General features: G+C 44.8%; 54 protein-coding genes, 2 tRNA genes and 1 pseudogene (1 of these 57 running past the window's edge). 28 read left to right on the top strand and 29 right to left on the bottom strand.

What is annotated here, in order from left to right:
* Positions 1-467: 467 nt before the first annotated feature.
* Positions 468-683: a hypothetical protein gene (locus R7Z77_RS01305; protein ID WP_033905175.1), complete on the bottom strand. Its 216-nt coding sequence runs from the start codon at positions 681-683 to the stop codon at positions 468-470.
* Positions 684-855: 172 nt separating this feature from the next.
* Between R7Z77_RS01305 and R7Z77_RS01310 the strand changes: the two are divergent.
* Positions 856-1,137 (top strand): annotated as a pseudogene (locus R7Z77_RS01310) (helix-turn-helix domain-containing protein); the annotation flags it as partial.
* Positions 1,138-1,188: 51 nt separating this feature from the next.
* Positions 1,189-2,001 carry a tyrosine-type recombinase/integrase gene (locus tag R7Z77_RS01315; RefSeq protein WP_033905174.1) on the top strand — a complete coding sequence of 271 codons (813 nt, stop codon included), beginning with the start codon at positions 1,189-1,191 and terminating at the stop codon, positions 1,999-2,001.
* A gap of 185 nt (positions 2,002-2,186) precedes the next feature.
* On the opposite strand, the gene R7Z77_RS01320 is transcribed toward R7Z77_RS01315, so the two are convergent.
* From R7Z77_RS01320 to hppD, 8 genes are all read right to left on the bottom strand, one after another.
* Positions 2,187-2,263: transfer RNA gene (locus R7Z77_RS01320), tRNA-Val, on the bottom strand.
* Positions 2,264-2,295: 32 nt separating this feature from the next.
* A tRNA-Val gene (locus R7Z77_RS01325) sits at positions 2,296-2,372 on the bottom strand.
* A 179-nt stretch (positions 2,373-2,551) separates the two neighbouring features.
* Positions 2,552-2,854, bottom strand: coding sequence for a hypothetical protein (locus R7Z77_RS01330; RefSeq protein ID WP_318136589.1), 303 nt, complete (start codon positions 2,852-2,854; stop codon positions 2,552-2,554).
* Positions 2,855-2,960: 106 nt separating this feature from the next.
* A complete protein-coding gene (locus tag R7Z77_RS01335; RefSeq protein ID WP_047100684.1) occupies positions 2,961-3,620 on the bottom strand; it encodes a DUF2726 domain-containing protein in 660 nt (219 codons plus the stop codon).
* Between the two features lie 195 nt (positions 3,621-3,815).
* Positions 3,816-4,484 carry a maleylacetoacetate isomerase gene (gene maiA / locus R7Z77_RS01340; protein WP_213967400.1) on the bottom strand — a complete coding sequence of 223 codons (669 nt, stop codon included), beginning with the start codon at positions 4,482-4,484 and terminating at the stop codon, positions 3,816-3,818.
* 21 nt (positions 4,485-4,505) lie between these two features.
* Entirely contained in the window at positions 4,506-5,543 is a 1,038-nt protein-coding gene (locus R7Z77_RS01345) for a fumarylacetoacetate hydrolase family protein (RefSeq protein ID WP_213896017.1), read from the bottom strand.
* A gap of 9 nt (positions 5,544-5,552) precedes the next feature.
* Positions 5,553-6,683 (bottom strand): homogentisate 1,2-dioxygenase, encoded by a 1,131-nt coding sequence (locus tag R7Z77_RS01350; RefSeq protein WP_042521907.1) that lies wholly within the window; start codon positions 6,681-6,683, stop codon positions 5,553-5,555.
* A complete protein-coding gene (gene hppD / locus R7Z77_RS01355; protein ID WP_005377835.1) occupies positions 6,676-7,749 on the bottom strand; it encodes a 4-hydroxyphenylpyruvate dioxygenase in 1,074 nt (357 codons plus the stop codon). Before hppD ends, R7Z77_RS01350 begins: the two co-directional genes overlap by 8 nt.
* 538 nt (positions 7,750-8,287) lie before the next feature.
* On the opposite strand from hppD, the gene R7Z77_RS01360 reads away from it, so the two are divergent.
* The 7 genes from R7Z77_RS01360 (at position 8,288) to R7Z77_RS01390 (ending at position 17,068) form a co-directional block, all read left to right on the top strand.
* Positions 8,288-9,394: a M20/M25/M40 family metallo-hydrolase gene (locus R7Z77_RS01360; protein ID WP_213896019.1), complete on the top strand. Its 1,107-nt coding sequence runs from the start codon at positions 8,288-8,290 to the stop codon at positions 9,392-9,394.
* Between the two features lie 264 nt (positions 9,395-9,658).
* Positions 9,659-11,269 (top strand): peptide ABC transporter substrate-binding protein, encoded by a 1,611-nt coding sequence (locus R7Z77_RS01365; protein WP_064353858.1) that lies wholly within the window; start codon positions 9,659-9,661, stop codon positions 11,267-11,269.
* 144 nt (positions 11,270-11,413) lie between these two features.
* Entirely contained in the window at positions 11,414-12,334 is a 921-nt protein-coding gene (gene oppB, locus R7Z77_RS01370; protein WP_005377838.1) for an oligopeptide ABC transporter permease OppB, read from the top strand.
* A gap of 9 nt (positions 12,335-12,343) precedes the next feature.
* On the top strand, positions 12,344-13,276 hold the full coding sequence (locus tag R7Z77_RS01375; protein WP_005377839.1) for an ABC transporter permease subunit: 933 nt from the start codon (positions 12,344-12,346) through the stop codon (positions 13,274-13,276).
* A gap of 10 nt (positions 13,277-13,286) precedes the next feature.
* The gene (locus tag R7Z77_RS01380) at positions 13,287-14,270 is read left to right on the top strand and encodes an ABC transporter ATP-binding protein (protein WP_017820901.1); all 984 of its coding nucleotides are present in this window, start codon (positions 13,287-13,289) and stop codon (positions 14,268-14,270) included.
* Between the two features lie 9 nt (positions 14,271-14,279).
* Positions 14,280-15,272, top strand: coding sequence for an ABC transporter ATP-binding protein (locus tag R7Z77_RS01385; RefSeq protein WP_017633963.1), 993 nt, complete (start codon positions 14,280-14,282; stop codon positions 15,270-15,272).
* On the top strand, positions 15,272-17,068 hold the full coding sequence (locus tag R7Z77_RS01390) for an aminopeptidase P family protein (protein ID WP_318136582.1): 1,797 nt from the start codon (positions 15,272-15,274) through the stop codon (positions 17,066-17,068). The genes R7Z77_RS01385 and R7Z77_RS01390 overlap by 1 nt, the downstream gene beginning before the upstream one ends.
* A gap of 160 nt (positions 17,069-17,228) precedes the next feature.
* On the opposite strand, the gene R7Z77_RS01395 is transcribed toward R7Z77_RS01390, so the two are convergent.
* The gene (locus tag R7Z77_RS01395) at positions 17,229-19,673 is read right to left on the bottom strand and encodes a collagenase (RefSeq protein ID WP_017820899.1); all 2,445 of its coding nucleotides are present in this window, start codon (positions 19,671-19,673) and stop codon (positions 17,229-17,231) included.
* Between the two features lie 302 nt (positions 19,674-19,975).
* Here R7Z77_RS01395 and R7Z77_RS01400 point away from each other — a divergent pair, with 302 nt between their 5' ends.
* Positions 19,976-20,410: a hypothetical protein gene (locus tag R7Z77_RS01400; protein ID WP_318136583.1), complete on the top strand. Its 435-nt coding sequence runs from the start codon at positions 19,976-19,978 to the stop codon at positions 20,408-20,410.
* Positions 20,411-20,530: 120 nt separating this feature from the next.
* Here R7Z77_RS01400 and R7Z77_RS01405 read toward each other — a convergent pair whose 3' ends face one another.
* The 7 genes from R7Z77_RS01405 to R7Z77_RS01435 form a co-directional block, all read right to left on the bottom strand.
* Complete coding sequence (locus tag R7Z77_RS01405; protein WP_064353854.1) at positions 20,531-21,379, bottom strand: ABC transporter permease; 849 nt, start codon at positions 21,377-21,379, stop codon at positions 20,531-20,533.
* A gap of 2 nt (positions 21,380-21,381) precedes the next feature.
* Positions 21,382-22,662, bottom strand: coding sequence for an ABC transporter permease (locus tag R7Z77_RS01410; protein WP_064353853.1), 1,281 nt, complete (start codon positions 22,660-22,662; stop codon positions 21,382-21,384).
* Positions 22,659-23,780, bottom strand: coding sequence for an ABC transporter ATP-binding protein (locus R7Z77_RS01415; protein WP_048626301.1), 1,122 nt, complete (start codon positions 23,778-23,780; stop codon positions 22,659-22,661). The genes R7Z77_RS01410 and R7Z77_RS01415 overlap by 4 nt, the downstream gene beginning before the upstream one ends.
* A gap of 73 nt (positions 23,781-23,853) precedes the next feature.
* Complete coding sequence (locus tag R7Z77_RS01420) at positions 23,854-24,768, bottom strand: dihydrodipicolinate synthase family protein (protein WP_005377851.1); 915 nt, start codon at positions 24,766-24,768, stop codon at positions 23,854-23,856.
* Positions 24,769-24,824: 56 nt separating this feature from the next.
* On the bottom strand, positions 24,825-25,799 hold the full coding sequence (locus R7Z77_RS01425) for an ornithine cyclodeaminase family protein (protein WP_005389759.1): 975 nt from the start codon (positions 25,797-25,799) through the stop codon (positions 24,825-24,827).
* An 87-nt stretch (positions 25,800-25,886) separates the two neighbouring features.
* Entirely contained in the window at positions 25,887-26,960 is a 1,074-nt protein-coding gene (locus R7Z77_RS01430; protein WP_017633955.1) for a polyamine ABC transporter substrate-binding protein, read from the bottom strand.
* A gap of 124 nt (positions 26,961-27,084) precedes the next feature.
* Entirely contained in the window at positions 27,085-28,341 is a 1,257-nt protein-coding gene (locus R7Z77_RS01435) for an NAD(P)/FAD-dependent oxidoreductase (RefSeq protein ID WP_213913847.1), read from the bottom strand.
* Between the two features lie 109 nt (positions 28,342-28,450).
* Here R7Z77_RS01435 and R7Z77_RS01440 point away from each other — a divergent pair, with 109 nt between their 5' ends.
* From R7Z77_RS01440 to R7Z77_RS01465, 6 genes are all read left to right on the top strand, one after another.
* A complete protein-coding gene (locus R7Z77_RS01440) occupies positions 28,451-29,452 on the top strand; it encodes a 4-hydroxyproline epimerase (RefSeq protein WP_047008677.1) in 1,002 nt (333 codons plus the stop codon).
* 21 nt (positions 29,453-29,473) lie between these two features.
* The gene (locus R7Z77_RS01445; RefSeq protein WP_213967398.1) at positions 29,474-31,006 is read left to right on the top strand and encodes an aldehyde dehydrogenase (NADP(+)); all 1,533 of its coding nucleotides are present in this window, start codon (positions 29,474-29,476) and stop codon (positions 31,004-31,006) included.
* A 152-nt stretch (positions 31,007-31,158) separates the two neighbouring features.
* Positions 31,159-31,833: a GntR family transcriptional regulator gene (locus R7Z77_RS01450; protein WP_005377862.1), complete on the top strand. Its 675-nt coding sequence runs from the start codon at positions 31,159-31,161 to the stop codon at positions 31,831-31,833.
* A 30-nt stretch (positions 31,834-31,863) separates the two neighbouring features.
* The gene (locus R7Z77_RS01455) at positions 31,864-32,628 is read left to right on the top strand and encodes a hypothetical protein (RefSeq protein ID WP_064353850.1); all 765 of its coding nucleotides are present in this window, start codon (positions 31,864-31,866) and stop codon (positions 32,626-32,628) included.
* Positions 32,629-32,992: 364 nt separating this feature from the next.
* Positions 32,993-34,588, top strand: coding sequence for a S41 family peptidase (locus tag R7Z77_RS01460; protein WP_054574071.1), 1,596 nt, complete (start codon positions 32,993-32,995; stop codon positions 34,586-34,588).
* A gap of 70 nt (positions 34,589-34,658) precedes the next feature.
* Positions 34,659-34,979: a hypothetical protein gene (locus R7Z77_RS01465; protein WP_053350410.1), complete on the top strand. Its 321-nt coding sequence runs from the start codon at positions 34,659-34,661 to the stop codon at positions 34,977-34,979.
* Positions 34,980-35,051: 72 nt separating this feature from the next.
* Here the strand turns inward: R7Z77_RS01465 and rlmF are convergent, their stop codons facing one another.
* On the bottom strand, positions 35,052-36,179 hold the full coding sequence (gene rlmF / locus R7Z77_RS01470) for a 23S rRNA (adenine(1618)-N(6))-methyltransferase RlmF (protein ID WP_053350411.1): 1,128 nt from the start codon (positions 36,177-36,179) through the stop codon (positions 35,052-35,054).
* On the bottom strand, positions 36,166-36,681 hold the full coding sequence (locus tag R7Z77_RS01475) for a M48 family metallopeptidase (RefSeq protein ID WP_053350412.1): 516 nt from the start codon (positions 36,679-36,681) through the stop codon (positions 36,166-36,168). Before R7Z77_RS01475 ends, rlmF begins: the two co-directional genes overlap by 14 nt.
* A gap of 138 nt (positions 36,682-36,819) precedes the next feature.
* Here R7Z77_RS01475 and R7Z77_RS01480 point away from each other — a divergent pair, with 138 nt between their 5' ends.
* Positions 36,820-37,050 (top strand): glutaredoxin family protein, encoded by a 231-nt coding sequence (locus R7Z77_RS01480; protein ID WP_005377871.1) that lies wholly within the window; start codon positions 36,820-36,822, stop codon positions 37,048-37,050.
* 27 nt (positions 37,051-37,077) lie between these two features.
* On the opposite strand, the gene R7Z77_RS01485 is transcribed toward R7Z77_RS01480, so the two are convergent.
* Positions 37,078-37,947 (bottom strand): LysR family transcriptional regulator, encoded by an 870-nt coding sequence (locus R7Z77_RS01485; protein ID WP_005389786.1) that lies wholly within the window; start codon positions 37,945-37,947, stop codon positions 37,078-37,080.
* 106 nt (positions 37,948-38,053) lie between these two features.
* Here R7Z77_RS01485 and R7Z77_RS01490 point away from each other — a divergent pair, with 106 nt between their 5' ends.
* The 3 genes from R7Z77_RS01490 (at position 38,054) to R7Z77_RS01500 (ending at position 40,624) form a co-directional block, all read left to right on the top strand.
* Positions 38,054-39,277, top strand: coding sequence for an MFS transporter (locus tag R7Z77_RS01490; protein WP_053350414.1), 1,224 nt, complete (start codon positions 38,054-38,056; stop codon positions 39,275-39,277).
* Positions 39,278-39,366: 89 nt separating this feature from the next.
* Positions 39,367-39,939, top strand: a complete 573-nt coding sequence (locus R7Z77_RS01495) for a DUF1415 domain-containing protein (protein ID WP_213967397.1) — start codon at positions 39,367-39,369, stop codon at positions 39,937-39,939.
* 109 nt (positions 39,940-40,048) lie between these two features.
* Positions 40,049-40,624 (top strand): nucleoside triphosphate pyrophosphohydrolase family protein, encoded by a 576-nt coding sequence (locus R7Z77_RS01500; protein WP_005377875.1) that lies wholly within the window; start codon positions 40,049-40,051, stop codon positions 40,622-40,624.
* Positions 40,625-40,693: 69 nt separating this feature from the next.
* On the opposite strand, the gene btuD is transcribed toward R7Z77_RS01500, so the two are convergent.
* The 8 genes from btuD to cobT all read right to left on the bottom strand — a co-directional run bounded on the left by btuD (position 40,694) and on the right by cobT (position 48,759).
* Complete coding sequence (gene btuD, locus R7Z77_RS01505; protein ID WP_080996857.1) at positions 40,694-41,461, bottom strand: vitamin B12 ABC transporter ATP-binding protein BtuD; 768 nt, start codon at positions 41,459-41,461, stop codon at positions 40,694-40,696.
* Positions 41,448-42,443 (bottom strand): vitamin B12 ABC transporter permease BtuC, encoded by a 996-nt coding sequence (gene btuC / locus R7Z77_RS01510; protein WP_053306934.1) that lies wholly within the window; start codon positions 42,441-42,443, stop codon positions 41,448-41,450. The genes btuD and btuC overlap by 14 nt, the downstream gene beginning before the upstream one ends.
* An 82-nt stretch (positions 42,444-42,525) precedes the next feature.
* A complete protein-coding gene (locus R7Z77_RS01515) occupies positions 42,526-43,554 on the bottom strand; it encodes a succinylglutamate desuccinylase (protein ID WP_017820882.1) in 1,029 nt (342 codons plus the stop codon).
* Between the two features lie 274 nt (positions 43,555-43,828).
* A complete protein-coding gene (locus tag R7Z77_RS01520) occupies positions 43,829-45,625 on the bottom strand; it encodes a M3 family oligoendopeptidase (RefSeq protein WP_053350417.1) in 1,797 nt (598 codons plus the stop codon).
* Positions 45,626-45,753: 128 nt separating this feature from the next.
* Positions 45,754-46,368, bottom strand: coding sequence for an alpha-ribazole phosphatase family protein (gene cobC, locus R7Z77_RS01525; RefSeq protein WP_169628429.1), 615 nt, complete (start codon positions 46,366-46,368; stop codon positions 45,754-45,756).
* A gap of 11 nt (positions 46,369-46,379) precedes the next feature.
* Positions 46,380-46,913 carry a bifunctional adenosylcobinamide kinase/adenosylcobinamide-phosphate guanylyltransferase gene (cobU, locus tag R7Z77_RS01530; protein WP_170897133.1) on the bottom strand — a complete coding sequence of 178 codons (534 nt, stop codon included), beginning with the start codon at positions 46,911-46,913 and terminating at the stop codon, positions 46,380-46,382.
* A complete protein-coding gene (locus R7Z77_RS01535; protein WP_054574173.1) occupies positions 46,910-47,686 on the bottom strand; it encodes an adenosylcobinamide-GDP ribazoletransferase in 777 nt (258 codons plus the stop codon). The genes cobU and R7Z77_RS01535 overlap by 4 nt, the downstream gene beginning before the upstream one ends.
* Before the next feature lie 29 nt (positions 47,687-47,715).
* The gene (cobT, locus tag R7Z77_RS01540) at positions 47,716-48,759 is read right to left on the bottom strand and encodes a nicotinate-nucleotide--dimethylbenzimidazole phosphoribosyltransferase (protein WP_085569560.1); all 1,044 of its coding nucleotides are present in this window, start codon (positions 48,757-48,759) and stop codon (positions 47,716-47,718) included.
* Between the two features lie 249 nt (positions 48,760-49,008).
* Between cobT and R7Z77_RS01545 the strand changes: the two genes are divergently transcribed.
* The 7 genes from R7Z77_RS01545 (at position 49,009) to purT (ending at position 56,597) form a co-directional block, all read left to right on the top strand.
* Positions 49,009-49,698, top strand: coding sequence for an NAD(P)H-binding protein (locus R7Z77_RS01545; RefSeq protein WP_053350419.1), 690 nt, complete (start codon positions 49,009-49,011; stop codon positions 49,696-49,698).
* Positions 49,699-49,898: 200 nt separating this feature from the next.
* A complete protein-coding gene (locus R7Z77_RS01550; protein WP_005377885.1) occupies positions 49,899-51,272 on the top strand; it encodes an L-cystine transporter in 1,374 nt (457 codons plus the stop codon).
* 157 nt (positions 51,273-51,429) lie between these two features.
* Positions 51,430-52,851 (top strand): exodeoxyribonuclease I, encoded by a 1,422-nt coding sequence (gene sbcB / locus R7Z77_RS01555; RefSeq protein ID WP_053306939.1) that lies wholly within the window; start codon positions 51,430-51,432, stop codon positions 52,849-52,851.
* Positions 52,852-52,906: 55 nt separating this feature from the next.
* Positions 52,907-53,281, top strand: coding sequence for a CidA/LrgA family protein (locus tag R7Z77_RS01560; RefSeq protein WP_005377887.1), 375 nt, complete (start codon positions 52,907-52,909; stop codon positions 53,279-53,281).
* Between the two features lies 1 nt (position 53,282).
* Positions 53,283-53,960: an LrgB family protein gene (locus R7Z77_RS01565; RefSeq protein WP_053306940.1), complete on the top strand. Its 678-nt coding sequence runs from the start codon at positions 53,283-53,285 to the stop codon at positions 53,958-53,960.
* Between the two features lie 430 nt (positions 53,961-54,390).
* Positions 54,391-55,278, top strand: a complete 888-nt coding sequence (gene cdd, locus R7Z77_RS01570) for a cytidine deaminase (protein WP_005377892.1) — start codon at positions 54,391-54,393, stop codon at positions 55,276-55,278.
* Between the two features lie 143 nt (positions 55,279-55,421).
* Positions 55,422-56,597 carry a formate-dependent phosphoribosylglycinamide formyltransferase gene (gene purT / locus R7Z77_RS01575; protein ID WP_017633939.1) on the top strand — a complete coding sequence of 392 codons (1,176 nt, stop codon included), beginning with the start codon at positions 55,422-55,424 and terminating at the stop codon, positions 56,595-56,597.
* 72 nt (positions 56,598-56,669) lie between these two features.
* Here purT and R7Z77_RS01580 read toward each other — a convergent pair whose 3' ends face one another.
* Positions 56,670-57,320, bottom strand: a complete 651-nt coding sequence (locus tag R7Z77_RS01580; RefSeq protein ID WP_021707633.1) for a thiopurine S-methyltransferase — start codon at positions 57,318-57,320, stop codon at positions 56,670-56,672.
* Positions 57,321-57,635: 315 nt separating this feature from the next.
* Here R7Z77_RS01580 and R7Z77_RS01585 point away from each other — a divergent pair, with 315 nt between their 5' ends.
* Positions 57,636-57,671 carry the 5' portion of a phosphoribosylglycinamide formyltransferase gene (locus R7Z77_RS01585; protein WP_025766820.1) on the top strand. It continues 744 nt past the right edge of the window, so 36 of the gene's 780 nt are visible here — the first part of the coding sequence; its start codon is at positions 57,636-57,638; its stop codon lies beyond the right edge, outside the window.

The raw sequence follows: 57,671 nt of genomic DNA on the forward strand, positions 1-57,671 counted from the left end.
AATTCAATGCTAAGAGATGGTGTTATGTGGGATACAGATAGCCTCAAAAATTAACTATTGACGCCATAGTCTCTTGTTAGCGCGCTATTAAGTTAAACAAGAAATTCTTTGGGGTCCGTTGACTTCCAGTCCTTTTTTCCTCATTACTGTAATAACTATATTCACGTTGATGCTCATCACCATCAACGTGAATCTTATTAACAGCGCAAGGCATATTTATATGCGAAACCGTACACCTAATATTAAAAGTATCATTGTAACTCAACTTCTTAAGCACCTCTACATGTAATACTGTTAACCTGTTAAATATAGAGTTAAGCTCAGTAATAATTATCAATAGATTATTACGTATGCCATTCATTCTATCTTTAACAAAGTGCTTAGATGACTTAAATGACATTTATGGCAACGTAAAATCTTATTCACTGAACGTTCGAGAGCAGCTATTTGAGATCGTGAAATCATGTTTACCCCTCCATAAAGCTACGATAAAGCTCTTCAAGCTTCGAGTTCAATTCAGAGTCACTTTTCGCAGAAATTGAGCCAATTAACTCTGATTCACTTATATTTCCTAGTCTCACATCAAAGCTTTTATTATCAAAACTATCAACGAAAATACACATTTCACTCCCCTCATAAAAGAATGAAGCAGAGTTATCATTAACAGACATATCAAATTTCATCTTTTCCTCTTAATAATGTTTATAAATATCATGTCGACTTAGTGCGTTGCGAATCACTCTGAAGTAACTTGTTATACCGCTTGGATTCAAGTACGAAGTGCGACACCCCTGAAATTTAAAACTGTGAGATGTGCTATTCATAAGTTTTACTCCCGCCAAGAAGTGAAAAACCATGAATTACACACACCGCACTGAGAATGAAAGGTATATGATGTCCGCACTTAGAAAGCAAGGCATTAGTGTCGTCAACATCGCTAAAGAGCTAGGGCGTCACAAGAGCACTATCTACCGAGACTTTAAACGTAACTCTCGATATAATGCCTATCGCCCCAACCCTTCCTATCAGCCAGCTAGAGCGCAACAAAGAGCTAGAAACAGGTTAAGCCGATCACGGCGTAACAAGCGGTATACCAAGCACGATTTCAAAATTATTGACGCACTTATAATGCTCGACTTAATGAGTTTGTAGGAGACAAGCTTTCCAAGTCAATTAACTTAGGAAACCATGAACGACTTTCTAAATACATATTATGGCGATAAATCCAAAGAGGTTTATAACAAGAAACTTTCTCGATTAAAGAAGAGCTTTAGCTATCTAGCAGATGAATCCGCAATTAGTGAAAACTTTATGTTTAACAAAAAACCAAAATGGCTAAATGTTTCTGATAATAAGAAAGAACGCTTGGGTTTAGATATAGAAGCATTCAAAGCAATTGAAAAAGAGGCCCCTCTATTTTTAAAAGTAGCGATGGGGTTATCGATTCAATCGACTCACGCAGTAGCTGAACTACATAGAATAAAATACCGTATACCAAAACCGGATACATGTGGAATTGTCTGGTTTGATACTCCAAAACCAGAGAACGGAGAAATTGTATTTGGTACCTTGTACATACATCGAGCAAAGGTTAAGAATGCTAAAACGTCTTATGTTGCTATTCCGGTGACAAGCGCTATCAAAGAAGTTGTAGAGCTATCTAAAACAGATAAGCTACATTGCCCTTACGTAGTGCATCGTAGACCTGCAAGAAACAATAATATCGCTAAGCAGTGTGACCACCGTTACCAAGTGACCAGTCGCATGATCAGCGAAACATTTTCCAAAGTACGCGACGAACTCGGTTTGTACTCTAACGTAGAAAAAGCTAAGCGCCCTACTTTCCATGAAATCCGAAGGCTATCGGCAAAACTCATCGATGAAATGGGTGTAAACCCTCGCCAACGCATGGCACATGCCAGTGATAGAACCACTCAGATTTACACTGATAGTCACGACGTAGAATGGCATGAAGTACCAGCCATAAGCGTCGCAATATAGCCCATTTCAAGCGCTGTACAAACTACTGTTTTTTACCACCTTTTTACCACCCCCTCGAACTTTACTCAGTACTAACGCAGAGTAATAACAAGGGGATAAAAAGGAAAAAAGAAGGAATTCCACTTGAATATCAATAAGTTATAGACACAAAAAAGCCCACCAAAAGGTGGGCTTTTTCTAAAATTTGGTGGGTCCGGGCGAACTCGAATCGCCGACCCCTACCATGTCAAGGTAGTACTCTAACCAACTGAGCTACGGACCCAAATTTTGTGTTCCTAACCATTCAATTCAGAATGGTGCGTCCGAGTGGACTCGAACCACCGACCCCCGCCATGTCAAGGCGATACTCTAACCAGCTGAGCTACGGACGCATTTCTCTGGAACGACGAGGATATTAGCTATAAGCGAACGACGGTGCAAGCACAAATTTGCCAACTTTGAACCGTTTGGCGAAAATGTAAACTCAACACGCGTTTTCAGATGATTTTATCGACAAGAACTGGGCCTGTAGGGTTTAAAAGTGTGATCTATATAACTTTTATTATCTCACTTAATTGTCGTAAGGCACTTCACTGAGCATCCAAATCTGTAAGGTTTGCGATACCTTAGGGCAAGTACCAAACAAAATCTGATATTTAGGTTTAAATGGTTCGCCGATATAGGTTGTACGGATCAACTCTCCTGTTTTAACATCCACTTGAGTGCTCACCCTGCCTTTGAAGTTTTGAAATATGACAAACTGCTCACTGTGGTAAACCATTTGCTCTCGGTAAAACAAGAAATGATCTTGGGGTGTCTCTGTCAATTCACACTCTAGTGGTTTCAAATTAGGTATCGCATATGGCTGCCCTATTCTGCACTCTTTTTCAAAGTATAGGTCTTGCCTTGAGGACAGATACAAAAAAGGCTTTGATCATCTCTAATCAAAGCCCCTTATTTCTGCAGGTTAATTGCCGTGTTTAGTCGTCCGCCTCAAACACAACGTTATAATTTTCGGTGTATGTACAATTCGGCTGACGGCTACAAGTAAAGAAACGTCTCCCTTTGAACTCACCTTGGCTTGCGGTTTTAATGATCATCGGACTGCCGCATTTTTTGCAAAAGCGCACTTCTTTATCAGGCTCAATCAAATCAATGTGTGCCGCAAGCAAACGACGTAATCGCCCAACTTGATAACTGTGCTTTACCGAGGCGCCAATTAAAGGCAGGTTGGCCGTCTTACAAACATGAATCAATAACTTTTGTCTTTCTATCTTACCCTTGTTTAGCTCCTGCCCATTATCCAATTCAACGATAACGCGCGGCTCTAGTGTCCTTGGGTCACAAATAACGTAATCAAAATAGCTTCGAGATATACGATTGTTCGCGACAAAAAACTGCTTCTTATTTTTGATTTCTTTTGGCGTAACCAAACTGGACATGTTTACTTTCGCGAATACTACGGCATGCTCCCCGACCGCAGCTCTTAACGCATTATAGAACGCACCCTCTTGACCTCTGAGCAGAGGGCCTTTCGAGCGATAAGGATAATCACGCGTGTCATCGTGCTTAATCACGTACTTTTGAATAACAAAGAAGAATAAAACCAGAAGAACAACAATGATAAAAATGTTGGTCATAAATAAAGTGCATCCAAAACAACTCGTTGCTCAAAGCGTAAATGGAAATGTTATGCAGAGCAACAAAACCTCGCAATTTTGAGGCGCCACGACGATAGCGAGAAACAGAAAATTTTGCTCACCAATAAAAACAAGCCAATCACACACTTGGATTGGCTCGTTTAAATTTTGTTAATACATTATGTATGCTAAGAATCAACTATTAGCGTCTGGCTGATTCTCTGGCATCGCATCAATAAAAGCGGGCAGTTGATTGCATGACTGCACAACAGCGTTAATGGTTGGATAAAGAGAGGTATCTACACCAAAGCGTTGTGCGTTATAAAATTGTGGTACCAGACAAATATCGACAATAGATGGCGAGCTTGTCAGGCTAAACTTGCAATCACCATTTAGTTTACGATGCTTCTGAAGTTTCTCTTCTAATTCTGTAAAACCTTTGTGGATCCAGTGATGAATCCAAGCGACTTTGCGCTCTGGCTCGCAAGCTAACTCCCCCTCTAAATACTGTAGAACTCTTAAGTTATTCAGGGGATGAATCTCCATTGCAATATCCTGAGCCAAAGCTAGCGCTTGGTATCGAAGCGGCGTTTGCTCGGGGATCACAGTGACATCCGGGTAGTGTTCTTCTAAGTATTGAATGATCGCCAGTGACTGGGTTAACTGAACCTCCCCATCCACCAGCAAAGGAACCAGTTCAGAAGCGTTTAACTCATGGTACTCGTTACTGTGTTGTTCGCCACCATTGCGCACCAAGTGTACCGATTTTGAATCATACAATAGCTCTTTAAGATTCAAACAAATACGCACACGATACGCCGCTGAAGACCGCCAATATCCGTACAAAACCATGCTATCGCTCATATCGTCTCCCAACTGGCGCTCTTAATGCTTGAGATATTGGCTAACTTGTTGGTCAATCGAGCCAAAGATGTTGTTGCCATCCGCATCAAACATTTCCAGTTTGATTGAGTCGCCAAACGACATGAAGTTAGTAGACGGCTTACCATCACGAATGGTTTCAATCATGCGAACTTCCGCGATACATGAATAACCAACACCACCCTCCTCAATCGAAGTGCCATGTTCGGTGCCTTGCTTATTAGATACCGTGCCAGAGCCTATAATTGCCCCAGCAGATAGCGGGCGCGTTTTAGTCGCATGAACAATTAAGTCTGCAAAATCAAACGTCATATCGATACCCGCATTTGGGCGACCAAACGGCTTGTGGTTGTAGGTCGAGACCAGTGGTAAATGCACTTTGTTTTCGTACCACGCATCGCCTAGTTCGTCAGGTGTTACTGCCACAGGAGAAAACGCAGAAGAAGGTTTAGATTGGAAAAAACCAAACCCTTTAGCTAACTCTGCAGGAATTAGGCCACGCAGCGACACATCATTCACTAGCATGATCAAACGAATCGACTCCTGAGCCTCTGCAACACTTGCGCCCATTGGTACGTCACCAGTTACCACAGCAACTTCACCTTCGAAATCAATACCCCATTCATCACTGGCAAACTCGATATTGTCACAAGGTCCAATAAAGGCATCAGAGCCTCCTTGGTACATCAACGGGTCCGTCCAAAAACTCTCTGGCATTTCAGCGCCGCGAGCTTTTCGAACCAACTCAACGTGGTTTACGTAAGCACTGCCATCAGCCCACTGATAAGCGCGAGGAAGCGGCGACTCACAGTAGTGCGCTTCAAACTCTTCATACCCTGCAATCGTGCCATTGTTCAGTGCAACGTATAGCTCTTCCAGTTGTGGTGCTAGCGTATCCCAGTTATCAAGTGCCACCTGCATCGTCGGTGCTAAGTTCATGGGGTGGAAAATTTCTGTCGCTGGTACGCAGCGCGTTAAGTCTTTGCTCACGACCATCAACAAACCGTCACGAGTGCCATTTTTCTTGGTTGCTAATTTCATCCTTGCCTCTTACTTCTCTTGCCAGCTATAGACGTATTCTTTGTTTTCTACTTTTTCCAGCTCATCCGAAAACTGAAGTGCGTGACGCGTATCAATCATGACCGCGACTTCGTCGGCAAAAGTCTTCTTATGCTCTCGCCCTGCCTTGAAAGCTTTCGGGTGAGGGCCATGTGTAAAACCTGCTGGATGGAATGTCACCATACCCGCTTCAATGTTGTCACGACTAAAGAAGTCACCTGCATGGTAGAACAAGACTTCGTCATAATCGTCATTGTTGTGGTAGAACGGTACTTTGAGCGCTCCAGGATCACTTTCAATTGGACGAGGAACGAAGGTGCACACCACAAATCCTGCTCCTACAAATGTAGTATGTGCAGAAGGCGGTAAATGGTAACGATGTGACATAAGTGGACGAATATCACGCCAGTTCACTTTTACTACCGCCAAATCACCATGCCACCCAATCGCATCCAGCGGGTTGAATGGGTAAGTGATAACACTGACTTTATCGTGGCGTTTCACCTGAACCTGTGTTTGATTCTCAGAATATTGAGCACGGAACTGATCGTTGATCGACGGCGTTTCTAAAACCGCCGGATCAAACACCGCGTGGTTTCCAACCATGCCTTTTTCGGGCAATGTATAAGCCGCATCGGTGTTTTCAATCATCAGAATGAACATCGGCTCGCTTGGTTCTAAACGCCAGCTCGTTGAGCGCGGGATCATGACATAATCCCCTTCGCTCACTTTCAAATGACCATAATCACAGTAGAGATCTGCCGTACCTTGGTGGATGAATAGCAGTTCGTCGCCATCTGCATTTCTCACCAAGAAGTCCATTTTTTCATCCATACGCCAAACACGAACTTTACAATTCGCGTTGTGTAATAGATGCGGGACTGCCCAAGGGGTAATATGGCTGGCTTTTTCGACTAGATTAAAATCAAACGCTCGTGGACGTAGCTCGCCCTCCCACTCAGACCACCCCGTTGGGGCATGTTGATGATGAAAATGTGTTGCGGGGCCGAAGAAGCCACTTCGACCTGCCTCACGTTCATAAATTGCCTCTTCCGGGAAGTCAGCATGTGCTTGTTTAGAGCACACTCCCTCCCGATGAGGGAATGTGATCCATTTATGCATCGCTCAATACTCCTCGGCGAATTTGGTCTTCTTCTATCGATTCAAACAACGCTTTGAAGTTACCCTCGCCAAAGCCTTCATTGCCTTTACGTTGGATGATTTCGAAGAACACAGGGCCGATAACGGTTTGAGTAAAGATTTGTAGCAAGATGCCATCTTTCGTTGGCGCACCATCAATAAGAATCTGCAAATCACGAAGCTTGCTTACATCTTCGCCGTGGCCTTCAACACGCTGATCGACTTTCTCGTAATAAGTATCTGGCGTTGGCATAAAGTCCATGCCTCGCTCACGCAAGGTTTTGACCGTTTCGTAGATGTCGTCAGTGGTCAATGCGATGTGTTGAATACCTTCGCCATTGTATTCACGGATAAACTCTTCAATCTGTGATTTATCATCTGACGACTCATTGATAGGAATTCGGATTTTGCCGCAAGGTGCGGTCATCGCACGGCTGACAAGACCAGTCAGCTTACCTTCGATATCGAAATAACGAATTTCGCGGAAGTTACCAATGCGCTCATAGAAACCTGACCAGACATCCATGTTGCCTTGCTTAACGTTGTGCGTTAAGTGGTCGATTTCGTAAAGACCAACATTCGCTTTTGATAAACGCTCATCAGCATCATCATAAAAACGAAAATCGACATCATAAATGCTCTGCTTTCCATAACGATCGACAAAATAAAGCAAGCTTTCACCGATGCCATAAATAGCAGGAATGCTAAGCTCCATCGGCCCAATTTCCGTTTTATATTCTTTACCGCCATTCTCTAACGCATGCGCCAGAGCAACGGTGGCGTCTTTCACACGAAATGCCATGCCACAAACCGACGGACCGTGAACTTTGGCGAATCCCTCAGCTTGGCTATGCGGCTGCGCATTCACAATAAAGCTAATGTCACCTTGTCGATATAACCACGCTTCTTTTGAGCGATGCTTTGCAATTTCCGCAAAACCTAACGATATAAACAGATCTTTAAGCTGTTGAATGCCTTTGTTGTCAGCAGCGGTATATTCAACAAACTCAAATCCGTCTGTTCCTAGTGGGTTATATGCATCAACCATGACTTTCTCCTTGTCTCAGTAGCTTTTGTTTGGACTTATTTTTCTAACTTGGCGCAGGTCTTGAGAAATTGGAATACGTGGGGAGAAATCTTTATCTTGGCGATTTTTACGCATAATTGTAAAATATATGTTACACACAGGAGGCGCGTCGAACCCACTTTCGTAAACATCAAACAAACTGCTTATTTTCAATATATTAGATTGATATTTTCGGCTTTACGCCAACACACAAAATGTAAACAAGTTGTTACCTTGGCATTTTATCTTGGCAACGTAGCTCAAAAAGTAAAAGGGGATGGAAAGTCTATTGCACCCTATCTCTATCCGATTTATTCATTTGATCCTGCAAAACATCAAAAGTAATGTTTCGTGACGCTTCATACAGTTCGAAAGACTCATCGGTCAGAATCGTGTCATGGATACCCCTTTATTGATTCACCTCAGTTTTATTCAAAAGTAACTGTGCCATAAGTGGTGCTCTGTTCCCTATCGAGCCGAGCCACAAGGCTTCACGCTCGATCAGAAAAAGAGACATCTAATGACACACATTAATCAAGAACGCCTAGTTAAACACTTTTGCCAACTAGTACGTATCGACAGCGAATCAAAAAACGAAAAACAAATTGCAGAAACACTGGCAGAACAGCTAGGCGAGCTAGGCTTTACCGTACGCAAACTTCCAGTACCTGAGCACATTTCTAACGGTTTTAACGTGTACGCCCGTTTAGACGGCAAAAAAGACGGCTCTATTCTAATGAGCTGTCATATGGATACGGTCACTCCAGGTATTGGCATTGAGCCACTCATCGAAGACGGCGTTATCCGTTCAAAAGGCAATACGATTCTTGGTGGCGATGATAAATCTGGTATTGCTGCCATCATGGAAGCCGTTCGTTGTATTCAAGCGGAAAACCGTGAGCACAAAACGTTAGAACTTGCTTTCACCGTGTATGAAGAAGGCGGTTTATTCGGTTCACAATACTTCGATATGTCACACGTCACTTCAACGGAAGCAATCGTGTTAGACACAGGTGGCCCTATTGGCACCATTGTGACCGCAGCCCCAGGCCAGCAAAAGATCATGGCAAAAATCAAAGGCCGACCAGCACACGCAGGGCTTGCGCCAGAAGAAGGCATCAGTGCAATCATGGTGGCGGCAGATGCCATCAACCAAATGAAGCTGCTTCGCATCGACGAAGAAACGACAGCCAACATCGGTATGGTTAACGGCGGTCAGGCCACAAACATTGTTATGCCTGAATTAAAAATCGTGGCAGAAGCACGCTCCCTGAATGGCGATAAACTAGATGCTCAGGTCAATCATATGATCTCAACATTAGAGTCTGTCTGTGAAAAGCACGGTGCAGAAGTCGAAACTGAATCTAGCCGAGCCTACGACGCTTTTGTTATTGAAGAAAACCACCCACACGTAAACGCTATAAAAGCAGCGTTTTCAGAGTTGGGAATTGACGCCTTCACAAAAGGCACTGGCGGCGGTAGCGATGCCAACAACTTTAACAAGAAAGGTCTCACAACGGTCAACCTTTCAACTGGCATGGCAAAAGTACACACGACAGAAGAGTTTATCGCGGTAAGTGATATGGTCAAAATCACTGAGTTCGTGAAACATTTCCTAGTCAGTTAACGTCGTGCTTTTTGAAGAGCAGACTGACTATCTTCCCCTTCTAGCCTGTGCTTGAAGGGGATTTTAATTTGTATCGAAGCAAAATTACTTCCCGTCATGCCAACTTGATATCAGATCTTCAAAGAAATTCCCCTAGCTCACTTTTTGAGACCAGACAGCTCAACACCTGACACCCTGTTACAGTAATGTTAAAACTCGATTGTGTAGACAATTTATACAATATACATTTTTGGCATCTTTCAGGATGAAAAGAGTGAGACAAGGATGAAATTACCTAAGTTGCTTTTATTAGCGTCGATGATGAGTCCAATACTGGCAACATCAAGCTATGCCGCGCCGTATCCCTCAGGTGTGACCCTCGATGAGACACAAGAAATTACGCTAAACAATGGGGCTGAAGTTACTTCTATTGACCCAGCCAAGCAAGCCGCAGAGCCCGCTTTTAATCTCGGTCGAGACCTGTTTGAAGGTCTGGTCATTCAAGATAAGCAAGGTAAAACCATTCCTGGTGTTGCTGAGTCTTGGTCAGTCAATGACAACAATACGGTTTATACCTTCCACTTACGTGATGCAAAATGGTCAAATGGCGAAACGGTCACTGCACAAGATTTTGTCTACAGCTGGCAACGCTTACTGAATCCAAACACTGCTTCACCGTACGCTTGGTTTGCGGCCATTCCAAATATCGAAAACTCGCAAGCGATTATGAAGGGCGAAGCCGAGCCTGAGTCTTTGGGCGTGAAGGCGCTGGATGAAAAAACGTTCCAGGTAACACTCGAAGAGCCTATTCCCTTCTTTACGAAACTATTAAGTCATCCCGTACTTGCACCCGTTCACAAAGCGACCGTCGAAAAACATGGCAACCGTTGGACCCAGCCTGAGCATATCGTTACAAATGGTGCGTTTACTGTCTCTGAATGGAAAGTTAACGAAAAACTGGTGATGGTTAAAAATCCACATTATTGGGACGCAAGCAATGTAGTGCTGGAAAAAGTCACCTGGCTACCAATTGGTGATGCAAACGTAGTGCTAAACCGCTACCTAGCTGGTGAGATAGACCAAGCGGTTTCCATTCCTGCCGCTCAGAAGAAAAAGTTAATTCAACAACGCCTACAAGAAGTGGCAAGCACCAGTGCGTCTCTTGGCTCCACATTCTATTACCTCAACACTCAACAAGGGCCAACAAAAGACGTGCGGGTTCGTAAAGCCCTCTCATATGCCATTGACCGTCAACTGTTAACAAGTGCTATTTTGAGAAACGGTGGGGTTCCAATGTATACCCTTGTGCCACCTCAAACAGATGGTTTTAAATCTCACACTCCTGAGTTCGCAACTTGGAACCGCCATAAACGTATCGAAAAAGCGCAGCAATTACTGTCAGAAGCTGGATACGATAAAAGCAATCCGCTTAAGTTAACGTTTACCGTACCAACTTTCTCGATGGACGTAAAAATGGCAACCACCATGGCAGGCATGTGGAAAAGCCGATTGGGTGCGCAAGTCACGATAAAACAGCTAGAACCGAAAGTGTTCTACGCACTTAAAGAGCCGACCGACATTACTCGCGGCGGCTGGACGGCTGACTACAATGAAGCCTCTACATGGTTGGATATCTTCGTTTCTAGTGGCGAGTACAACGATTCTCGTTATAACAACCCGCAATACGACGAGTTAATGGCTCGCTCAAAGACCATGAGCAACCCATCAGAACTGTATCTACAAGCAGAAAGCATGCTGATTGAAGACATGGCCATTATTCCTATTTATCGTCCGGGTAACGATCAATACCTCATCAAGCCTTACGTGGGCGGCTACGAACTGACAAACCCTGAGTCGTCGTACTACCGCAAGAATGTCTATGTAAAAGCCCACTAAAAGCATGTTTTCGGTCTGAGTCGGCAAGTTCAATGTTTACTTGCCGTTCCTCATATCTCTCGGTGGAGAAGGCAACCTGAGCTCAGACCATTTTTTATTCATAACCGTTCGAAGTGATTTCGGATGACCAAAGGATGATGGATCATGATTTGGTACATTGTTAAGCGATTAGCTATCGCTATCCCCACGCTTCTATTCATCGCACTCGTATCATTTTGGCTGATGCACATTGCACCAGGGGGGCCATTTGATATGGAACGGCCTATGCCAGAAGTGGTACGTGCGAATATCGAAGCAAAATTCCATTTGGACCAGCCCTTCCTTACTCAGTTTTGGATTTACATTGGTAATTTCATACAAGGAGATCTCGGTCCGAGCTTCGTTTATCAAGACTTCAGTGTTACACAGCTCGTCGCACAATCATGGCCAGTTTCAGCAGTATTAGGCGTACTCTCCTTTTGTATTTCCGTTCCACTTGGCATGTTGCTTGGCACCATTGCGGCATTGAACCGAAATAGCCGCCTAGATTACGGCCTGATGACACTTTCGATGACTGGAGTTGTGGTTCCGGCTTTCGTGCTTGCTCCGGTTTTAGTCATGATTTTCGCTATTCAGCTTGGCTGGTTCCCTGCTGGTGGTTGGGAAGGAGGAAAGCTGGCTTTTCTTGTTCTTCCCGTGCTCAGCTTAGCGATTGGCTCCATTGCGAGTATTGCACGCGTCATGCGTGGCGCAATGATTGAAACGCTCAACCAACCATACATTCGAACGGCAAAAGCCAAAGGTTTGTCCACAACCTACATTTTATTCCATCACGCTTTGCGACCATCCCTGATTCCCGTCGTTGCGATGCTCGGCCCTGCGTTTGTGTCTGTTGTGACAGGCTCGGTGATTATCGACATTTTCTTTGGTACAGGTGGCATGGGACAACACTTTGTGTCTGGGGCTCTCAACCGCGACTACGGCCTAGTAATGGGCATTACTCTGATTGTCGCTTCACTCACTATCTTCTTTAACCTTGTGGTCGACTTGCTATATACGATTATCGACCCTCGTATACGCGTTTAGGAGTCCGGTATGTTAACGATCAAAAAACTGGATACACAAGCTCTTCAAGATCAAGTCGTCGACAATATTGAAGCCGTCGAAGGTCGCAGTCTTTGGCAGGATGCATGGACTCGATTTCGTAAAAACAGAGCCGCGATGACATCAGTGTATGTTTTGGCTTTCATTACCTTATGCATCACTTTCGGCCCCTCTCTTGCCGCTTTTGGCCATGATGAAATTGACTGGGAAGTGCTCATCGATCCATACGAGCTAGGGAAACCTTCACTGAGCAGTGGCCATTACTTTGGTACCGATGATCTCGGGCAAGATGTCTTCGCTCGCACGATGCAAGGTGGCAGGCTCTCTATTTTGGTAGGTTTTGTTGGCGCCTTAGTCGCCGTTGTTATTGGTACGATTTGGGGAAGTATTTCCGGCTATCTTGGCGGCGTTGTCGATAGCGTAATGATGCGCATTATTGAGGTGCTCGATTCGGTGCCATTTATGTTTATGGTTATCCTGTTTGTTACCCTTTTTGGCAACAACATCTACCTGATTTTTATCGTGATCGGAATGGTATCTTGGCTGGGCATTGCCCGTGTTGTACGTGGTGTCACCTTCGGTCTAAAAAAGCGAGAGTTCATCGAAGCCGCACACTCTATTGGGGTTTCTAAATTGACAATTGTCCGACGCCATGTTCTGCCTAATGTGCTTGGGATCGTGATGGTTTATTCCTCCTTAATGGTACCAGGATTCATTATGTTCGAATCGTTTTTGAGCTTCTTAGGGCTTGGTGTTCAACCACCAGACACGAGCTGGGGAATCCTAATTTCCGAAGGCGCAAAAACGATTGACGTTGCATTGTGGATGCTGCTTTTTCCCTCTCTGTTTTTAGTTGCCACCCTCTTTTGTTTTAACTTCATCGGCGATGGCTTGCGTGATGCTCTTGACCCGAAAGACCGATAAGGACAAACCCATGCTATCTATTGAAAACATGAACGTGCGCTTCGATACGCCAGATGGGCAAGTGCAAGCGGTCAGTAATCTCTCCTACTCGATTAAAGCGGGCGAAACTCTTGGGATTGTTGGGGAATCAGGTTCGGGAAAAAGCCAGTCTGTTTTCGCATTAATGGGGTTAACCGCGGATAACGGCGCCGTGTCTGGAAGCGCAATGTTCCACGGTGATGATTTACTCGCGATGTCTAAAAAGCAGCTCAACCGCATCCGTGCAGAGAAAATCGGAATGATCTTTCAAGATCCGATGACGTCACTCAACCCATTTATGAAAATTGGCAAACAGCTTTGTGAAGTTCTCATGATTCATAAAGGAATGACCCGAAAACAAGCAAAAATTGAATCGATTCACATGTTGGATGCGGTGCGTATTCCCTCTCCCGAAACTAGGATGAATCAATACCCTCACGAATTATCTGGCGGAATGCGTCAGCGAATCATGATAGCGATGGCCTTGTTGTGTAAGCCCGAGTTGTTAATTGCAGACGAACCAACCACCGCGTTAGATGTAACTGTTCAAGCTCAAATTTTGACGCTATTACGAGACTTACAACAAGAGTTCAATACGGCTATTTTACTGATCACTCACGATATGGGCGTCGTCGCCGAGATGTGTGATCGCGTATTGGTCATGTATGGTGGTCAAAAAATGGAGCAATCAGATACCGAGACATTGTTCGCTCAACCTGCGCACCCCTACACTCAAGGCCTGCTAAAGGCGATTCCTTCCATCACTGAAGATATGCCGCGTTTACCAACCATCCCAGGTAACCCACCAAGTGCGTTGATTAACCATCAAGGGTGTCCGTTTAAAGAGCGGTGCGAGCATCGAGAGACGCGTTGCCAATACGAAACCCCACGGTTTTCTCCATTAAACACGAGCCAGTCCATTGCCTGTCACGTTAAAGCACCCAGTGTTATCACTCCCATTCAAATAAAAGCTTAAGGAGGCGTTATGAATAAAAAAGAAGTCCTCATGTCTGCTCGTGATTTAAACGTCCACTTTCCTGTTTCACGTCATCTTATTCCAAGTCGACGTAAAATCGTGAAAGCGGTCAATGGTATCGACTTAGATGTTTACCGAGGTGAGACACTTGGCATTGTGGGGGAATCAGGCTGCGGAAAATCAACACTTGCTCGCGCCTTACTTCGCTTAATTGAACCTACACATGGCGAGTTGACTTGGAAAGGTCAAGACATGCTCGGGTTTAGTAAAAAAGAGCTTTCCTCTCGACGCAGAGAATTTCAGATGGTGTTTCAAGACCCATCCGCTTGTTTGAATCCGAGGTTAACCATCTCAGAATGCATCGCCGAACCACTGCTCACCCACGAGCCAAAGCTTAAACGGGCAGAGGTAGAAAAGCGTGTCATCGCTATGATGGATAAAGTGGGTCTCTTGGCGAGCCAGCGAAACCGCTATCCACATGAATTTTCCGGAGGTCAATGCCAGCGTGTGGGCATTGCCAGAGCATTAATTCTCAATCCAGATTTGGTCGTGTGTGATGAACCCGTTAGTGCACTAGATGTCTCCATACAAGCTCAGGTCATCAATCTTCTAGATGATCTTAAACAAGAAATGGGGTTAACACTGGTGATGATTGCGCATGACTTAAGCGTGGTGCGCCATATCAGCGACCGCGTTATGGTGATGTATCTTGGTAAACCTATGGAAGTAGGACGTTACGATCAAGTATTTGATGATGCTCAACACCCCTACACCAAAGCACTGTTATCTGCTGTCCCGATAGCTAATCCGCAATTAGCACGTGACCGTGAAATACAACTATTGCCCGGCGATCTTCCTTCTCCACTTAACCCACCGAGCGGTTGCGTTTTTCGTACTCGATGCCCAGAAGCAACAGAAGTATGCGGGCAACAGAACCCAATAAAAACAGGCTCGGAGCAGCATCATATCTATTGCTCAAATATGACTTTAGGAACCATTTAATGAACAATACTAACTCAGTAAACCAACGCCTTACGTTATTGCGTGAGGCAATGTCCTTTCACAACGTGTCTGCATATATCGTGACCAACAATGACCCACATAACAGTGAATACTCAGCGGATCATTGGTTAGCGCGAAGCTGGATTTCAGGTTTTACCGGCTCAGCAGGCGATGTCGTCATTACCCAACAAGGTGGTGGCCTGTGGACTGATGGTCGTTACTATATTCAAGCTGAAGAACAGTTACACGGCACAGGACTTGAACTGTTTAAAGCCAAACAACCAGAAACGCCGACAGTTGCCAAATGGCTGGCTACCACGCTACCAGAAAACAGTATTATCGCGGTTGACGGGCGCGCCATCAGTTACGCTTTTTATCAAGGCCTCAAACAAACCTTTGAAGCGAAAAACATTAAGATCATTCTCGACCTGGATTTACTCACACCGATTTGGCTTGAAAGACCACCTCGCCCAAGTGCACCCGTATTCGAGCACCCCACCGCTTTTGCTGGCGTTGACACTGAAAATAAGTTAGCGAGAATCCGTTCTTGGTTAACCGAGAACCAAGTAGATAGCTTATTAGTGTCAACGCTAGATGATGTCATGTGGACAATGAATATTCGAGGTGGTGATACGAATTACTGCCCAGTTTCTGAAGCCTATCTAGTCGTAGAGCAATCACTTGCGACACTGTTTATTGATAAAGCCAAACTGCCTCAAGACGTTGAAAGAGCGCTGACCAATCAGAGTGTACACATTCGCCATTACAACTACGTAAGTCAGTATTTGAATCAGCAATGTGAGGGATTATCGCTCGCTTTTAACCCGACCCACACAGACAGCTTATTGGTGAGTTCGATTGAAGGGAATGTGAATCTAAAGCCAATGGCTTGCCCTGTAACGGCAATGAAGGCCATAAAAAATGCGACCGAGCTAACTAGCCTAGAACAGGCATTAACAGATGATGGTGTGGCAATCGTAAGGTTTATGAACTGGCTCGAAGAGCAAGTTCCAAGCGGACTCGTTACAGAATTGTCTGCTGAGGCACAACTGAATCACTATCGCCGTCAAACCCGACATTATGTGAGTGACAGTTTCCGCACTATCGCAGGCTTCGCAGCTCACGGGGCAAAAATGCATTATGCCGCCGATGAAGAAAGCAATGCGGCAGTCAATGAAAGCAACTTCTTTCTCGTCGATTCTGGTGGCCAATACCTTGGCGGGACAACAGACATCACCCGTACTTTCCACTTCGGGTCACCGACCATTAAGCAGCGCAAAGATTATACCTTGGTGCTCAAAGCGGTCATCCGACTGACTCAGACTCGATTCATGAAAGGCTCTACGGGTGCCAATCTTGATATCATGGCGAGTGGCGTCTTATGGCAACATGGTATTGATTACAAGTGCGGCACTGGACACGGCGTGGGCATTTGCTTGAATGTTCACGAAGGCCCACAAAATTTCTCGCAAAGCCACCACGAGGTTGAACTAAAACCGGGTATGGTCATTACTAATGAGCCAGGCGTTTATCGCGAAGGTGAGTACGGGGTAAGAATAGAGAACATTCTTAAAGTTGTAGAAGTAGAACAAAATGAGTTCGGCACGTTTTACGGTTTTGAGACCATCACTCTTGCTCCAATTGCGACCAACGCCCTTGATTTATCAATGCTAGATCAAGCAGAGCTAGACTGGCTCAATCATTACCATTCACGAGTCTATCAAGCACTTAGCCCTTTTCTTGATACGCAAGATAAAAACTGGCTTCAACGCACAACCCAACTTATTGAGAAATAGGATATCAGCAAGCTTTATAACGTTTTCATTTTCATCTCAAACTCCTTGTTTGCCAGCCTTCGGGCTGGTTTTTTTATAGAGATAACGGCGTGAAAAACAAAAACGCCCCGCAATGTTAGCGAGGCGATCAATTAAATTAAAATGATGCAGTTAAAATGCCCTACTGACGACACTTCTGAGCATCAAAATCAACGACGATGGCGGCATTCTCAAAGTCACCAGAGACTTTAACGTAGCCCCAGTAGTTACTCTGATTTGACAACGTAATACACTCTCCATTACCAATATTATCTGACCACCCGTGAAGATTAGCACCATCCGGCCAACCAGAGTTACTGTATTCAAGCTTTAGGTTGCCCATACCGTTCCCCGTCGTTATCGCCAGATTTGAGCTCTCATTCACCGCTGGCACGCTCAGCCAAATGGTTTGTTGATTTGCCAAGCAAACAGGCTCTCCTGCTGTTAGGCGCCCACCGCTTACTTTACTTTGCACCGCGCAGTCTTGTGGCAATGTGTCATTACCGCCCAACGTTGAGATAACAACACTATGAGTGGCGGTTGCCGTCAAGCCTTCACTGTCTGTCACACTTAGACTGACCGAATACTCCCCTTCACTCCCATATTGGTGCGTCGGCTTGGTTTGTGTACTTGTCGAGCCATCACCGAAGTCCCATAAGACGCTGACGATCTTCCCGTTTGGGTCTGTACTGTTTTCACTGCTAAATGTAATGCTTTCACCGACTTTCCCCTTGTTGTTTGCGGTTATGACTGCATTAGGTGCACCATTTGAGACAAGGGCTTGCTGCCACTGCTCAAACTCACTTTGATATAAATTCGCCCATTGGGTGATCGTTGCTTTGTAATTGCTCCAATTCCCTTGGCGTGTTTCCACCAGCATTTGGTTTACGTCATCTTTATGATTTTCAAACATAAAACGTACAGCTAAGTACCCCCAACGATAAATTCGATCGACATCAAACCCATCATAAGTAGTCTCGAAAATCTCACTTAAGGTATATGTCGAGCCGTCTAAAATCGTCTCAAGTGCTGCTTGGTTGTCATTTTCTTGAGCGACATACTCTGCAATGCCTTCACTCCACCACACTATTTTTTCAGTTGGATGACTAAACCCTCCATAGAGATCAAATCGACCATCTAAGTAATGCACGTATTCGTGCTCTAAGTTCCAGACAAAGTGATCCGCGTTCGCATAAGAGGCTTCATAAGCAATAAAGTTGGGAATATTCCCCGGCTGGGAAGGATCGCCTTCCAAGTACATACCGCCATTGTCAGTACTAATATCGAAAATTGGCCCTGCGTACTTACCATAATCGGTGCTTGAATCGAAGATATTGACTTGGAGCTGAGTATTGTGGTCATCTTTTACTGGCTGTTCACCAGTTTCTAATGACTGATGAAAGTAACCCTCTTCGTAACCCATTTTAGAACATGCGGCCGCGTGTTGCTCTTGCGTCATATTCTGGGACAATATTCGAATTGTTGGACTACAAGTATAAGTTTGCGATAGCACTAAGCCTTTTAGCTCAGTTTCGAAATTACAAATTCCGAACTCACTACAATCTGCGTAATATGAGGCAGTGTCCGCCGCCGCAAGCCAAACCGCGTCACCCCGACCATACATTTCATACTGTTCAAAGATTCGACTCAGCTGACTCTTCACAACAGAACTCGCGTTACCCGTATACTTGGTCAAACGCCCGAGCTCTCGCCCCGCATTCGCGGCCATGAACTCATCTTCAGCACCGATTGATGATGCCCTCAGAGCAAAATCGCCTAAAGCTTTGGCAAGGTCCGTTTGGTTGCCAATTATTTGCACAAATTGCTCGTTCCACTGCCCACCAAACAAAATAGTGAAAACACCGTTAACTGCATTGCGCATATACCAGTGCTGGGCGTATTGATCATTCCAACGTGTAAGCCACTGGGTCACTTGCGGTAAGTACGCGTGCTGCAAGCCCGCACTATCCATAGTGATGATGACTTCACTAAGCACTTTGCCGTGACGGTCGCTGTTCTCATAGAAGTTTGCGTTATTAACAAACGCATCCACGGATTCTTTCACCGCTGGGGTAACCCATTCAATAAATGAGATGTTGTCATTGTAAAACTCGGCGTAATAACCCGCGCGCAAGTATAAGAAAAACGTTTCGAGTTCATCGCTCCCGCCACCTGTATACCCCTTCGCCAATGTCGTAGTGCGCTTCGCAATGTTGTACATATGATCGGAGCTAAATACCGACTCCTGAATCCGACTTTCAGCAGAGAATAACTGGTTCACGCACGTCGCGCCCTGACTTAAAATTTCGCTGATCAATTGGTTACTGCTTTCGGTAACCAATGCTTCCAAATCACAAGCAGTGCTCGACTCATCAAGGCTTTCAAGTGACTGTACTCGAGTTGCCTTGGAGGGCTGAATAGGGAGAGTTGCGGTTGGTTGGTATTCAACTCGATTGGATTCAACACCGTGTGTATGAGCCGAATGTGCATGTTGCTCTGTAACTTGAGAAACTGGCTCGCTTAACGCAAATACGCCAGTGCTGGTTAATGTTGTCGCAATCGCGACACTCAAAGTCTTCAGTTCCATCTAATTTCTTCTATATTGAGTTTTCCTTAAATGCATTACGTCTTTTGCATCGCCACTGCCCTTATTACTGCAAGAGCATCTCCATATAATCTACTCGCAAGACAAGATGAAACATTTTGTTAACAACTGAACGTGACGGTGTCAGTTTTTGGTACTCGAGTTGCCGTTGCACGAGCTTGCCAGAAATCGATTTGCTTTAGTAATATTGATCAACTAGTTGTTTATCTTTCCATTCAAATATCTTTTATTGCTCCTCACAAAAGCGATAAAATGGTTTCTTTTCTTTTTGCTAAACAACTCCTATGACCGACGCTGATATTGAGCTACAACATCTTTGGTTAGAAGTCCAAGCCGAACGCTGGCAAAACCTGCCACGCTTTTTATTCAGTTACTACTGCTACAAGCACAACCTTGTCAGTAAAACCAACAAAGTTTGTTGGGAGACGGCACGTGCAAGACTGCCCGCTTCAACATCAATAAAAGAGCGAAAAAAGGCGGTGGTTGAACCGTTAGTCCCTGAGGAAGCCGTGGTTGGGTTATTGAAAGCCATCAGCAAAGATGGGGAAATGACATTTGAAGTGATGGGAACCACACTTGATACGTTTTTGCATTATGTTGTGATTAGCAAGGAAGAAAAAGCGCGACTTAAATCAAACATGCCAGCTAGTTGGTATCAGCAATCAAACAAGTCGCCTTTGGCACGTTTCGAGCAAGCTGGCATTAAGCTACCAGAGTGATATGTCAGTCATCGCTGAAGATACACAAAAAAGACAAGCGCCTACAATGAGGCGCATTTGGTCAAAAATTGAGGTGCCCCTAAACAAAAGTGCAAAGTGACCAACAAAGAAAAAGTTTGGTTACTCTTGAATGCCTCGAATGCGTACATTACGTCTACGCAAAACTTCTAATGTCACGAGCAAACACACCGACATAAAAATCAACAACGTAGCGACCGCCAATATGGTCGGACTAATTTGCTCTCGAATTCCTGACCACATCTGCCTCGGAACGGTTTTTTGTTCTGCCCCAGTCAGGAATAACGCCACCACAACCTCGTCGAACGAGGTGCCAAAAGCAAACAAGCCGCCAGATATCATCCCCGGACGAATCAGTGGAAAGGTAATGTGTCTGAAAGTATAAACAGGGTTTGCGCCTAAGCTAGCCGCCGCTTTTACCAAGCTATGGTCAAAGCCGCTTAACGTCGCAGTAACGGTAATGACGACAAAAGGCGTACCTAACGCAGCGTGTGCCAAAATGATGCCTAAATAAGTTTGTGATAAGCCAAAGCGTGTGTAGAAAAAGTACATCGCAGCAGCAGAGATAATGACTGGTACGATCATGGGTGAGATCAACAGCGCCATAATCGTATTGCGAAAAGGCAAGTTACTACTTGCTAAACCCAACGCCGCCAGAGTTCCTAGCCCTGTTGCAACGAGTGTCGCCATAAAAGCAATAAACGTGCTGTTTTTCAGCGCCAACAGCCACTGATCACTAGTAAACATTTCTTGATACCAGCGAGTAGAATACGCTGCCGAGTCAAGGTTTAAAATCCCCTCGGTAAAAGTAAAGTAAGGCGTTGCATTAAACGATAACGGGATGATGGTCAGAATTGGAGCGATTAAAAAGAACAGCACCACCCCACAAAAAGCTAAGTAACCTGCGTAAGCAACTCGCTCTACTTTTGATGCATAGTTTGGTAATGCCATGGTTATCCCCCTACCTTAAGGTTGTTAATGCCAACCACACGGTTGAACATATAAAACAGAACCAGTACAACGAACAAAAGCAGTCCACCCAATGCGCCAGCCATCCCCCAGTTCAGTGATGTCTGCATATGATAGGCAATCATATTGGAGATCATCTGTCCGCTTCTTCCACCAACCAAAGCGGGCGTAATGTAGAAGCCAATAGAAAGAATGAAAGTAAGCAAGGCCCCCGCACCTATACCCGGTAACGTAAGCGGCATATAAACTTTGATGAACGCAATGAAAGGCGTCGCGCCTAGAGAACGAGCGGCTCGGAAATAAGTTGGGCTAATTCCTTTCATTACGCTATACAGAGGCAGGATCATAAAAGGCAACAGAATGTGCACCATAGACACCACCGTTCCGAAGGTATTGTGAATCATCTGAATTCGCTCAGAAGTAAAACCCGACCAAATAAGGAGATCATTAATGACCCCTTGGTTTTGCAGCAGAACAATCCAAGACGTGGTTCTGACTAACAATGATGTCCAAAATGGCAGCAGCACAATAATTAAAAGTAAGTTCGCGCGCTTATCAGGTAAATTGGCAAGCAGGTAAGCAACGGGGTACGCCATCACCAAACAAGTTAAGGTGATTGAAATAGACATCCAAAAAGTTTTAAAGAAAAGGTCGACGTATATTTGGCGTTTTTCTGGTTGGGGCTCAATGTCTCCAAACTCATTCACTTGCAAGTCTAGCGCTGCAAGATAATGACTGAATGTTAATGCGCCACTAAGATTCTTAAACGCCGCCCAATATTTAGGATTAGCCCAACGCTTATCCAGCTTAGCCAACTGTGTCACCGAGATCGGCAGCGACGTCAACCGAGACAACTTTCTGCCGGTTTTCATGAGTAAACTGCGCATACCAGACTCTTCAATATTCATCCGGTTGGCTATTTTCGGTAGCTCTTTGCTTTGATAAAGCGCAAGTACCTCAACAGAGAATGCCTCAATGACTTCTTGATGAGGCTGACCTTGATAATCCCAACTTTCTAAAGCTTGAATAGTTTGTGGGAGTGACTGGGATATTTCTCGGTTATCCACGCTTCGAAAAAGCATGTCGAGGATAGGAAAAGCAAACGTAAGCAGAATAAAACACACCAATGGCGTTGTGAGCATAATGGAGCGAAGCTTTTTTCGGCGCTCTGCCTTTTGCAGCTGCGCTTTCAGATTGGTTTCTTGCTCATGAACTTGGCGTTCGATTTCCAATACAGAATCTAATGCGGTTAGCTCTCGACTCATGCTGCTACCTCGCTACTTTGAGTTTGTGTCCCATCAAGAGCATGGCAATCGTCACTTTGCCAACCAATACGACAAATTGAGCCAGGCGTTAACTGCAAGTGTTTACGATTATCGTTAGGTACTTTAACGATGAAGTGACCAACGCTCTCTACTTCGACGACCAGACGATAATGATCACCGTGATAAATCAATTCTCGTAGGACGCCCGAGACTTGGTTCTCACAAGACGCTTTCTCTGGTTGAATAACAATCTTTTCTGGTCGAATGGAAAGTGTTGTTCTCTGCCCTTGCTCAGAGACTCTGACAGGTTTCGCAGTAAATAACTCTTTCCCAACGAGCACTTGGCAATACTTTCCGTTCCACTCTTTGACTAAACCTGAGAGTTGGTTGTTTTCTCCGATAAACTGCGCAACAAACGTATTACTCGGAGATTCATAAAGCTCGGTTGGTGTCGCGAGTTGTTGCACTTCGCCGTGATTAAAAACCGCAATACGGTCGGACATAGTGAGAGCTTCGTCTTGATCGTGCGTCACATACAAAATGGTAATGCCAAGCTTTTCATGCAAATGTTTAATTTCCATCTGCATTTGCTCACGCAGCTGCTTATCTAACGCGCCTAGTGGTTCATCCATCAACACGAGTTTAGGCTCAAACACTAATGCTCGCGCTAACGCAACACGCTGTTGTTGACCACCTGATAACTGCTTCGGGTATCGAGTCGCAACATGCTCAAGCTCGACCATTTCTAATACACTCTGAACTTTGCTTTGAATCGTGTCACTGTCGAGTTTTCGCACCTTTAAAGGAAACGCAAGATTCTCAGCAATGGTCATATGTGGAAACAACGCATAGTTTTGAAACACCATACCAATATCACGCTTGTGCGGCGCGAGATGATTGACAGGAACGCCATCAATATAAATGTCTCCACCGGTCGCAGTTTCAAAGCCTGCTAGCATCATCAAGCAAGTGGTCTTGCCCGATCCTGACGGCCCCAACATAGTAACGAACTCTCCAGGAGCAATATCTAAGTTGAAGTCTTTCACCACCAAATTCGTGCCATCGTAGGTTTTCTTAACGTGTTGAAAGCTGACATAGTCCTTGTTTTCCGTGCTCATGACTTCCCTCTTCTCATTTTTTGAATATTACGAATGAGTAGAGCGTCAGTTAACGCTCTACTAAACAGCACAATTACAGATTGTATTTGGATAGGTCTAAGCGGGTTTCTAACGCATGTTCAACCATTTGAATGACTTGTTGACGCTCTTCACCTTGTAAGAGTTGGCGTGGCGCACGAACTTGTTCAGAACCACGTCCGCAGACTTGCTCGGCCAATTTTATGCACTGAACCAGCGTAGGAATGGTGTCTAAACGCAGTAGGGGTAAGAACCAACGGTAGATCTCTAACGCTTCAGCATAACGACCTTGGCTTGCCAGTTTATAAATCGCAACGGACTCTTCTGGGAATGCGTTGGTTAAACCAGAAATCCAGCCGGTCGCACCTAGCATCAATGATTCAAGAGCGATGTCATCAACACCACTGAACACGGTAAAGCGGTCATCAAATTTATTGTAAAGCTCGGTGATACGACGAGTATCAGTGGTCGACTCTTTGATAGCTACAATACTTTCAAACTCAGCCAGTTTCGCCATGATGTCGAGGTTTACATCGACACCATAAGCAACCGGGTTGTTGTAAATCATGATTGGCATTTCTGGCGTTGCTTCTGCTAGCGTGCGGTAATATTCGAACGTTTCGCTCTCAGACGTGCGGTAAACCATGGCAGGCATCACCATACAACCATCGATACCAATTTTGTACGCATCCTGCATGTAATCAACAGCTGCTGTGGTAATAGACTCTGCTGTACCAGCAATCAAAGGCACACGGCCATTTACGACTTCTTTTGCCGCTTGCAAGACCTGGCGTTTCTCCTCCGGGTACAACGCACAGTTCTCACCGACAGTACCCAAGCAGATAATGCCATTCACACCATCTTTAATTTGGTTATCTATAACAGTTTGCGTTGCGTCTAAGTCGATTGACTGATCTTGACGAAATTGCGTACTGACCGCCGGATAAACACCTTTCCAATCAATTTTCATGAACTACTTTCCTTATATGTATATTGTATGCAATTTAAATGAACGAGCAAAAATGCTCAGGCATGGCTATCTATGCCATTTTCTAACAACACCGCCTTTACAGCGGCCAAATCAGCCAAAGCACTGCCAACTGATTTGTATAAAGTAATGACCTCATCGTTTTGACGTCCTGAGATTTGTTGGGCGCAAAGCTGCGGTAATTCCCCTTTAATATCGTCTGACGTGAACACGCCCTCTTGAATTGGAATGAGAAGATCGCCCGCTTCGGCTAATACATTAATACGGCTATCAACATACACCTGTGCTCGTTGCACTGCTTCGGAGTCGCATTCACGCTTATCCAAGTCATGATTACCGACCAAATCAATATGGGTGCCCGGCTGCACGTCTGCGCCATTAAACAAAGGCTCTGCTGATGCGGTAATACAGCTGATGATGTCAACGTGTTTGATAACGTGGTCCACATTTTCTACGACTGAAACACGGAACCGACGCTCATCAGGAAGCGACTGATACTCTGAAGATGACACAATGGCATCTACCGTCGCCTCGGCTTTGTCTGAGTTACGCCCCCAAATATAAACCTGCTTAAGTGGGCGAACCGCAGCGTATGCCCACGCAAAATAAGGCGCAAGATTGCCCGTTCCGAAGATCAACAGACGATCAGCATCCGGACGCGCTAAATAGTCCGCTGCCAACGCAGAAGCTGCGGCGGTGCGCCAAAACGTTAAAACTTTACCGTCCACGAGTGCGAGCGGCTCACCATCGTTTCGTCTGAAAACAAGCAGCTTAGATGCAAGCGTATCTTTGCCTTGCTCAGGGTTATGCGGGAAATACGTAAAGGCTTTCACCGCAATCAACTCCTGGTTCCAAGCTGGAAGTAGCGCAAACGCCTCGTATTCTCCCTCTTCTAAGGGCATAACTCGGCGTTGAGGTATTGTTGCTGGCCGCGAGTACATTTCACGCATCGTTTCAATAAGAGACTCCATTGTTAAACATTGCGCGACTTGCTGTGCTTCGATGACTTTCATTATTTCTCCGAAAACATAAATACAGTTGAGGAAAAGTACGGAACCTCGCTTATGGATGAAAACTCGGTCCCATACAAAAATTAACGCCTAGTTAAGCAGCCAGGTGTTGAACTCTTCATTGAGTTCATCCGCGTAGTCTGACCACCATTCATCGTTAATCAGGAAGGCAGTTTGGAAGTTTTGAGGTGCGGTAGGAAGGTTCGCTAAAATGTCTGGGTTCACCTCCGCCGAAGACGACTTACGCGTAGGCCCATAGGCAACGTACTTAGCTTGATCAGCTAATGGTTTTGTTCCTGAAGAAAAAGCAATAAAGTCCAATGCAAGCTTTGTGTTCTCACTCCCTTTAGGTATCGCCCATCCATTCATGTAACCCATTTGACGGTCCCATATAATCCGAAATGGTTGACCTTCGTCTTTACGGGCATTGTGGATTCGGCCGTTAAACGCCGAGGCGATCACCACTTCTTTGTCTGCAAGCATTTGAGGTGGCTGGGCACCTGTTGTCCACCACAGTACTTCTGATTTGATCGTATCCAACTTAGCAAAAGCACGCTCACGCCCCGCTTCGGTTTCGAGCAGGCTGTAGACCTCTTCTGGCTTTACACCATCAGCCAATAGTGCCCACTCAAGATTGCCCTGAGGTTGTTTTTGCAATGCACGTCGACCTGGAAAAGTTTTTAGGTCAAAAAGATCGGTCAACTTGCTTGGCAAAGCCTTACCTTTAAACGCGTCTTCGTTCACCGCTAATACAGTGGACACAACGATGGTATTGATTGCGCATTCGTGAATCGCACCATCAATAAAATCCTCTTGTGCTGGTGTTCCATCAGCTCCCGGAGGCAAAATACTTGGGCTCACTGGTTCTAATAGCCCTTCTGCACAACCACGAACAATGTCCGGCTTGTCGAGAGAAACCAAATCCCAGCGCACATTGTTCGCTTCCACCTGTGCTTTAATTTCGGCTAATCCGCCGCTGAAATCCTCGGATACGATCTCAACACCTGTTTTTTTAATGAAAGGCTTATGATATGCCTCCACTTGGCTCTTGGTGAATGCACCACCCCAAGATACGACCGTCAATTTGTCTTCAGCATAAGCAGAGGTCCCCAACAGCATTCCTGAAATCAACAGCGCCAATGGTGCTTTGGTCATTCGTGACATGTTTTACTCCTTTTGGTTGTTTTTCTGGAGGCATCCGAGTACGGCTGTTGGATACCAGTTTTTGTTAAAATTAAGTTAACATTAGCATCTAATATATTTTATACAATATTTAATATTAAATTTTTCAGGCAAATCGTTGTAATGAAAAAGGTGAAAGATCAATCGATGTCGGCTTTCCTTCGATAAGCTCTAAAAGGAGATCTGCCGTAATCGCCGCTTGAGTTAATCCAAGGTGTTGGTGGCCAAATGCCAGTAATACATTTCCATCCCAAATGCTATCAATAACCGGTAACGAGTCGACTGTTGAAGGCCGATTACCCATCCACTTTTCTCCTTGCTTGAGTGGATGTAACCCCGATTCAAACATCTCATCACCTAACTTAAAAAGCATTTCTGAACGTTTCATATTGGGTGGTGACTCTACATCGGCATACTCAACAGTGCCTGCCAAGCGTAGCCCACCAGACATCGGAGTCATGATGAATTTTCTATCGGCAGAGCTAATAGGAAATGGCAGTACATCATGCTTGTCGTCCACCATTAGGTGATAACCTCGCTCGGCTTGAATAGGCACTTTGACTCCGGTTAGCTGCCGTATCAAAGGCTTAGAATGTACACCAGCAGCAACAATGATTCGGTCAAATGAATACGTTTGAGACTCAACCAGCACCTCGCCATTTTTCGCCAACGCAGATACACCGTTTTGTAAAACCTTACCGCCAAGAACTTCAAAAGCTTCACTTAGCTCAACACAGAGCTGATAAGGGTCTAGCGTATGACCTGTATCGGGAAAAAAGACGCCGACACGAACCTTATGGCTGAGATCAGGTATCCGCTCTCGAATCGCCTCTTGTGTCCAAACTTGATACGCCACACCGTTTTTAGCCAGTGAGTTAAGCGTGCTTTGATAATTCTGAAACAGTTTCTCGTTTTCAAAAGTGAGCAATGAACCATTCATTTTTATTAGATGCGCTTTTCCGATTGAATCAAGCACGCCACGCCAACTTGCCACTGACCGCTCGTTAAGACTCTTAATCGCGTTTTTTGCCCGCTCCGCGGCTGATGGCTTGGTTTGTAATAGAAAACGAATCATCCACCCGATTGTGTTTGGAATATCTTGCCAACGGATCGAAACCGGACTTTTGGGATCTAGCAGCATTTTAGGTAATTGTGGAAGCAGCGCTGGCGTTGCAAGAGGGAAGATTTGCTCAGTCGCGATATGGCCTGCATTTCCCTTAGAGCATCCATTCCCCACGCCATTGGGATCAAAAATCGTGACTTGATAACCTTGCTGCTGCAATTTCAAGCCAATTGATAAACCAATAATCCCCGCACCTATCACAGCGATCCTTTCCTTTTTAGTTTCATCCTTGACCAACATAAATATGCTCCGAGTCACACTTGAAAACGTAGATTGTATACAATATATTTTACATTACGTTAACATCACTATTGTTTAATTCAACCATTTTTTCAGCAAGGAGCGAAAAATGAGACAAGGAACTTTTTTCTGTATTGATGCCCACACCTGCGGCAACCCAGTTAGGCTGGTAGCAGGCGGTGTGCCTCCACTCGAAGGCAATACCATGAGCGAAAAGCGCCAATACTTTCTTGAGCATTATGATTGGATTCGTCAGGCACTCATGTTTGAGCCTCGCGGACACTCGATGATGTCGGGGTCCGTTGTCTTGCCTCCTTGCAGCGATAACGCAGACGCTTCAATTCTGTTTATTGAAACCAGTGGCTGCTTACCAATGTGTGGCCACGGCACCATTGGAACCGTCACCACCGCTATCGAAAATCGCCTTATCACTCCCCAAAAAGAAGGTCGTTTGATACTTGATGTCCCAGCAGGACAAATCGAAGTGCACTACCAAACAAAAGGTGACAAGGTCACGTCGGTAAAGATATTTAACGTACCGGCTTACCTTGCCCACCAAGACGTAACCGTGGACATAGAGGGCTTAGGTGAGCTCACTGTCGATGTTGCTTATGGCGGAAACTATTACGTAATCGTCGACCCTCAAGAAAACTACGCCGGACTTGAACACTACTCTCCAGATGAAATTTTGATGCTTTCTCCAAAAGTTCGCGAAGCGGTATCTCGAGCGGTTGAGTGCGTACATCCAGAAGATCCGACAGTGTGCGGTGTTTCTCACGTGCTATGGACCGGAGAGCCCACTCAAGAAAACGCCACCGCTCGAAATGCTGTGTTTTACGGCGACAAAGCGTTGGATCGCTCGCCATGTGGTACGGGTACTAGTGCACGCATGGCGCAATGGCATGCAAGAGGCAAACTCAATCAAGGAGAAGACTTTGTTCACGAAAGTATCATCGGCAGCCTATTTCAAGGACGTATAGAAGGCATTACCGAAGTGAATGGCAAAGCCGCTATTTTGCCAAGTATTGAAGGATGGGCACAAGTATACGGTCACAACACAATATGGGTAGACGATGAAGATCCATATGCGTACGGATTTGAAGTGAAGTAATAAGGATAGTAAGGAAGAATGATGAACCCACAAGAACCAACCACTTTTTACGCAGTCAACGCCTTTACTGGTGAGCCTCTACCTATTGCGTTTCCGGTACATGGAGAGCAAGAAGTTAATCAAGCCGCCTCAGCCGCCCAAAACGTTGCGCGTGAGTTTCGCCAACTAAGTAATGCAAAGCGATCGAGCTTACTTTGCTCTATCGCCTCTGAATTGGAAGTGAAGAGTGAAGAAATCGTTGCTCGTGCTCATTTAGAAACTGCCCTTCCCGAAGCACGTTTAAGCGGCGAAATAGGACGTACCGCGAACCAATTAAGACTATTTGCCGAGGTTGTGAGATCGGGTAATCACCATCAAGCAATTTTCGATACGCCAAACCCAAACCGTCAACCACTGCCAAAACCAGATATTCGCCGTCAACAAATCGCAATTGGCCCTGTCGCCGTGTTTGGTGCGTCTAATTTTCCGCTCGCATTTTCTACGGCAGGTGGTGATACGGCTTCGGCACTGGCAGCTGGCTGTCCTGTGATTGTAAAAGGCCATACCGCCCACCCTGGCACCAGTCAACTTGTTGCAGAGTGTATTGAGGCTGCACTGGAGAAAGAGTGCTTACCGCAAGCCATCTTCACGCTATTGCAAGGCAACAAACGCGCACTTGGCCAAGCACTCGTTACCCATCCAAAAATTAAAGGGGTTGGGTTTACAGGCTCCGTCGGTGGTGGCCGTGCGCTGTTCAATCTAGCTCAGCAAAGACCAGAGCCAATCCCCTTCTATGGTGAACTAGGGGCGATTAACCCAACATTTATTCTCCCTTCAGCCATACGAGCAAACGCCTCATTGGCTGAAGAGTTTGTGGCTTCTATGACTTTGGGCTGTGGACAATTTTGTACAAAACCAGGCGTTGTATTTGTCTTGAATAGCCCAGAAACGCAAGCCTTTATCGAAACCGCTCAAGGGTTAATTCGACAACAATCAACGGCCACTTTGCTAACGCAAGGAATCCGAGAAACATATGAATCCGAAGTGGATAAGCGAACTTCCGAAACAGGCATTAACGTCACTCGTTCTGAACAAGCAGAAGCGACCAATGTCTCACCAGCACTGTTCGTGACGGACAGTAAAAACTGGCGTAAAAACCCACAATGGGAGGAAGAAATATTTGGTCCTCAATCGTTAATCGTAATCTGTGAAGATTTCGATGACATGTTGAAACTGAGTGATTCACTGACTGGATCGCTCACCGCAACCCTTCACGCTACCGCTGAAGACGAAGAACAAGCCAAGCAACTGCTTCCAAGTTTGGAAGAAATCGCCGGACGCCTTGTATTCAACGGTTGGCCAACTGGCGTCGAGGTTGGTTACGCTATGGTTCATGGTGGACCATATCCGGCTTCAACCAATTCTGCCTCAACATCTGTCGGTGCGGAGGCTATTCATCGTTGGTTGCGTCCGGTCGCTTATCAAGCTTTGCCAGAATCTTTATTGCCGGATTCATTAAAAGCGTCGAACCCACTGGGTATCCAACGCGCCATAGATGGCAGTGTGTCCCAATAAGATCAACAAATGGCTCAAAAAGGCATCAACTGATGCCTTTTATTTCACTCTACTTCTCAAAACCTTCTTTCCTAGTTGGTTTGTGCCAGAAAAACAATAAACTACTAAAGTAAAATGGATTGGATACAATATTAATTTCACGGGAGACTTCAATGTCACAGAAACCTGTTTTTAAAACGCGCACTCAGCTCGTTGAGGAAGCAATTCGAACTCAGATCTTGAAGGGCGAGTTAAAAACTGGTCAACCTTTACGTCAAGATGCGTTAGCAAAAGAGTTTAATGTTAGCCGAATTCCTGTGCGTGAAGCGTTAGTTCAATTGGAAGCACAAGGACTCGTTAGCTTTGAACCTCACAAAGGTGCGACGGTCACTGAGCTATCTCCAGAGAAAATCAATGAGCTATTTGAACTGCGCGCTGTCGTGGAATGCCACATTTTAGAGCGCGCGATTCAAAATATGACAGACGCTGACCTTGAACGCGCGCGCGAAGTTCGCGAACGTTTCGAGTCAGTAGTGAACAGTGGCGACGAAGTAGAAGAATGGAGCAACTACAACTACGAGTTCCACAAAGCCCTATATGCGCCAGCCAACATGCCTGAAACTATGGACGTCATTTACAACCTGAACACAAAGTGTGACCGATACATACGCATGCAGCTATTGTTTACTACAGGCATTAAAAAGGCAGAAGAAGAGCACTTAAGCTTGTTTGAAATGTGCCAAAATCGCGATATCGAAGGCGCCAAGTACCTACTGAAAAAGCATATTCTAGAAGCAGGCACAGCGATTCGAAACCTGCTGCTTGAAAGGCAAAATATCAGCCAGTAAATGGAATAACGAATAAGGTGATATTCAAGGATGAATGTTGGACCAAAGTTTTTACTTGCAGCGCTACGACAAAAGATTAAAGAAGAAGGGCTTTGCTACAATTCCTTGTCAGAGAAAAGTGGCATCCCTTTATCTAGTATTAAACGCCACCTACATAATCCAGCTTTAGGTTTGGATAAAGTACTTATTTATCTGAACTACCTGAATACCGATCTCATCGAACTCGCAACCTTAGCCAACGAGCTTCAGCACCAAAACGAGCAAATGCTAACAGATGAAGAGAGCGCCCTTTTCGTTGAGCATCCTTATTTACTTGATTTTATTTATATGCTGACTTCTCGTGATATTAAACCGCAAGAGATAGCCCAAACTTACGGACTTTCTGATACAAGCTTACGATTCTATTTGCGTATCGCGGAAATTCTAGGATATGTCGAAAACTTCGGAGACGGCTTGTTTTACCGTTCTGGTCGTCGATTTATTATGGAAGAAGGTACGGCATTAGACACCTTATTCAAAGAGCGATTTCAACAAGATTCGCTTTCTCATGATATCAACCCAGGCGTATGTATAGGTCGCATTAGGCTCACCGAAGAGCAGAAAGTGCAAATAGAGGACGAGCTTTGTAATAAATTAGCGAAACTTAACGCAGTTAACACTTCCAACAATGAAGGTGAACTAACAAATATATTAATGCGCTGCACTCCCGGTGCTCAGATATTTTTCGCTGATGATATACCTAACATTGACGGAAGCCTATTAAAGCACGTCGCTCAACTCACTAAATTAAGTTAAAGCATCAGACAAATAAATCAAACAAATCCCAGATAACATCATATACCCCTACCAAATTATTGATTCAAAGCGTTTCCTGAATCTAATTCTGATTTTTATTTAGCAAGCATCGCTTAGTCAACTAAGAACTTGTCTTAATTTCACACTTATTAATTGTCTTGTTAGATCTTTTGAAATAGACAGAAAACTTAAGTAATGACTAATTTAGCTTAAGGATAAAAGACAACTTTTTTACGTTATTTACCTCACACTATTTAACTATAAATTTGCAGACGAAAAAATTAAATTAATACATTCACCTAGCTAATAAAAACAAAAGCAAAACACATAATTATAATTCTATTATTTATAAGGACATAGAAAAGTGAAATTTAAGTATTCTTTAGCAACGGCAGTCACTCTCGCATTATTACAAGGCTGTGGCGGTGGCGGCGGTGATAGCTCATCACCTACTCCGTCCACTAGCAGTGCAAACGGTCCAACATGGAAAGTTCATGATTTTAGCCAATCGTCGAAAACGTTTATCAACCAATGTGAAACGCCCCGCGTCGGACTGGACCCATATGACAACTATGCCGCCTATCCAGATAAATTGGGCTCTGCATTACACGAAAAACTCTTTTTAAGAGCTTTTACTAACGAAACGTATCTATGGTACGACGAGGTTCCTGATAATAATCCAGCAAACTACAAAACTGTTACTGATTACTTCAATACGCTGGTCACCTCTGCTACTACCGCGACGGGTAAACCAAAAGATCGCTTCCATTTTACCGTCCCTTATGAGGATGATATGAAATCATCGCAATCCGGTTTAGTTGCTGGATTTGGTTTTAACTGGGCATTCCTACGTGGCGTACAACCTCGAGACGTTCGTATTTCCTACACTGAAGAAGCCTCGCCAGCTGATAGAAGCGGCATTGCTCGTGGTGATAAGCTTCTGAAAATCAATAATATTGATGTGGTTAACACCGGTAGTCAGTCCGACATTGATTTTATTAATAAAACGCTCTTTAACCCTGACATCAATCAAGATTACACCTTCACATTTGAGAGTGTTGGCGGTCTAGAGAAAACCGTGACGCTTACCGCCTCTGATGTCATGACCTCTCCAGTTAAAAATGCCAAAGTGATTACACAAAATGGTATGCGGATCGGCTATCTGCAATACAACTCCTTTGAACCAAGCGCTCAAGCCCCGCTTATTGAGGCGTTCAGTACGCTCTCAGCAGAAAATGTTGACGAGATCGTCGTTGATTTACGTTACAACGGCGGTGGCTTAGTCCTTCAGTCCTCGCAAGTAGGCTACATGCTAAGCGGTGCTGGTCAGAACCGAGTCTTCAGTGAGTTGATTCATAATGACAAAGTGATGCGTACCATTAAAGATGGGGATAACATCTATCGCTTTACGAATCTAGCAATAGACTGGGCAGCACAGAAATATTCGGATCAAGTGCTTCCGACACTGAACAAAAAGCGCGTATATGTGCTGACTTCAGGAGGCACGGCTTCCTCAAGTGAACTGCTAATCAACGCTTTGCGCGGCATTGATGTGGAGGTTATCCAAATAGGTTCAACAACCACAGGTAAACCGTATGGGTTCTCACCAGAACAAAACTGCGGCACTATGTACTACACTATTCAGTTCAAGTCGGCGAACGAGAAAAAATTTGGCGACTTCGCTGATGGTTTTATTCCTACTCCAAAGAGCCAAATCAATACCGAGCTAGGCTTAAACAATAGAGTGGAAGGTTGCTGGGTCAATGATGACCTAACAAAACCATTAGGCGATCCGTCTGAAGGTATGCTTTCTGCGGCGCTAAACTACATGGAAACAGGAACCTGTCCGCCAGTATCCCCTTCAAGTTTCAACGCCATGCCGCGTAACATTTCATCTCCGGAGTTAAGCGATCTTCGCTCTCCGCTACGAACAGAGGCAATTCATGTTGAGATCAACTAACTTTTTACGAATGCTGATTCGGGTTGCGCTTTTCCTAGGCACTTCAATTTCTTTGATAGGATGTCAAGCTATGTCACAAGAACCCGTTGAAGCATTGAGTAAAAAGAACTCTCCGGAAACAGTCATAGAAATTCAAAACGCGATCGCAGAAATCCAAGGGACACCAGCACCTAGAATCGCAAATAACGTATTTGAATCCTCACCGCATTTGTTGATTGAAAAAGGACGAGTAAAAGGTAACAACAATCAACTGCTGGATGGCAGCTATACGGATCTTCCAGACCAATATACGTTGCAGATAAGAGGTGAAACCTGTGGCTTGTACTACGCCAAAACAGATACCTTTGTCACTCTCAGTTCACTAGATTGTGAGCCCATCATTAAGTTTTAGATCTCCCAAAAAGAGAAGCCCGCTGATATCAGCGGGCTTCCTACTTTATTGTTCAGTGTGAAACGGTCAACGTTACTTTAGTTCAATCCATGCTTTGCGCTGTTGCTTATCCATGTATGACCAAGCTACAAAGCGGCTCACTTTCTGTCCTTGGCTCATTTCAACCACACGAATGGCTTTCACACCCAATTTTTCAAGCTGCTTGCGCATCGGGCGAACGTTGTCTTTTTTGGATATGAGTGTTGTAAACCACAAAACCTGCGCGGCAAAAGCTTGGCTTTCATTCGCCATTTTTCGGATAAACGCCGCTTCTCCGCCTTCACACCACAATTCAGCGTTTTGACCGCCAAAATTCAACGCAGGCTTACTTGTCTTTACTGGTGCGGTTTGAGGTTTTAGCCCTTTCTTGCGCTGGTTTGCTTTTAGATTATCGATTTTACGCTGGCTGCCCATAGCGGCATCTTCCGCCGAACGGTGGAATGGCGGATTACATGTCGTCACATCATAACGATCATTCGGTTGAATGATACCTCGATAAATATTGGCATCATTGTATTGCTGTACCAGTGCAATTTTTCCCTTCAAAACACGATTGTGCTCTACGATCGTTTGAGCCGATTGGATGGATTTTGGATCGACATCGCTGCCCGTATAGTGCCAACCGTATTTTGTTACACCAACAATCGGATAAATACAGTTTGCTCCCACGCCAATGTCCAACGCTTTCACTTTTTGGTGCGCGTACTGACCTTTTACTTCACTATCAAGTAGTTCTGCCACTCGGTGAATGTAATCAGCGCGGCCCGGAATCGGTGGGCAAAGGTAGGTGTCGGGAATGTCCCAGAACTCGACACCATAATACGCAGCAAGCAATGCTTTATTGAGCATTTTAACCGCGTTAGGATCAGAGAAGTTTATGGAATCTTCCCCTTTCGGATTTTTGATAACGAATGGCTTTAACTGTGGTTCACTTTCCACGAGTTTTTTAAAATCGTAACGACCTCGATGAACATTACGCTCATGCAAACCATTCTTCGCTATTTTTATGAACTCGACTTCGCTCTTTCCTGCAGGCTGAGGGGATTTGCGCGCAACTTTGTCTTTAACACGCTTCGGCTTGTCTTTATTCGCGTCTTTCTTCTGACCCGCCATTGAAGCCTTTGGCTTTGCTTGCTTCGCGTTGTGATTATTGTTCTTCATTCAAATTCGCTTTTAAATCGAGGTAAATCATAAACAAACGAGCATCAAATTCGAGTTGGTGATACTCAGGCTCCATATAGCAACATAACTGATAGAACGCCTTGTCGTGGTTTTTCTCACGAGTATGTGCCAACTCATGTACCACCAGCATTCTTAATAGTGGCTCGGGCGCATCTTTAAATACATTGGCAATGCGAATCTCGTTTTTCGACTTCAGCTTACCGCCATGGTTTCTACTGATTACACTGTGCAAACCAAGCGCGTTGTTTACCGCGTGAATTTTCTTATCGTAGACAACTTTACTGATTGGCGCGGCTTTCTTCATGTAGCGGTTTTTGATTGCCATGGCGTACTCATAGAGCGCCCTTTCGCTTTTGATTTGGTGCCTATCGGAATAACGCTTTTCGAACCAAGGAACAAACTTGCCACTCGCTATCAATGAGCTCACCTGCTCTACGATGTTTTGTGGGTAGCCCTGAATGTATCGAAGTGACGGATGCATAGAGTTAACGTCTGTTATGACAAAATAAAGGCGCTCAATATACCTGAGATAAAGGACAGTTTCACCTTAGCTTTCGCCTTTCATTTATGGTGAAAGGCCGTTAAACTTCGCCTCCCAATGATAATGGAGAGAAATTCAATGAAACGTGTCGTTCTTTATGTCAAAGACAAATGCCCTCACTGCAAAGATGCTCAACGTTATCTGGATTCGAAAAATATTAACTATCGTTTGTGCAATGCTAAGATGCAACGCGGTCGCAAAGAACTTGATGCGCTTGGTGCTCGTTCAGTGCCAGTTTTAAAAATTGGTGATCGGGTAATGATTGGCTGGAACCCAAAGAACTTCGAGAAGATGTACAAAGGCGACTAGTGCTCGGACGATGAATCTGCGCTGCGTTTAAACGTAGCGCTTGATAAAGTCGATAAACGTTCGATCTGCTATTGATAAGTACCCCTGCTTGCGCCAAGCAAGTGCCAGATCCAGCGTCACTGGTGGTTCAAACGGTAAGCCAACAACGCCCGACTCATGTTGAGTCACCAATTCCAGTAACGCGGTAATCGCAAACTCTTGTTTTACAATACTCAAAATCAAAGGCAGTAAGTTGGTCTCGAATGATGACTTCATGGTAAACCCATGCTCCTCACTCACCTGATCCAAAAATTCGCGGTGAAAATAGCCATGCTGAAACATAACCAAATCGTGTTCAAAGAACTCATCAAAAGTAAGAGCGTGTCGCTGGGCTAACTCATGCTCAGGTGAAACAACTGCGACCATTTGGCTAGTAAACAAATGGTCAGTTTCTAGGTCATCAGGCACGTTATCACAACTGATCACACCGATATCGAGTTGACCATTGAGCAGCATACGACGAATCGATTGAGTCCCAGCTTCGACCAAGGTCAATTTTAACTCCGGGAACTGGCTTTTAAACGCCATCACAATTCGTGGAAAGAAATAACTGCCCATCATTGATGGCGTCCCGAGCCTTACTTCGCCTTTCGCTAAGCCTTTCAACTCATCAATCGCGAGCTGCGCGTCGTGCAACTGTTGAATCACCCGCTTGGCATGTACAAATAACGTTTCGCCCTCTTTCGTTAAGCTGATTTTTTTATCATCACGGCGAAATAGGGTAACGCCCAAAGACTGCTCAAACTTTTTGATAGAAATGCTTAATGCGGGCTGGGCAATATGCAGGGCTTTCGCCGCATGGGTAATGTTTCCGTGTTCAGCGACCGCCAGAAAATGTTTAAGTTGTTTCGATTCCATTAGATCAAAAATATATGGTGTCCATATTTTTAATATATTTTTTTAATTTATAACGAACTGATAGATTGATCACAGTCTCTCCATTTGCTCACATTAGGCAGGATTCATGGTCAGTTTTGGCACACCGGAATACAAACGCATTACGCTCTCGCTAGCGCTTGGTTCCTTCTTGGTTTTTTCAAATTTATACCTACTACAGCCAATGCTGCCCACTTTTGCTCAAATTTTCACGATCTCAGAAACGCAAGTGAACTGGTTATTTGCGGCCTCGACACTCGCTCTCTCTTTTAGCCTCGTTCCAATGGCTGTGTTGTCAGAATCAGTGGGAAGAAAGCCAGTCATGATGGCTGGTCTGTTTTCAATTCCTACCCTTTCCGCTTTGATGCTGTTTGGTGACTCATTTCTGTTTTTGGTGGTATGTCGAGCACTGATCGGTGTCGCGCTCGCCGCTTTTGCTGCGGTCGCCGTGGCTTACATGGCAGAAGAACTCGACAAGCACGCCTTCCCGATGGCAATTGGAACGTACATTGCGGCTAACTCATTAGGCGGCATTGCAGGGCGTATTAGCGGTGGCTTATTGGCGGACAATTTCAGTGTTGATGTCGCCATTGAAGTTATGATGGTGTTCACTCTTCTTGGTGTCATTGGCGTTCACTATTTATTGCCAACACAGCGCAACTTCACCCCGTCATCAAGCAGCTTGCGCCATCAAAATCGTGCGCTTATTGGTCATTTTAAAAACCAACGCGTGTGGTTCGCAATGCTGATAGGAGGACTCAACTTTGCTTTGTTCGTCAACCTTTACTCCGTCATGGGTTTCCGTCTGGTGAGTGAACCTCACAATGTGCCCGTCGGGTTGGCCTCACTGATCTTTATTTGTTACTTGGGAGGGACTTTCTCCTCTCGTTGCGCAGGCCACTGGAGTAAACGTTATTCATCAATCCTCGGTATGTTCTTAGGCGCGATAGTGAGCATGGCGGGGATGTGGATTGCGGCGGTTGAAAGCTTGACTGCAATGCTATTTGGGTTGTTGCTGATAAGTTTTGGTGCCTTCTTTACTCATACCCTCGCCTACGGTTGGGTCGGTCAGAACGCCACTCGCGCCAAAGCCACCGCGACAGCGCTCTACTTAGTACACTACTACGTAGGCGGTAGCTTAGGAGGATTCTTACTTCTTTATTGTTGGCAACATGGTGGTTGGTCGAGTGTTCTTATGGGAGGAAGCGCAGTCTACCTAGCGATGTTTGCTGCAATTGCGTATTTGAAACACATTGCCGAAAGAAAGCATACTGACCAAACACCTGACGCTGCGAGTTTAAAGAGTAGCTAAGGTACGCTCATTTGCGTAATACCTCTCTGGTTACTTGGATAACCAACTCTGCTATGCTTGCGCTACTTTAATAAAAACCAGAAAGTCGTATGTCAACGCGTTCAACACAAAACACAGATATCGAAGCGATCACTCAACAGGTCGATCAATGGCTCAAAGATGTAGTAATCGGTCTCAACCTTTGTCCATTTGCTGCCAAGCCGCAACGTAATAAACAAATCAAAATCTTTGTTAGTGAAGCGACTCAAGAAGAAGCGCTTCTAGAAGATATTTTATTGCAGCTGATTGAGCTGAGTAACACAGAACCCGAACAACTTGAGACCACGTTGGTTGTGGTTCCCAACATGCTACAAGATTTCTGGGACTACAACTTTTGCATAGATTGGGTTGAAGGATTAATTAAGCAGCAAAACTGGGAAGGTGTTTTCCAAGTAGCGACTTTCCATCCTGATTACTGTTTTGGCGGCGCAAGGCCTGAAGACGACGAAAACCTAACCAATCGTTCTCCTTACCCGATCTTCCATTTGATTCGCGAAGAGAGTATGGAAAAGGTACTAAAACACTATCCTGATCCTGAATCCATTCCCGATACGAACATCGCTCGTGTTTCCGCCCTTTCAGAGGAAGAACGTAAAAAGCTGTTCCCTTACCTATTTCGTTAAGCACCACCATTCCCAAAGGCAGATTTATCACCAGTTAGATGCAATGCCCTTGGGGTTCAAAGTGCGGTTTGGTATCATTGCCGCTTCAATCGATTCAATGGAAATTAGAATGCAACTGTCAAAGCTAACCCAAGAGATTTTTGATCACTTATACCGTGATATCACCGAGTTCCGTAGTACGTTCGACTTACCAGTCGCAGACGCTGCAAGCCTTGATACGCAAGCAGACACACTACACACCTCTTTGGCGATCGAAGAGCTAACAGAGCTAGCAGAAGCAGATTGTAAAACTGAGCAAGCAGATGCCATCGTAGACAGCGTGTATGTATTAATGGGCCGTCTCGTTCATCTTGGCCACAGCAAAGTAGAAGACAACCTGGCGATCAGCTACTTAATTGATCTTCTATTAAACGTTGCGGTAAACCGTGGTATCGAGTTTATTCCTTGCTGGGATGAAGTACATTCAAGCAACATGAGCAAAGTATGCCGTAACGAGCAAGAGTACTCAGAAACAGAAGCATTCTACGCAGAACAAGGCATCAAGTTGATGGCGGTGCAGAAAGGTGAATACATCATCGCGAAATGCGCCGAAGATTTCGTATCGGAAGGTAAAACCATTCGTAAAGGCAAAGTACTCAAATCTGTTTACTACCGCCCTGCAGATCTAAAACCGTTAACTCAATAAGCGTTGAGTTTGGCTATCTCGATTAAAAAAAACGACCTCAAGTAGGTCGTTTTTTATTGTCCCTAAACATTAATCAAAGATTAAATAAGGTTGCTCATCTACGATGACCTTTTTGACTTGAGTATTGAACACTTCCCCGAGAGCTTCTTCCGTTAGCACAGTATCGGCACTTCCTGATGAGTGCAGCACACCGTTGTTAAGCAGCAATACTTTATCTGCGTGCTTTAATGTGCGATTGAGATCGTGATTAGCAACTAATACTCCAATTCCCTGCGCCGCCATAGCGTTAATCAATTGATAGAGCAGACCCTCTTGCGCAATATCTAACGGTGCTGCTGGCTCATCCAAAATTAAAAACTGCGAAAAAGGATTAATGGTACGCCACACCTGCAAACATACACCTGCTAATCGGACACGCTGCCACTCACCACCGGATAATGTTTGAATACTGCGATGAAGCTTATCTTGCAGTTGTACCAGCTCCACCACCATATTGACGGCATCACGCACTTTGATATCCGCAATCTCAGCACCACTTGGCAGAGATAAAGCGAGATACTGAAACACATCAACATTAAACGCTGGGCGCGATTGCTGACACAAATAACCTCGAACATGAGCTTGCTCTGACAACGGTAAAGTAAGCAAGTTTTTGTTGCCAACGTACACTTCACCACTCATACCGTCTCGGTGACTTAACGTACCAGAAATCGCAGCCAATAAAGTACTCTTACCGGAACCATTAGGCCCAACGATATGTACGATTTCGCTAGCTTTGCATTCAAAAGAAAGAGGCAATAATCGACTACCAACCGACATATGTTTAACGTGCATCATGACTCTTCACCAGCATCCAGATGAAAATAGGTGCGCCAATCGATGTTGTCATGACACCTAAAGGCAACTCTGCGGAGTCCAATAACAGTCTTGCGCCGATGTCAGCAAATACAAGCAACGCAGCACCAGATATTGCAGAAAGTGGCAATAAATAACGGTTTTCCGTACCAAAAGCCAAACGCAACAAGTGCGGCACCACCAAACCAACAAAACTGATGATGCCACCCAAAGCGACTGAACTACCCACCAAAACAGAAATGGCGAGGATCAATTTCCAACGCATTTGATGCACATCGACACCCAATTGGGTCGCATGAATCTCACCCAGCATCAATTTATCAAGCGACTTGCCTTTACAACATAACCAGGTAAGCACCGGTAACATCACCAAAGTAACGGTATGTTGATACCAACTTGCACCGCCAATACTGCCCATTAACCAATACATCAGTTGGCGTAAACTGAGATCATCACTAAAGTAAAATGCCCAGGTCACAATCGCGCTCGATAAAATACCCAATGCGACCCCAACCAAAAGCAATCGAGCCGTCGTCAGGTGCATTGCCCTTGCTATCGCCACCAAAACAAACGTGAATACCATCGAGCCTGCAATCGCTGCCAACATAAAAACAATCGGGGTAGGAAGAACAGGTGACGCGAACATGATTAAGACCATTGCTAAGCTTGCGCCACCAGAGATACCAAGCACGCCAGGTTCAGCCAACACGTTCCCAAGCAACACTTGTAACGTCGCGCCAGATACCGCTAACGCAGCACCAATAATTGCCGCAGACACTAACCTCGGTAAACGCAAGTCCACCAATAACTTCTGTTCAAATGCAGATAAGGATTGAAAAGGAGAAAGGAAAATTTCTCCGACCATCAAGTGAATGGCAGAGAGTACAGCGAGCACGATCGACATAACCATCAGGTTACGTTGCCAGCGTCGTTCCTTGTTCAGGATAAGTTGTTGAAAATCCATAGCGGCCGATAAAAACAAACGAGGCTTAACCTTACAGTTAAGCCTCGGTAAATTGCAATTAACTTCTCAAAGCAATGTTGGATTAATCGTAAACCAACTCACCCTCTTCAAAACGGGTTTTCACTTCACAAACCATCAGAGCTGCACGTTGACCTATTGCGACGTGGCGGTTCGGGAAGACAATCGCTTCGTTTTCATTCTTCGCCATTAATGGTTTGTCGCCATCATGACCAAACACTTCGCCGTGAACAAATGAGGTGAAGTTTTCAACATTGTCGTCGAACATAAAGTCAAAGTCTTCGTTCAAACGAACGATTGTGCGACTTACGCGATACTTAATGCATGGTTTTGGTAGGTGTTCTGGCTTCGTTTCCGCAATCAAATTACGTAAAGACAAATCAAACGCGGTCAGTTTATCGAGGTCATTTTCACCAATACGAGCCACACGTCCAAGCTCCATCGTGAGAGCCTGCGCACCAAAGTTCTCAGCACTGTACCAGCTAAACGTACTCGATGGTGAGTTTGACAGGAGCACAGCTTCAATGTGTGCACTGTCCAAGAAATCGATCAATGCCTTGCTGCGCACTGGATGACGAGTCTTAGGACTTACTGCAAACGTATAGTGCTTCGAGCCTCTAATCGCGCAGTGTAAATCAAGGTGCCAGCGTGTTGTCGGGTCGGTATCCTGATAAAAATCTCGAACAAGCAGCTTAAGTGTATCGGCGATAACAAGCTCTTTTGTCTGTTTGTGTTCTTTTTCGTCAAACAGACGGTTGAGGTTTTCTTCGAGGAATCGCGTGTGCGCCAGAGTGGATTCTGGGTGAGCGATAATGAACAGACAACGGGTATCGACCGTCTGGAACCCAGATTCTATGTCTTGAATAATGGAATCCACCAGCTCCATCGGTGCGGTTTCATCTCCGTGAACTCCACAAGAGATGATGATGTTCTTCGTATCCTGAGTATAATTCGCAGGGATTACTTCTAATACACCACGCTGATAGAGTTTAAGTTTTACACCGCTAGAAAGCACCTGCTCCGCTGGTGCAACATCAATATGAACATCTAACGTGTCAGTTAAAAACGATTGGCGAAAGAGAGACTTCGTCATGCGTTACTCCTTAATAGCACGGCGGATATGTTAATAAATTGTACAAAGGATTTTTGTTGCTGCGATCTCACTTATGAGTAGAAATCACTATTTCCCTCGAAAATCCGATGCCTTTTCGCGCCAGGCACTCAAATCAAGCATTGAGGCGTTTAATTTTCAAACAATTACAAAGTGTTAGGGCTGTGAACTTTACCACAGCCCTGATTAAGATCATTATGATTTGATCAAATTTTTGTAGCTATAAAGCAGATTATGCATCAACACTGCGAAAAACTTAGCCGCGCTGTACGAGCAAACGCTCAAACTCATCGACTTTTTCACGCACTAGCTCAACACTCTGCTGCCAAAACCTTGGCTGGGTTAAATCCATAGACAGATGCTTTTCGACGACATCTTCCGCCATCATGCAGCCTGTATCGCGCAGCAAATTGATGTAATCGGTGTAAAACGCTTCGCCTTTGGTTTCTCGCTGTGCATAGATACCCTTGCTAAACAAGAAGCCAAATAGGTATGGGTAGTTATAAAAGCTCACGCTATCAATAGAAAAGTGCAGCTTGCTTGCCCAGAAGTACGGATCCGGTTCGCTCATTACGTCGCCATACCATTCTTTCCAAGTTTCTGACATCAACTCACAGAAATCATCTGCGGTTAACTCTCCATCCTGGCGGCGTTCATAAAACGATTTTTCAAACTCGTAGCGAACCGGAATGTTGATCATTAAAGCTAGCGCAGATGACAACTCTTCCCACAACATCTCGAGCTTTTCATCAACGCTCTCAGCTTTCGAAATCAAATGATCACGAACGATGTTTTCTGCAAAGATAGAGGCGGTTTCTGCTAACGTCATTGGGTAGTAAGTTTGGCAAAGTGGCAAATCACGAATAACCCAGTTATGGAACGCATGGCCAAGTTCATGTGCCAGAGTCATAAGGTCTGAACGGCTGCCACTCCAAGTCATAAACACAAGTGGTGTTCGCGTTGCTGGCAGTTTGGTGCAGTATGCGCCAAGACGCTTGTTAGCATTTGGCGCGGCATCAATCCAACCATTTTGTACCATCAAACGGACAAACTCCGACATCTCAGGGTTTACTGTTTCAAATGCTTCACAAATAACATCAATCGCTTCATCAAAGTCGTAAACCTTCGCTTCACCGCTCAAAGCAGGCATAGCCGCCAGATGATTCCAAGGTTTCATCTCATCCAGACCATGTACTTGCGCCATCAATAAACCTGCTTTCTGACCAATAGCTCGACTGTCTTTGGCTACTGTCATCATCGCATTTAAAGTTTCAGCTTGGATTCGGCTACCATGCAAACTCGGCTCTAGGAAGTGAACTTCACGCTTCGTAGAACGCTTTTTGTTTTCAGTTAAGCGCCATCCTGCTAACGCATTCAAAATCGCAGCGAATGATTCTTGGTGCGTTTGCATTGCATCTTGTACGCCACGCCACGCGGCTTCTTGACGCTCGAATTCAGAACCATAAAGAATGCTTGCCGCTTGAGAAAATCCAAGCTCTTCACTATTACCATCTGTGTACTCAAGCTTCACTTTCAATGAGCCAGTCAGGTTATCGTATAGGTTACCCCAAGCCGATTTGCCATCCACACTCATCGCAGCCAGTAACTGTTCTTCTGCGTTGCTAAGACGAGTATCCGCCAACTTTCTAGAATTCAAGATAGAAAAAGCTTGCCCACTGATATCAGGATTCTCATGGTCTAACACGCGCAAGATAAACTCTTCGTCGGCATGAGTTAGTGTCAAATCAAAGGGACTGAACGCTTGGGAAAGCTCCGAAAAGATGCGGGTCATTTTACCAAGTAACGATTTCGCTTCGGCGTTTGTTGCATCAACAGAAGCATAACAACTCGCAAAATTTGCAACTGTACCCGCTAAACGACTCGCGGCTTCATTGGTCAAAATCGCATTTTGCATGATCTCTACGTTGCCACAATCTGCTGATTGTTTATTCAAAAGATCAATACATTGTTCCACAAGAGCAATATCGTCTTGAATTCGTGGGTCAGAAAGGTCGTTATAAACGATGGACAAATCCCAACTCGGCGTTGTCATTTCTATATTTCCTTTTTATGTAACTGAGTCAATTTTCGCTTCCTGCACCTAGCAGATGGGCTTCCACTGACATCTTCCGTGACTATGCCCGTAAGCAATATCGTTCTGGGCATTTTAATATTTATAAATTAACGAGTTAAAAGAGGTACGCCAATCGAACGCACCGAGGCGTAAATTTGCTCATCTATGGTAACTGTTACATGCGTGACAGAAGCGTTTCCTATCGACAACGTCGAATACCACTTTGGGTTACGCCAATCTAACTCCAATACATGAGCAAGAATCATACGAATGACGCCACCATGCGTGACGATAAGTAGATTGTCATTGATATCGTTGATGATTTGAGACCAAACGCGACATATGCGCTCAGAAAATGTGCTTAAGCTCTCAGCATTCGGCAACGTATGTTGTGCTGGCGATTGCCAAAAAGCATCTAGCTTTTTCCACTGCTCAGTGAGCATATCAAAAGGCATACCATCAAAATCACCAAATGCCATCTCTTGTAAAGACTCATCCGTCATTACTGGTAATAATTGCTGTTCAGCAATGATGTTTGCCAGTTCTTGACAGCGTGAAAGAGGAGAAGAAATTATTCCACCCACACCTCGTCCACTCTCGGCCCAAGCCCGAGCAATACTCTCTTGATCAGCAGGCGTAACTTTTACATCTGTTTGGCCATGGAGTCCTGGTAGAGCGTCTACTTTTCCATGACGCACAAGATAGATATTGAGTGTTTTCATTTTGTTCCATCCTACTCTTTAAGAACCAACGGCAAACCAGCAGCAACAAAGGTAACGCGATGGCAAACACTGGCTAGTTTTTGATTCATCCGTCCTGCATTATCCACAAAATAACGACTAACCGCCCCCAAAGGTACAATGCCCATTCCAACCTCGTTAGAGACGAATATTAACGTCGCATCTGAGCCACGTACCACCTGTATAAGCTTTTCAATTTCTGCTTCTAGCTTCTCATTGGAACATTCATCACCTAACTCAAATATCCAATTGTTGAGCCACAAGGTTAAACAGTCGACCAATACAACATCGGTGGTAGCGAAATTTGTCAGTAACTCAGATAAATGAAGGGGGCATTCATGCTCTTGCCACTCGCCCCCGCGTTGCTTTTGATGATGCGCTATTCGCTCTCGCATTTCTTGGTCAAATGGCAGCGCGGTTGCAACATATTGTAATGATCGATGAGAAGCGACCGATAATTGCTTAGCTGTTTTTTCTGCCAAATGCGACTTCCCAGAGCGCGCGCCACCGAGTATCAATTGCTTCATGAGGAGTGATACAACCCAATCATAGTGAGATAAATAAGCAGTTCCGACAACTGTTGCGCTGCGCCAAGGCAATCCCCCGTAAAGCCGCCAATTCTCTTGGTTAACCAACGTTTGAACATCAAACGAAATACCACGAGAACAAGCGATATCAAGATCGCATCCGCGATACCAAGCACAAGCAATGTTACGCCACCAGTAAACAACAAAATGGAGACTTCTAGAGAAGACTGGCGACTTGCTAGCGGTTTACTTTTCGACGTATCACTGTCACTGACATAAGGCATGTCATAAATAAGCGTCGCTGCTAGTGCTCGGCTTGCGGTGTAAGCGACGACAATGACCAACCAAAAGTGCGGCAAGTTAGCCAGTTCACTCCAAAAAACATACTTAGCCAATAACGCCATAATGAGAGTGGCGGCACCATAAGTGCCAATACGACTGTCTTTCATAATAGAGAGGCGTCGCTCTACGGTCATGCCACCGCCAATGCCATCCGCCATATCGGTCAAGCCGTCTTCGTGAAAAGCCCCAGTTAACAATAAGCTAAACACCATCGTTAATACTATGGCAACCGACTCTGGGAAAAAAATTGAGGTGAGCGAGAATACCAAAGCGCAAAGTGCTCCAAGCACGAGACCAACTAACGCGAAGTAACGGCCTGCCTGATTCATGCGTTCTTCACTGTAAGGCAACGCTTGGGGCACGGGTAAGCGGCTAAAAAAACTGGTAGCTAATAGAAATAACTCCCACTGGTATCTTAACGATGACGGCATGACTTTCTCAGAATTATCAGGGACTGACACTAAACTGTAACTCCTGCACTCTCAAAGCTCGCCATTTTGTTGTAAAACTGAGCAGCAGCTTTTAACAGAGGCAAGGCAAGAGCGGCTCCTGTTCCCTCCCCTAGCCGTAAACCAAGGTCGAGCAGAGGTTCTGCTTTTAGATGTTCCAATACAAATTTATGTCCATTTTCTTCAGAGCGATGGGCAAACAACATGTATTCACGCGTTTCTTCGTCTAACAACGTCGCAATATAAGCCGCTACCGATACGATAAACCCATCCACTAAAACTGGAGTTTTAAGCCGCTTGGCTTCTAAAAAAGCGCCCACCATTTGTACGATTTCAAAGCCCCCAACCTGTGCGAGAATCGCTTTGGTATCAAGACCTCGACATCGGTTTACCCCCTGTGCTACCAGTTTATATTTGCGGCTCAACTGCTGTTGATTGATTCCGGTGCCAACGCCAACACAATAATCAATATCTAATGAGCTCAGCGCCGATAACAATGCTGAGGCCGAACTGGTATTACCGATGCCCATCTCGCCGAACATTAAGAGGTTTGAACCATGCAAAATGGTATGCTCAGCAATCTTCGCACCATATTCTAAACCTAACGCCACTTGTTCTGGGGACATCGCGGATTGTTTAGAAAAATTAGCCGTACCGTTACCCAACCGTTGTTCAACCAAGTTGGGATGGGATTTAAATTCTGGAACCAGCACATCAATAGGAGCCAACATGCCGCAATCTATTACTTTGAGTTGAATGCCATTAATGTCGCAAAAACAGTTGATGGCTGCGCCGCCAGCGAGAAAGTTAGCCACCATTTGCTGAGTGACTTCGCTTGGCGCAATGCTCACACCCTCCTCTGCAACGCCGTGATCTCCAGCAAATACCAGCATGCTCGGTTTGCAGATAGCGATGGAATCAACTGGCTGAGGTTTATCCTGACTTTGAATAAGAGCTAACTGCAGTGCCACCTTTTCCAATAAGCCTAAAGAACCGACGGGTTTGGTTTTGTTATCTATGCGTGCTTGTATCTCCGCAGCAAAAGAGTCATCCATTTTTTACGTTCCTTTGATGTTGTCTGGGTGAGAGGTGTTCTGTTGTTCAAGAGGTCTTGTTCAGCGACAGTTTTTGCGCGCCCCACTATTGTATACACTTGCATCCAATTGGGGCAGCGCTAATCAAGTTTATCTCAGGATAGTCTGCCGAGTTCGCAGAGCGTCTCACCTTTCTTGCACGAGATTATAAGTAACTCGTTGAAATCCGCTACAATAGCTTAGACTATGTTCCCATATAGGAGAAAAGATATGGATAACAACACCTGCGCAATCATCGCCGGTGCAACTGGCTTAGTAGGCTCAAAAGTCATTGCAAACCTCATAAATCAATCAGGTGTTGGAACATTATATTATCTTTCTCGCCGCCCACTCGATGGCGTCCTAGATGTGGACAACAAGCTTATTCCTCTCATTGATGCAGACCTTTCTATCCACCAATGGGATGAGAACCAACCAACACCAACCATCGGCTTTATCTGTTTAGGTACGACCCTTAAGCAAGCTGGTAGTAAGGATAATTTGCGTAGAGTAGATGTTGATCTGGTGTGCAAAGTCGCCCAACAGATGAAAACAATCGGAGTCAAACGCCTTGCGGTTGTTTCTAGCCTCGGTGCAAATAGTAAATCGCCATCCCATTACCTAGCTTGTAAAGGACAAATGGAACAACGAATCGAAGCTATGGATTTTGAGGAAATCGTATTTGTTCGCCCAGGCCCGCTTGTTGGTCAACGTCAAAACCCAAGAATGGACGAGAAGTTAGTACAAACTCTGTTTAAGGTAATTCGCCCACTTATGCTTGGCAAACTGTCCAACTTTTTACCGATTCGAGCAGAAGATGTCGCCAAAGCGATGATTTATCAACTTTTCAGTTATCAAGAAGACTCGGTGGTTTACTTACAAAGGAAAGAAATGCGTGACTTACTGCATCACTACGAATAACCATTTTGTACAATTAATGTGCTAATTCACGCTCTCACGCGACTTAGATCTCGTTTTTATATTCATTTTAGATCTAGCTAATACCCGTTTGTCATTTTTAAAGTTATATCACGAGCGTTATCTTACGCTCCATAAATAAATCCGTATAAAACCCCGTATAAAAAACAACCGCCACTTAGGTTGGTTGATAAGGTCAAATTATGAATTTTGCAGTGATAGCCTCTCTAGCCGTCTTTGTTGGAATATTGTTCTTTCTATTTAATCAACAACAAAAGAAACACACTCTTTCACGTCTCGTTTTGATCGGTCTTGTTACCGGTTCTCTTTTTGGTCTTGCTTTGCAACTCATTCACGGTGAAGGTAACAGCGCAATTGCTCAAACACTTGAATGGGTAGGCATTGTAGGCAGTGGCTACGTTGGTCTACTGAAAATGGTCATCATGCCACTGGTGTTGGTATCGATGATCTCTGCAGTTGTTAAATTGGAGAAAGGTGGATCATTAGGTAAAATTTCTGGCCTGACCATCTCTGTTCTTCTAGTAACGACTGCAATTGCTGCACTTATCGGTATTTTGGTGACAACGACATTTGGCCTGTCAGCAGAAGGGTTAACTGAAGGTGCGCGTGAAACCGCTCGTATCGCCGTTTTAGAAAGCCGTGCCGGTACAGTAAGTGACTTAACTATTCCTCAAATGCTAGTTAGCTTCATTCCAACCAACCCATTTGCTGATCTAACAGGTGCTCGCTCGACATCGATTATCGCTGTAGTGATTTTCGGCGTGTTAACTGGTATCGCCGCTCGTAAAGTGATGATGGAAAAAGCAGAGTTGGAATCACCGATTCGTACTTTCGTAGAAGCTGCTCAATCTATCGTTATGCGATTAGTGAAGATGATCATGGCCCTAACGCCATACGGCATCGCAGCACTGATGGCAAAAGTGGTAGCGACATCAAGCGCAGGCGACATCCTAAACCTACTTGGCTTTATTGTGGCGTCTTATGTTGCTATCGCACTGATGTTTGTTGTTCACGGCGTATTAGTCTCTTTTGTCGGCGTTAGCCCTGCGGAATACTTTAAGAAAATCTGGCCTGTACTGACCTTCGCGTTTACATCTCGTAGCTCAGCAGCAACAATTCCACTAAACGTAGAAGCGCAAATCACGAAGCTTAACGTACCACCAGCGATTGCAAACCTATCAGCATCGTTTGGTGCCACTATCGGCCAAAACGGCTGTGCGGGTATCTATCCTGCAATGCTTGCAGTGATGGTAGCTCCAACAATGGGTATCAACCCACTTGATCTACACTTTATCCTGTCATTGATTGCGATTATCACCATCAGTTCATTTGGTATTGCAGGTGTTGGCGGCGGTGCAACGTTTGCAGCCTTGATTGTTCTTCCTGCAATGGGCTTACCTGTGACCATCGCGGCGCTACTTATCTCTATTGAACCATTGATTGACATGGCACGTACCGCACTAAACGTTTCAGGCTCAATGACTGCGGGTACAATTGCTAGCCGAGTGCTGAAGTCACCAGAAAGTGAAGCAACATTGGAAGAAACACGAGCATAGAACTCAAATTCCTTCCAAAGCGATAAAACGTAAAATATCAAGCCGATGGTTCGCCATCGGCTTTTTTCATTTTCAAAAATTCAACTTGCATCTTTCGTTGCTAGTCAAGGCGTTGAATGGTCTAATACTGTCATCGGTTTTGTAAACGGTAAGCAGAATGCACCAAGATAATCAGCCCACTTTTTTCTTCTTTGATTATGAGACATGGGGAACCAACCCCGCGAAAGATCGCCCAAGCCAGTTTGCTGGTGTTCGTACAGATGAAAACTTTAATATCATCGGCGAGCCTTTAGTCATGTACTGTCAACCACCGGCTGATTATCTTCCGTCTCCTGAAGCTGCGCTTATTACTGGTATTACTCCGCAAAAAACGGTTCAAGAAGGCCTTTCTGAGCCAGAGTTTATCGCTAAGATTCACACTGAACTCGCGAGACCAAATACCACCAGTTTAGGCTACAACAGCATTCGCTTTGATGACGAAGTGACCCGTTATACTTGTTATCGCAACTTTATCGATCCATACGCATGGAGTTGGCAAAACGGTAACTCACGTTGGGATTTACTCGATGTACTACGCGCGTGCCATGCCCTTCGCCCAGAAGGCGTAGAATGGCCAGAAAACGAAGATGGCTTCACTAGCTTTAAATTAGAACACTTGTCTGTGGCTAACGGCATAGAACATAGTAACGCGCACGATGCCATGGCAGATGTGATTGCGACTATCGAAATGGCAAAGAAAGTAAAAGCAGCGCAACCAAAATTGTTTGATTACTTTTTTTCTATGCGCCAAAAGCGCAAGCTCAATGATTTAGTCGACATCGTCAACATGACACCGTTGATGCACGTTTCAGGCATGCTAGGGCGCGAATGTCAGTACACTAGCTGGATTGTGCCTGTTGCTTGGCATCCAACCAATAATAACGCCGTTATCACCATCGATTTAGCGAAAGACCCTCAACCTATTCTTGAGCTATCCGCAGAAGAGCTGCACGAAAGACTCTACACTAAGCGCGAAGATCTTGGTGAATTGCTACCAGTGCCAGTTAAACTAGTTCATTTGAACAAATGCCCTATTCTCGCCCCTGCAAAAACGTTAACGGCGGAAAACGCAGAAAACATCGGCATTGATCGTCAGAAGTGTCTCGATAATTTGGCACTACTTCGCCAGCACCCTGAGATTCGAGAAAAACTAATCGGCTTGTTCTCTATCGAACGTCAATTTGAAAAAAGCGATGATGTGGACACTCAACTTTACGACGGATTCTTCTCTCCGGCCGATCGCGCAGCCATGGATATCATTCGCGAAACCGATCCGAATAATCTTGCTGCATTAGACATTGAATTTGATGACAAGCGTATTAAACCTCTATTGTTCCGCTATCGTGCGCGTAACTTCCCAGGCACATTAGACGAGCAAGAACAAAGACGCTGGGCACTACACTGTCGAGAAGTGTTTGAAAGCCAAATTGAAGAGTACATGCTGAATTTAGAAAACTTAGTTCACGAACATGAAAGTGACGAAAAGAAGATTGCGATATTAAAATCCGTGTACCGTTATGTAGAGAGCTTAGCTTCCTAACTCCTCCTAATACAAGCGCACCTTATGGTGTGCTTGTTGTTTATATACTGTCAAAATGATTAAAGAACGATTCTTACAACTGATCCAACTGCTCATTTCAATCTTCCTCATCATGGGAGCACTTGGCATCGGAATTACCATTCAAAAGTTCACTGGCGTTTCCGTTCCAGGAAGTGTCATCGGTATGCTCGTACTGTTTTTCTCCATGACTCTTGGGCTTGTAAAAGTCGACTGGGTCAAACCGGGCGCCACGCTATTTATCCGCTATATGATCTTATTGTTCGTTCCTATCAGCGTCGGATTAATGCAGCATTTCGACCTACTACTCGCGAATGCGCTCCCTATCATCGCTAGCGCGGTTGGCGGTTCACTCATTGTACTGGTCAGCCTCGCTTGGCTGCTAGATTACTTGCTACAGGAGAAACACTGATATGTGGTTAGTTGTTACCATTGTGGTTTTTCTTATCGCTCGCCAAATCGCAATCAAAGTGAACAATCCTCTAGCAAACCCTTTGCTGATCAGTATCGCAGTGCTCATTCCTTTGCTTACTTACTTAAATGTGCCATTTGAAACGTATTATGCGGATAACGAAGGAATTAGCTTTTTGCTTCAACCTGCTGTAGTTGCTCTGGCTTATCCACTATATGAACAACTACCACAAATTAAAGCAAACTGGCGAATCATCACTTTCGCTTGCACAGTAGGCAGTGTGATGTCGATGATGACAACCACCTTGATCGCAGTCGCTTTCAAAGCGGATATCAGTTTAATCGCGAGTCTAGTGGGTAAATCCGTCACTACACCAATAGCGATGGAAATATCGAGTCACCTCGGTGGTGAAGCCGCCGTTGCAGCGATCTTGGTTCTGATTGTCGGTTTATTGGGCGCAATTTTGGCATACCCAATTTACAACTTGATTGGAATTAAACACCCGATTGCACGTGGTCTGACAATGGGTACAGTCTCTCATGCCCTAGGCACCGCTACTTGTGCAGAGAAACAGCCCATAGATGCCGCGTTCTCATCACTCGCATTGGTTTTATGTGGGATCATAACTTCTATTTTGGCTCCAAGTTTTTTTGCTTTGGCGGTCTGGCTATATCAATAGTTAAGCGCTCTCGGTCTGCCCTCCTTCCGGCAGGCCGTAGCCTTTCCATTTCTTACTTATCCCTTTCAAAATCCTATCTTATCTAGCAACCTCACCCAGTAATATCGTGAAGGGACTTGATCGAGATATACATTCATAGCGTTAGCATTCTAGATGCTACCACTCGCTCTAGATTACGTAGGTATAAAGTAGCATAGCGGTAAAAGTCGCGTTAGTAACATACTCCTGCTCCTTGGTCATATGAATATATACTGATATGGTTAATTGTGAGACGGAGATAACGCTTCACACCTGTGCAATCGAATACATGTGTGAGCTCACTCTAATTATGTAACAGAATTATCAATTGCATTATTTATCGTGATCTAACGCACGGAACATTTCTATCTTTCACATAGAATAACTGTCCATGCAATAACAAGGATTCAACATGAAAAGTCGCATTGAACAGGCGCTAGCAGGCGCTCCAGAAGCACTTTCCAAACAACTTGCTCCTATCATCCAAGCTGATGATTTTGATGCTACGCTTTCAGTTCAACAATTTGAGCAGTTGCTTTCAGCTACCGGTCTATCAGACAAAGAGCTTCGTGTTGCGCTACTTCCTTTTGCCGCAGCGTACTCCTATGCTCCCCTTTCTGACTTTTATGTCGGCGCTATCGTTCGTGGTCTTTCAGGTCGCCTTTACTTCGGTGCCAACATGGAATTCTTTGGTGTACAGTTGGGTCAAACGGTTCACGCAGAGCAGTCTGCGATTAGCCATGCTTGGATGAAAGGCGAACGTGGTGTTAAGGATATCACTATCAACTTCAGCCCATGTGGTCACTGCCGCCAGTTCATGAATGAGTTATCTACCGCAAACGAGCTTAAAATCCAGCTCCCAGAACGCGAAGAAAAGTCACTTCATGAATACCTGCCTGAAGCCTTTGGACCAAACGATCTCGGTATCGAGTCCGGCTTAATGGCAGAAGTTAAACACCAATTCTCATGTGATGATGAAGACGCACTCATCCAAAGTGCAGTTGAAGCGATGAACATGAGCCACTCTCCATACACCAACAACTTGAGTGGTTTAGCATTAGAGATGACTAGCGGCCGTGTATTCCAAGGCGCTTATGCAGAAAATGCAGCGTTTAATCCTAGCTTGCCACCGCTACAAGTTGCGCTAATCCAAGTTTTACTTGCGGGTGAAACCTTTGACAGCATCAAAGCCGCTGCATTGGTAGAAAACTCTGAAGGTAAGATCAGTCACTTAGCCGATACGCAATCAACGTTGGAAGCGTTGAATCCAGATATTCCGCTTAGTTTTGTCAACGTATAAACGACAAATTCAACAAAAAGCTCTACAACATGTAGAGCTTTTTTATTACCTAAAAACCAAAAGCAAACGTTTGCTTTGTCATAAAACTTCAGTATGATCTCCTGCAATTTCTGTCTCATCACTCTATTTTGTAAGGGAACACTATGTTTGGCACTGCAACTAGCGCAAATGCTACCCGTGTATTACTTTTAGGTTCTGGCGAACTCGGTAAAGAAGTCGCCATTGAATGCCAGAGACTTGGTTTAGAAGTGATTGCTTGTGATCGCTATGCCAATGCTCCAGCGATGCAAGTCGCTCACCGTAGTTATGTTATCGACATGTTAGATGGGAACGCCTTAGAAGAAGTTATTACGAAGGAACAACCTACTTACGTCGTACCAGAAATTGAAGCCATCGCAACCGGCAAACTGGTAGAGCTTGAAGAAAAAGGACTGAATGTTGTTCCAACCGCTAAGGCAACCAGGCTAACAATGAATCGTGAAGGTATCCGACGTTTGGCAGCAGAAGAACTGGAATTGACGACTTCACCTTATCGTTTTGCAGATAACTTTGAAGACTTCAAAGCCGCGGTTGAGCATGTGGGTATTCCGTGCGTGGTGAAGCCTGTGATGAGCTCTTCAGGTAAAGGGCAAAGTGTTATCAAGACCGAAGACGACGTTACAAAAGCATGGGATTACGCTCAGGAAGGCGGGCGTACGGGTGCAGGTCGCGTTATCGTGGAGGGTTTTATCGACTTCGATTACGAAATCACTTTATTGACCATCAGAGCCGTTGACGGTGTGCATTTCTGTGCTCCAATTGGTCATCGTCAGGAAGATGGCGACTACCGCGAATCATGGCAACCGCAAACTATGTCAGAAAACGCAGTAAAAGCAGCTGAATACACGGCTGAGAAAGTGGTAAACGCGCTCGGTGGCTACGGCATCTTTGGTGTAGAGCTATTTGTTAAAGGCGATAAAGTCATTTTCAATGAGGTCTCTCCTCGCCCTCACGATACGGGTATGGTTACAATGATTTCACAGGAAATGTCTGAGTTTGCTCTCCACGTGCGCGCGTTTACCGGAATGCCAATTAATAATATTGTGCAATATGGCCCATCTGCGTCTGCTGTTATTCTTGGACAAGGAACTTCCACAAACATTCGCTTTGAAAACCTAAGCAAAGCTTTAGCTCAACCTCAAACACAAGTTCGTCTATTCGGTAAGCCAGAAATCGATGGTCGCCGCCGTTTAGGTGTTGTCCTTACGCGACGAAAAACCACCGAAGAAGCCGTTCAAGATGCTGTTGAAAGTGCTTCAAAAGTGAATATCATTTATTAAATACGAACCACTCATACAAAAATAGCGCAGCTCAAATTGCTGCGCTATTTCGTGTTCCAAACCGAAGAGAGCCTATTCACTCTCGATTAAGTACACTTCTTCAGAGAAGCGACTTAAGCCTTTTTTCGCAATTTTAGGATGATTCTCGTCAGCTTCATCTACGTTCAAACAAGTAACTTTGTAACCTGAAAATAACTGCTCAATCTCTTCGACCGGCACGCTAAATGGAGGCCCCGCCATCTCTTCTTGAGGATAGTTGAGTGTAACAAGCAAAATACGACCGCCTGGGTTCAAAAGTTGCTTGAGACGCTCTACATACTCCTCTCGCATATCTTGCGGTAAAGCAACCAACGCGGCGCGATCATAAATGATATCGGCTTGAGATACTGGTGCAGTGAAAAAGTCCCCAGTATAAATAGAGAGCTCATCAAATTGATAAAGCTCGTGCATGCCATTAAGAGGCGTTACCGTTGGCGTGTAAAAATGTTCAGCAAAAAAGGCACGCACAGCAATATGGCTTAGCTCAACACCTTCAACCGAATCATGCTTCATCGCTAGCCAAATCAAGTCTTCTGACTTTCCACATAAAGGAACTAACACTTTATCTTCACGCTTTGGATTAGTGTGTTTCCAATATACTGGTAATAGCGGGTTTACATCTTCCAAGTGAAATCCGATCTGATTGCTGGCCCATTTGTTATGCCAAAATTCTTGGTCTCTCATTTTACTTTCTACTTGTCGGCTGTTTTCATTTTGAGAGGTAAGACTAACGTTTTTTTTCAATTTGTCTATGCCGTTCATCTTTGGTTAATACTGCGGTGATAGGATGTAATCGGTCTCATAGGAGACGCGCATTTATCTGATAATCAGAATAAAGAAAAGAGAAATGGTGATCTAACGCACGATTCTACTTCAAGATAAAACTGAAACCTTGGAATCTTTCGTAATGGCCCCATTTATAAGTTAGTACCTGATTTGCCGAACTTAGCGACCTTTATGTTCCCTATTTTCTAAGTACAAGCAAGTTAAGGAGAGTGAATGAGCTTATTTCTTCGTACTACAGCATTGATGCTT

The organism is Vibrio sp. 1401, assembly GCF_033340295.1.

Bases quoted from the DNA above. Each gene is read 5' to 3' on its own strand.
- R7Z77_RS01495 (WP_213967397.1), top strand. From the start codon at position 39,367: ATGTCAACGCGTTCAACACAAAACACAGATATCGAAGCGATCACTCAA.
- R7Z77_RS01415 (WP_048626301.1), bottom strand. From the start codon at position 23,780: ATGAGCACGGAAAACAAGGACTATGTCAGCTTTCAACACGTTAAGAAA.
- R7Z77_RS01520 (WP_053350417.1), bottom strand. From the start codon at position 45,625: ATGACAACGCCGAGTTGGGATTTGTCCATCGTTTATAACGACCTTTCT.
- R7Z77_RS01430 (WP_017633955.1), bottom strand. From the start codon at position 26,960: ATGTCACGAATGACCAAAGCACCATTGGCGCTGTTGATTTCAGGAATG.
- R7Z77_RS01475 (WP_053350412.1), bottom strand. From the start codon at position 36,681: ATGCATCCGTCACTTCGATACATTCAGGGCTACCCACAAAACATCGTA.
- sbcB (WP_053306939.1), top strand. From the start codon at position 51,430: ATGCACCAAGATAATCAGCCCACTTTTTTCTTCTTTGATTATGAGACA.
- R7Z77_RS01305 (WP_033905175.1), bottom strand. From the start codon at position 683: ATGAAATTTGATATGTCTGTTAATGATAACTCTGCTTCATTCTTTTAT.
- R7Z77_RS01545 (WP_053350419.1), top strand. From the start codon at position 49,009: ATGGATAACAACACCTGCGCAATCATCGCCGGTGCAACTGGCTTAGTA.
- R7Z77_RS01395 (WP_017820899.1), bottom strand. From the start codon at position 19,673: ATGGAACTGAAGACTTTGAGTGTCGCGATTGCGACAACATTAACCAGC.
- R7Z77_RS01450 (WP_005377862.1), top strand. From the start codon at position 31,159: ATGTCACAGAAACCTGTTTTTAAAACGCGCACTCAGCTCGTTGAGGAA.
- R7Z77_RS01390 (WP_318136582.1), top strand. From the start codon at position 15,272: ATGAACAATACTAACTCAGTAAACCAACGCCTTACGTTATTGCGTGAG.
- R7Z77_RS01535 (WP_054574173.1), bottom strand. From the start codon at position 47,686: ATGCCGTCATCGTTAAGATACCAGTGGGAGTTATTTCTATTAGCTACC.
- R7Z77_RS01440 (WP_047008677.1), top strand. From the start codon at position 28,451: ATGAGACAAGGAACTTTTTTCTGTATTGATGCCCACACCTGCGGCAAC.
- R7Z77_RS01455 (WP_064353850.1), top strand. From the start codon at position 31,864: ATGAATGTTGGACCAAAGTTTTTACTTGCAGCGCTACGACAAAAGATT.
- R7Z77_RS01560 (WP_005377887.1), top strand. From the start codon at position 52,907: ATGATTAAAGAACGATTCTTACAACTGATCCAACTGCTCATTTCAATC.
- R7Z77_RS01350 (WP_042521907.1), bottom strand. From the start codon at position 6,683: ATGCATAAATGGATCACATTCCCTCATCGGGAGGGAGTGTGCTCTAAA.
- R7Z77_RS01500 (WP_005377875.1), top strand. From the start codon at position 40,049: ATGCAACTGTCAAAGCTAACCCAAGAGATTTTTGATCACTTATACCGT.
- R7Z77_RS01425 (WP_005389759.1), bottom strand. From the start codon at position 25,799: ATGAAAGTCATCGAAGCACAGCAAGTCGCGCAATGTTTAACAATGGAG.
- R7Z77_RS01480 (WP_005377871.1), top strand. From the start codon at position 36,820: ATGAAACGTGTCGTTCTTTATGTCAAAGACAAATGCCCTCACTGCAAA.
- R7Z77_RS01565 (WP_053306940.1), top strand. From the start codon at position 53,283: ATGTGGTTAGTTGTTACCATTGTGGTTTTTCTTATCGCTCGCCAAATC.
- cobT (WP_085569560.1), bottom strand. From the start codon at position 48,759: ATGGATGACTCTTTTGCTGCGGAGATACAAGCACGCATAGATAACAAA.
- R7Z77_RS01465 (WP_053350410.1), top strand. From the start codon at position 34,659: ATGTCACAAGAACCCGTTGAAGCATTGAGTAAAAAGAACTCTCCGGAA.
- cobC (WP_169628429.1), bottom strand. From the start codon at position 46,368: ATGAAAACACTCAATATCTATCTTGTGCGTCATGGAAAAGTAGACGCT.
- btuC (WP_053306934.1), bottom strand. From the start codon at position 42,443: ATGGATTTTCAACAACTTATCCTGAACAAGGAACGACGCTGGCAACGT.
- R7Z77_RS01445 (WP_213967398.1), top strand. From the start codon at position 29,474: ATGAACCCACAAGAACCAACCACTTTTTACGCAGTCAACGCCTTTACT.
- R7Z77_RS01435 (WP_213913847.1), bottom strand. From the start codon at position 28,341: ATGTTGGTCAAGGATGAAACTAAAAAGGAAAGGATCGCTGTGATAGGT.
- cobU (WP_170897133.1), bottom strand. From the start codon at position 46,913: ATGAAGCAATTGATACTCGGTGGCGCGCGCTCTGGGAAGTCGCATTTG.
- R7Z77_RS01380 (WP_017820901.1), top strand. From the start codon at position 13,287: ATGCTATCTATTGAAAACATGAACGTGCGCTTCGATACGCCAGATGGG.
- cdd (WP_005377892.1), top strand. From the start codon at position 54,391: ATGAAAAGTCGCATTGAACAGGCGCTAGCAGGCGCTCCAGAAGCACTT.
- R7Z77_RS01550 (WP_005377885.1), top strand. From the start codon at position 49,899: ATGAATTTTGCAGTGATAGCCTCTCTAGCCGTCTTTGTTGGAATATTG.
- R7Z77_RS01345 (WP_213896017.1), bottom strand. From the start codon at position 5,543: ATGAAATTAGCAACCAAGAAAAATGGCACTCGTGACGGTTTGTTGATG.
- btuD (WP_080996857.1), bottom strand. From the start codon at position 41,461: ATGATGCACGTTAAACATATGTCGGTTGGTAGTCGATTATTGCCTCTT.
- R7Z77_RS01365 (WP_064353858.1), top strand. From the start codon at position 9,659: ATGAAATTACCTAAGTTGCTTTTATTAGCGTCGATGATGAGTCCAATA.
- maiA (WP_213967400.1), bottom strand. From the start codon at position 4,484: ATGAGCGATAGCATGGTTTTGTACGGATATTGGCGGTCTTCAGCGGCG.
- R7Z77_RS01580 (WP_021707633.1), bottom strand. From the start codon at position 57,320: ATGAGAGACCAAGAATTTTGGCATAACAAATGGGCCAGCAATCAGATC.
- rlmF (WP_053350411.1), bottom strand. From the start codon at position 36,179: ATGAAGAACAATAATCACAACGCGAAGCAAGCAAAGCCAAAGGCTTCA.
- R7Z77_RS01490 (WP_053350414.1), top strand. From the start codon at position 38,054: ATGGTCAGTTTTGGCACACCGGAATACAAACGCATTACGCTCTCGCTA.
- R7Z77_RS01315 (WP_033905174.1), top strand. From the start codon at position 1,189: ATGAACGACTTTCTAAATACATATTATGGCGATAAATCCAAAGAGGTT.
- R7Z77_RS01410 (WP_064353853.1), bottom strand. From the start codon at position 22,662: ATGAGTCGAGAGCTAACCGCATTAGATTCTGTATTGGAAATCGAACGC.
- R7Z77_RS01515 (WP_017820882.1), bottom strand. From the start codon at position 43,554: ATGACGAAGTCTCTCTTTCGCCAATCGTTTTTAACTGACACGTTAGAT.
- R7Z77_RS01405 (WP_064353854.1), bottom strand. From the start codon at position 21,379: ATGGCATTACCAAACTATGCATCAAAAGTAGAGCGAGTTGCTTACGCA.
- purT (WP_017633939.1), top strand. From the start codon at position 55,422: ATGTTTGGCACTGCAACTAGCGCAAATGCTACCCGTGTATTACTTTTA.
- hppD (WP_005377835.1), bottom strand. From the start codon at position 7,749: ATGGTTGATGCATATAACCCACTAGGAACAGACGGATTTGAGTTTGTT.
- R7Z77_RS01420 (WP_005377851.1), bottom strand. From the start codon at position 24,768: ATGAAAATTGATTGGAAAGGTGTTTATCCGGCGGTCAGTACGCAATTT.
- R7Z77_RS01335 (WP_047100684.1), bottom strand. From the start codon at position 3,620: ATGACCAACATTTTTATCATTGTTGTTCTTCTGGTTTTATTCTTCTTT.
- oppB (WP_005377838.1), top strand. From the start codon at position 11,414: ATGATTTGGTACATTGTTAAGCGATTAGCTATCGCTATCCCCACGCTT.
- R7Z77_RS01485 (WP_005389786.1), bottom strand. From the start codon at position 37,947: ATGGAATCGAAACAACTTAAACATTTTCTGGCGGTCGCTGAACACGGA.
- R7Z77_RS01360 (WP_213896019.1), top strand. From the start codon at position 8,288: ATGACACACATTAATCAAGAACGCCTAGTTAAACACTTTTGCCAACTA.
- R7Z77_RS01400 (WP_318136583.1), top strand. From the start codon at position 19,976: ATGACCGACGCTGATATTGAGCTACAACATCTTTGGTTAGAAGTCCAA.
- R7Z77_RS01375 (WP_005377839.1), top strand. From the start codon at position 12,344: ATGTTAACGATCAAAAAACTGGATACACAAGCTCTTCAAGATCAAGTC.
- R7Z77_RS01385 (WP_017633963.1), top strand. From the start codon at position 14,280: ATGAATAAAAAAGAAGTCCTCATGTCTGCTCGTGATTTAAACGTCCAC.